At 74.7% G+C, this 54,755-nt stretch carries 64 protein-coding genes, 1 pseudogene and 1 riboswitch (2 of these 66 running past the window's edge); of the genes and pseudogenes, 36 read left to right on the top strand and 29 right to left on the bottom strand.

Annotated features, from left to right (window positions below; genetic code table 11):
- Together KPL60_RS11870 and KPL60_RS11865 are read left to right on the top strand one after the other, a co-directional pair.
- Positions 1-334, top strand: partial view of an SPW repeat protein gene (locus KPL60_RS11870; RefSeq protein WP_062401380.1) — the 3' portion only. It extends 35 nt beyond the left edge of the window; only the last 334 of its 369 coding nucleotides appear in the window; its start codon lies beyond the left edge, outside the window; its stop codon occupies positions 332-334.
- An 83-nt stretch (positions 335-417) separates the two neighbouring features.
- Positions 418-969: a TetR/AcrR family transcriptional regulator gene (locus KPL60_RS11865; RefSeq protein WP_226355949.1), complete on the top strand. Its 552-nt coding sequence runs from the start codon at positions 418-420 to the stop codon at positions 967-969.
- 19 nt (positions 970-988) lie between these two features.
- Here KPL60_RS11865 and KPL60_RS11860 read toward each other — a convergent pair whose 3' ends face one another.
- Positions 989-1,819, bottom strand: coding sequence for a hypothetical protein (locus KPL60_RS11860; protein WP_226365841.1), 831 nt, complete (start codon positions 1,817-1,819; stop codon positions 989-991).
- A gap of 157 nt (positions 1,820-1,976) precedes the next feature.
- Here KPL60_RS11860 and KPL60_RS11855 point away from each other — a divergent pair, with 157 nt between their 5' ends.
- Together KPL60_RS11855 and KPL60_RS11850 are read left to right on the top strand one after the other, a co-directional pair.
- Positions 1,977-3,029: an ABC transporter substrate-binding protein gene (locus KPL60_RS11855; protein WP_226365840.1), complete on the top strand. Its 1,053-nt coding sequence runs from the start codon at positions 1,977-1,979 to the stop codon at positions 3,027-3,029.
- Positions 3,030-3,182: 153 nt separating this feature from the next.
- On the top strand, positions 3,183-3,506 hold the full coding sequence (locus KPL60_RS11850) for a hypothetical protein (RefSeq protein ID WP_226355952.1): 324 nt from the start codon (positions 3,183-3,185) through the stop codon (positions 3,504-3,506).
- Between the two features lie 93 nt (positions 3,507-3,599).
- Here the strand turns inward: KPL60_RS11850 and KPL60_RS11845 are convergent, their stop codons facing one another.
- Positions 3,600-4,253, bottom strand: coding sequence for a DUF998 domain-containing protein (locus tag KPL60_RS11845; RefSeq protein WP_226355953.1), 654 nt, complete (start codon positions 4,251-4,253; stop codon positions 3,600-3,602).
- A gap of 62 nt (positions 4,254-4,315) precedes the next feature.
- Between KPL60_RS11845 and KPL60_RS11840 the strand changes: the two genes are divergently transcribed.
- Positions 4,316-4,921: an alpha-ketoglutarate-dependent dioxygenase AlkB gene (locus KPL60_RS11840; RefSeq protein WP_226365839.1), complete on the top strand. Its 606-nt coding sequence runs from the start codon at positions 4,316-4,318 to the stop codon at positions 4,919-4,921.
- 18 nt (positions 4,922-4,939) lie between these two features.
- The gene (nadD, locus tag KPL60_RS11835; protein WP_226355955.1) at positions 4,940-5,533 is read left to right on the top strand and encodes a nicotinate-nucleotide adenylyltransferase; all 594 of its coding nucleotides are present in this window, start codon (positions 4,940-4,942) and stop codon (positions 5,531-5,533) included.
- Between the two features lie 600 nt (positions 5,534-6,133).
- Here the strand turns inward: nadD and KPL60_RS11830 are convergent.
- The gene (locus KPL60_RS11830) at positions 6,134-6,565 is read right to left on the bottom strand and encodes a nitroreductase family deazaflavin-dependent oxidoreductase (protein ID WP_226365838.1); all 432 of its coding nucleotides are present in this window, start codon (positions 6,563-6,565) and stop codon (positions 6,134-6,136) included.
- A gap of 277 nt (positions 6,566-6,842) precedes the next feature.
- On the opposite strand from KPL60_RS11830, the gene KPL60_RS11825 reads away from it, so the two are divergent.
- The gene (locus KPL60_RS11825) at positions 6,843-7,181 is read left to right on the top strand and encodes a hypothetical protein (protein WP_226355957.1); all 339 of its coding nucleotides are present in this window, start codon (positions 6,843-6,845) and stop codon (positions 7,179-7,181) included.
- A gap of 1 nt (position 7,182) precedes the next feature.
- Here KPL60_RS11825 and KPL60_RS11820 read toward each other — a convergent pair whose 3' ends face one another.
- Positions 7,183-7,452, bottom strand: coding sequence for a helix-turn-helix domain-containing protein (locus KPL60_RS11820; RefSeq protein ID WP_226355958.1), 270 nt, complete (start codon positions 7,450-7,452; stop codon positions 7,183-7,185).
- A 63-nt stretch (positions 7,453-7,515) separates the two neighbouring features.
- On the opposite strand from KPL60_RS11820, the gene map reads away from it, so the two are divergent.
- The 7 genes from map (at position 7,516) to KPL60_RS11785 (ending at position 12,975) form a co-directional block, all read left to right on the top strand.
- Positions 7,516-8,292: a type I methionyl aminopeptidase gene (gene map, locus KPL60_RS11815; protein ID WP_226365837.1), complete on the top strand. Its 777-nt coding sequence runs from the start codon at positions 7,516-7,518 to the stop codon at positions 8,290-8,292.
- Positions 8,293-8,299: 7 nt separating this feature from the next.
- On the top strand, positions 8,300-9,232 hold the full coding sequence (locus KPL60_RS11810; RefSeq protein WP_226365836.1) for an alpha/beta hydrolase: 933 nt from the start codon (positions 8,300-8,302) through the stop codon (positions 9,230-9,232).
- A gap of 221 nt (positions 9,233-9,453) precedes the next feature.
- Entirely contained in the window at positions 9,454-9,612 is a 159-nt protein-coding gene (locus KPL60_RS11805; RefSeq protein WP_226365835.1) for a hypothetical protein, read from the top strand.
- An 81-nt stretch (positions 9,613-9,693) separates the two neighbouring features.
- Positions 9,694-10,794, top strand: a complete 1,101-nt coding sequence (locus KPL60_RS11800) for an alpha/beta fold hydrolase (protein ID WP_226365834.1) — start codon at positions 9,694-9,696, stop codon at positions 10,792-10,794.
- A gap of 126 nt (positions 10,795-10,920) precedes the next feature.
- Positions 10,921-12,135 carry a cytochrome P450 gene (locus tag KPL60_RS11795; protein ID WP_226365833.1) on the top strand — a complete coding sequence of 405 codons (1,215 nt, stop codon included), beginning with the start codon at positions 10,921-10,923 and terminating at the stop codon, positions 12,133-12,135.
- A 14-nt stretch (positions 12,136-12,149) separates the two neighbouring features.
- Positions 12,150-12,347 (top strand): ferredoxin, encoded by a 198-nt coding sequence (locus tag KPL60_RS11790; RefSeq protein ID WP_226365832.1) that lies wholly within the window; start codon positions 12,150-12,152, stop codon positions 12,345-12,347.
- 76 nt (positions 12,348-12,423) lie between these two features.
- Entirely contained in the window at positions 12,424-12,975 is a 552-nt protein-coding gene (locus KPL60_RS11785) for a dihydrofolate reductase family protein (RefSeq protein ID WP_226365831.1), read from the top strand.
- Positions 12,976-12,982: 7 nt separating this feature from the next.
- On the opposite strand, the gene KPL60_RS11780 is transcribed toward KPL60_RS11785, so the two are convergent.
- A complete protein-coding gene (locus KPL60_RS11780; RefSeq protein WP_226365830.1) occupies positions 12,983-13,612 on the bottom strand; it encodes a DedA family protein in 630 nt (209 codons plus the stop codon).
- 63 nt (positions 13,613-13,675) lie between these two features.
- Here KPL60_RS11780 and KPL60_RS11775 point away from each other — a divergent pair, with 63 nt between their 5' ends.
- A complete protein-coding gene (locus KPL60_RS11775) occupies positions 13,676-14,413 on the top strand; it encodes a class I SAM-dependent methyltransferase (protein WP_226365829.1) in 738 nt (245 codons plus the stop codon).
- Here KPL60_RS11775 and KPL60_RS34635 read toward each other — a convergent pair.
- On the bottom strand, positions 14,392-15,132 hold the full coding sequence (locus KPL60_RS34635) for an IclR family transcriptional regulator (protein ID WP_226365828.1): 741 nt from the start codon (positions 15,130-15,132) through the stop codon (positions 14,392-14,394). The two genes, KPL60_RS11775 and KPL60_RS34635, sit on opposite strands and share 22 nt — an antisense overlap.
- Positions 15,129-16,634: an APC family permease gene (locus KPL60_RS11765; RefSeq protein ID WP_226365827.1), complete on the bottom strand. Its 1,506-nt coding sequence runs from the start codon at positions 16,632-16,634 to the stop codon at positions 15,129-15,131. Before KPL60_RS11765 ends, KPL60_RS34635 begins: the two co-directional genes overlap by 4 nt.
- 160 nt (positions 16,635-16,794) lie before the next feature.
- On the opposite strand from KPL60_RS11765, the gene KPL60_RS11760 reads away from it, so the two are divergent.
- From KPL60_RS11760 to KPL60_RS11745, 4 genes are all read left to right on the top strand, one after another.
- Positions 16,795-18,366 carry an FAD-dependent oxidoreductase gene (locus KPL60_RS11760; RefSeq protein ID WP_226365826.1) on the top strand — a complete coding sequence of 524 codons (1,572 nt, stop codon included), beginning with the start codon at positions 16,795-16,797 and terminating at the stop codon, positions 18,364-18,366.
- A 27-nt stretch (positions 18,367-18,393) separates the two neighbouring features.
- Positions 18,394-19,050, top strand: coding sequence for a Rid family hydrolase (locus KPL60_RS11755; RefSeq protein WP_226355971.1), 657 nt, complete (start codon positions 18,394-18,396; stop codon positions 19,048-19,050).
- Between the two features lie 92 nt (positions 19,051-19,142).
- Positions 19,143-19,667, top strand: coding sequence for a GNAT family N-acetyltransferase (locus KPL60_RS11750; RefSeq protein WP_226365825.1), 525 nt, complete (start codon positions 19,143-19,145; stop codon positions 19,665-19,667).
- Between the two features lie 49 nt (positions 19,668-19,716).
- The gene (locus tag KPL60_RS11745; protein WP_226355973.1) at positions 19,717-20,397 is read left to right on the top strand and encodes a hypothetical protein; all 681 of its coding nucleotides are present in this window, start codon (positions 19,717-19,719) and stop codon (positions 20,395-20,397) included.
- 4 nt (positions 20,398-20,401) lie between these two features.
- Here KPL60_RS11745 and KPL60_RS11740 read toward each other — a convergent pair whose 3' ends face one another.
- Positions 20,402-21,262, bottom strand: a complete 861-nt coding sequence (locus KPL60_RS11740) for a MaoC family dehydratase (protein ID WP_226365824.1) — start codon at positions 21,260-21,262, stop codon at positions 20,402-20,404.
- 126 nt (positions 21,263-21,388) lie between these two features.
- Between KPL60_RS11740 and rsfS the strand changes: the two genes are divergently transcribed.
- The 7 genes and pseudogenes from rsfS to KPL60_RS11705 form a co-directional block, all read left to right on the top strand.
- Positions 21,389-21,772, top strand: a complete 384-nt coding sequence (gene rsfS, locus KPL60_RS11735) for a ribosome silencing factor (protein WP_226365823.1) — start codon at positions 21,389-21,391, stop codon at positions 21,770-21,772.
- On the top strand, positions 21,769-22,389 hold the full coding sequence (locus KPL60_RS11730) for a histidine phosphatase family protein (RefSeq protein WP_208825198.1): 621 nt from the start codon (positions 21,769-21,771) through the stop codon (positions 22,387-22,389). The genes rsfS and KPL60_RS11730 overlap by 4 nt, the downstream gene beginning before the upstream one ends.
- On the top strand, positions 22,382-23,113 hold the full coding sequence (gene octT / locus KPL60_RS11725; RefSeq protein WP_226365822.1) for a diglucosylglycerate octanoyltransferase: 732 nt from the start codon (positions 22,382-22,384) through the stop codon (positions 23,111-23,113). The genes KPL60_RS11730 and octT overlap by 8 nt, the downstream gene beginning before the upstream one ends.
- Complete coding sequence (locus KPL60_RS11720) at positions 23,110-24,552, top strand: FGGY-family carbohydrate kinase (protein ID WP_226365821.1); 1,443 nt, start codon at positions 23,110-23,112, stop codon at positions 24,550-24,552. Before octT ends, KPL60_RS11720 begins: the two co-directional genes overlap by 4 nt.
- Before the next feature lie 9 nt (positions 24,553-24,561).
- A complete protein-coding gene (locus tag KPL60_RS11715) occupies positions 24,562-25,416 on the top strand; it encodes a DegV family protein (RefSeq protein ID WP_226365820.1) in 855 nt (284 codons plus the stop codon).
- A gap of 194 nt (positions 25,417-25,610) precedes the next feature.
- Positions 25,611-26,951, top strand: a complete 1,341-nt coding sequence (locus KPL60_RS34630) for a helix-hairpin-helix domain-containing protein (protein ID WP_308016731.1) — start codon at positions 25,611-25,613, stop codon at positions 26,949-26,951.
- Between the two features lie 437 nt (positions 26,952-27,388).
- Positions 27,389-29,158, top strand: a pseudogene (locus KPL60_RS11705) (ComEC/Rec2 family competence protein); the annotation flags it as partial.
- Positions 29,159-29,398: 240 nt separating this feature from the next.
- On the opposite strand, the gene thrC reads toward KPL60_RS11705, so the two are convergent.
- Positions 29,399-30,667, bottom strand: a complete 1,269-nt coding sequence (thrC, locus tag KPL60_RS11700) for a threonine synthase (RefSeq protein WP_226365819.1) — start codon at positions 30,665-30,667, stop codon at positions 29,399-29,401.
- Positions 30,668-30,673: 6 nt separating this feature from the next.
- Positions 30,674-30,827, bottom strand: a riboswitch (SAM riboswitch).
- A 140-nt stretch (positions 30,828-30,967) separates the two neighbouring features.
- Here thrC and holA point away from each other — a divergent pair.
- On the top strand, positions 30,968-31,936 hold the full coding sequence (gene holA, locus KPL60_RS11695) for a DNA polymerase III subunit delta (protein ID WP_226365818.1): 969 nt from the start codon (positions 30,968-30,970) through the stop codon (positions 31,934-31,936).
- 110 nt (positions 31,937-32,046) lie between these two features.
- Here the strand turns inward: holA and rpsT are convergent, their stop codons facing one another.
- Together rpsT and cynS are read right to left on the bottom strand one after the other, a co-directional pair.
- A complete protein-coding gene (gene rpsT, locus KPL60_RS11690; RefSeq protein ID WP_062401442.1) occupies positions 32,047-32,310 on the bottom strand; it encodes a 30S ribosomal protein S20 in 264 nt (87 codons plus the stop codon).
- 171 nt (positions 32,311-32,481) lie between these two features.
- On the bottom strand, positions 32,482-32,946 hold the full coding sequence (cynS, locus tag KPL60_RS11685) for a cyanase (protein WP_226365817.1): 465 nt from the start codon (positions 32,944-32,946) through the stop codon (positions 32,482-32,484).
- Positions 32,947-33,178: 232 nt separating this feature from the next.
- Between cynS and lepA the strand changes: the two genes are divergently transcribed.
- Complete coding sequence (lepA, locus tag KPL60_RS11680; RefSeq protein WP_226365816.1) at positions 33,179-35,041, top strand: translation elongation factor 4; 1,863 nt, start codon at positions 33,179-33,181, stop codon at positions 35,039-35,041.
- An 85-nt stretch (positions 35,042-35,126) separates the two neighbouring features.
- On the opposite strand, the gene KPL60_RS11675 is transcribed toward lepA, so the two are convergent.
- Both KPL60_RS11675 and KPL60_RS11670 read right to left on the bottom strand, forming a co-directional pair.
- Complete coding sequence (locus KPL60_RS11675; RefSeq protein ID WP_062401445.1) at positions 35,127-35,555, bottom strand: MarR family winged helix-turn-helix transcriptional regulator; 429 nt, start codon at positions 35,553-35,555, stop codon at positions 35,127-35,129.
- A 221-nt stretch (positions 35,556-35,776) separates the two neighbouring features.
- Positions 35,777-36,742: a zinc-binding dehydrogenase gene (locus KPL60_RS11670; RefSeq protein ID WP_208824788.1), complete on the bottom strand. Its 966-nt coding sequence runs from the start codon at positions 36,740-36,742 to the stop codon at positions 35,777-35,779.
- A gap of 44 nt (positions 36,743-36,786) precedes the next feature.
- Here KPL60_RS11670 and KPL60_RS11665 point away from each other — a divergent pair, with 44 nt between their 5' ends.
- Positions 36,787-36,969: a hypothetical protein gene (locus KPL60_RS11665; RefSeq protein WP_020626278.1), complete on the top strand. Its 183-nt coding sequence runs from the start codon at positions 36,787-36,789 to the stop codon at positions 36,967-36,969.
- A 4-nt stretch (positions 36,970-36,973) separates the two neighbouring features.
- On the opposite strand, the gene KPL60_RS11660 is transcribed toward KPL60_RS11665, so the two are convergent.
- Positions 36,974-37,819, bottom strand: coding sequence for an NAD-dependent protein deacetylase (locus tag KPL60_RS11660; protein WP_226355983.1), 846 nt, complete (start codon positions 37,817-37,819; stop codon positions 36,974-36,976).
- A 219-nt stretch (positions 37,820-38,038) separates the two neighbouring features.
- Between KPL60_RS11660 and KPL60_RS11655 the strand changes: the two genes are divergently transcribed.
- Positions 38,039-38,338, top strand: a complete 300-nt coding sequence (locus KPL60_RS11655) for a hypothetical protein (RefSeq protein WP_226365815.1) — start codon at positions 38,039-38,041, stop codon at positions 38,336-38,338.
- A gap of 55 nt (positions 38,339-38,393) precedes the next feature.
- Here KPL60_RS11655 and KPL60_RS11650 read toward each other — a convergent pair whose 3' ends face one another.
- Genes KPL60_RS11650 through KPL60_RS35090 form a run of 3 tightly spaced genes read right to left on the bottom strand, consistent with a single transcriptional unit; the run spans position 38,394 to position 39,930 of the window.
- A complete protein-coding gene (locus tag KPL60_RS11650; protein ID WP_226365814.1) occupies positions 38,394-39,182 on the bottom strand; it encodes an enoyl-CoA hydratase-related protein in 789 nt (262 codons plus the stop codon).
- Between the two features lie 17 nt (positions 39,183-39,199).
- Positions 39,200-39,649, bottom strand: a complete 450-nt coding sequence (locus KPL60_RS11645; RefSeq protein ID WP_073578011.1) for an OsmC family protein — start codon at positions 39,647-39,649, stop codon at positions 39,200-39,202.
- Between the two features lie 38 nt (positions 39,650-39,687).
- A complete protein-coding gene (locus tag KPL60_RS35090) occupies positions 39,688-39,930 on the bottom strand; it encodes a putative leader peptide (RefSeq protein WP_374203841.1) in 243 nt (80 codons plus the stop codon).
- Between KPL60_RS35090 and KPL60_RS11640 the strand changes: the two genes are divergently transcribed.
- Entirely contained in the window at positions 39,911-40,771 is an 861-nt protein-coding gene (locus KPL60_RS11640) for an LLM class F420-dependent oxidoreductase (protein WP_226365813.1), read from the top strand. The genes KPL60_RS35090 and KPL60_RS11640 overlap by 20 nt on opposite strands.
- 9 nt (positions 40,772-40,780) lie before the next feature.
- Here KPL60_RS11640 and KPL60_RS11635 read toward each other — a convergent pair whose 3' ends face one another.
- Positions 40,781-41,023 (bottom strand): hypothetical protein, encoded by a 243-nt coding sequence (locus tag KPL60_RS11635; RefSeq protein WP_145983293.1) that lies wholly within the window; start codon positions 41,021-41,023, stop codon positions 40,781-40,783.
- A gap of 314 nt (positions 41,024-41,337) precedes the next feature.
- Between KPL60_RS11635 and KPL60_RS11630 the strand changes: the two genes are divergently transcribed.
- From KPL60_RS11630 to KPL60_RS11620, 3 genes are all read left to right on the top strand, one after another.
- Entirely contained in the window at positions 41,338-41,805 is a 468-nt protein-coding gene (locus KPL60_RS11630; RefSeq protein WP_226365812.1) for a ribonuclease domain-containing protein, read from the top strand.
- The gene (locus tag KPL60_RS11625; RefSeq protein WP_226355987.1) at positions 41,802-42,173 is read left to right on the top strand and encodes a barstar family protein; all 372 of its coding nucleotides are present in this window, start codon (positions 41,802-41,804) and stop codon (positions 42,171-42,173) included. Before KPL60_RS11630 ends, KPL60_RS11625 begins: the two co-directional genes overlap by 4 nt.
- A 233-nt stretch (positions 42,174-42,406) precedes the next feature.
- Complete coding sequence (locus tag KPL60_RS11620) at positions 42,407-44,359, top strand: FAD/NAD(P)-binding protein (RefSeq protein WP_226365811.1); 1,953 nt, start codon at positions 42,407-42,409, stop codon at positions 44,357-44,359.
- 28 nt (positions 44,360-44,387) lie between these two features.
- Here KPL60_RS11620 and KPL60_RS11615 read toward each other — a convergent pair whose 3' ends face one another.
- The 10 genes from KPL60_RS11615 to KPL60_RS11570 all read right to left on the bottom strand — a co-directional run bounded on the left by KPL60_RS11615 (position 44,388) and on the right by KPL60_RS11570 (position 52,214).
- The gene (locus KPL60_RS11615; protein ID WP_226365810.1) at positions 44,388-45,554 is read right to left on the bottom strand and encodes a YeiH family protein; all 1,167 of its coding nucleotides are present in this window, start codon (positions 45,552-45,554) and stop codon (positions 44,388-44,390) included.
- On the bottom strand, positions 45,539-45,691 hold the full coding sequence (locus KPL60_RS11610; protein ID WP_226365809.1) for a hypothetical protein: 153 nt from the start codon (positions 45,689-45,691) through the stop codon (positions 45,539-45,541). The genes KPL60_RS11615 and KPL60_RS11610 overlap by 16 nt, the downstream gene beginning before the upstream one ends.
- Positions 45,692-45,744: 53 nt before the next feature.
- Entirely contained in the window at positions 45,745-45,885 is a 141-nt protein-coding gene (locus tag KPL60_RS11605; RefSeq protein ID WP_226355991.1) for a hypothetical protein, read from the bottom strand.
- An 88-nt stretch (positions 45,886-45,973) separates the two neighbouring features.
- A complete protein-coding gene (locus tag KPL60_RS11600; protein ID WP_226365808.1) occupies positions 45,974-46,876 on the bottom strand; it encodes a sulfite exporter TauE/SafE family protein in 903 nt (300 codons plus the stop codon).
- A 96-nt stretch (positions 46,877-46,972) separates the two neighbouring features.
- Positions 46,973-47,125, bottom strand: a complete 153-nt coding sequence (locus tag KPL60_RS11595; protein ID WP_226365807.1) for a hypothetical protein — start codon at positions 47,123-47,125, stop codon at positions 46,973-46,975.
- A gap of 272 nt (positions 47,126-47,397) precedes the next feature.
- On the bottom strand, positions 47,398-48,729 hold the full coding sequence (locus tag KPL60_RS11590) for a sulfate adenylyltransferase subunit 1 (protein ID WP_226365806.1): 1,332 nt from the start codon (positions 48,727-48,729) through the stop codon (positions 47,398-47,400).
- Positions 48,729-49,667 carry a sulfate adenylyltransferase subunit CysD gene (gene cysD / locus KPL60_RS11585; RefSeq protein ID WP_226365805.1) on the bottom strand — a complete coding sequence of 313 codons (939 nt, stop codon included), beginning with the start codon at positions 49,665-49,667 and terminating at the stop codon, positions 48,729-48,731. The genes KPL60_RS11590 and cysD overlap by 1 nt, the downstream gene beginning before the upstream one ends.
- Positions 49,664-50,368 carry a phosphoadenylyl-sulfate reductase gene (locus KPL60_RS11580; protein WP_226365804.1) on the bottom strand — a complete coding sequence of 235 codons (705 nt, stop codon included), beginning with the start codon at positions 50,366-50,368 and terminating at the stop codon, positions 49,664-49,666. Before KPL60_RS11580 ends, cysD begins: the two co-directional genes overlap by 4 nt.
- Positions 50,365-50,541 (bottom strand): hypothetical protein, encoded by a 177-nt coding sequence (locus KPL60_RS11575; RefSeq protein WP_020624363.1) that lies wholly within the window; start codon positions 50,539-50,541, stop codon positions 50,365-50,367. Before KPL60_RS11575 ends, KPL60_RS11580 begins: the two co-directional genes overlap by 4 nt.
- Positions 50,538-52,214 (bottom strand): nitrite/sulfite reductase, encoded by a 1,677-nt coding sequence (locus tag KPL60_RS11570; RefSeq protein WP_226365803.1) that lies wholly within the window; start codon positions 52,212-52,214, stop codon positions 50,538-50,540. Before KPL60_RS11570 ends, KPL60_RS11575 begins: the two co-directional genes overlap by 4 nt.
- A 435-nt stretch (positions 52,215-52,649) precedes the next feature.
- On the opposite strand from KPL60_RS11570, the gene hemW reads away from it, so the two are divergent.
- On the top strand, positions 52,650-53,858 hold the full coding sequence (gene hemW / locus KPL60_RS11565; RefSeq protein ID WP_374228666.1) for a radical SAM family heme chaperone HemW: 1,209 nt from the start codon (positions 52,650-52,652) through the stop codon (positions 53,856-53,858).
- On the top strand, positions 53,855-54,640 hold the full coding sequence (locus KPL60_RS11560) for a lipase (protein WP_226365801.1): 786 nt from the start codon (positions 53,855-53,857) through the stop codon (positions 54,638-54,640). The genes hemW and KPL60_RS11560 overlap by 4 nt, the downstream gene beginning before the upstream one ends.
- Before the next feature lie 22 nt (positions 54,641-54,662).
- On the opposite strand, the gene KPL60_RS11555 is transcribed toward KPL60_RS11560, so the two are convergent.
- On the bottom strand, positions 54,663-54,755 hold the final stretch of the coding sequence (locus KPL60_RS11555; protein ID WP_226365800.1) for an ABC transporter permease. 765 nt of this gene lie beyond the right edge of the window; only the last 93 of its 858 coding nucleotides appear in the window; the start codon falls outside the window, past its right edge — the gene reads right to left on this strand; the stop codon is at positions 54,663-54,665.

The raw sequence follows: 54,755 nt of genomic DNA, 5'->3' as shown, positions 1-54,755 counted from the left end.
GCAGGACTGGGCCGCTCTCGTGATCGGTGTGCTGACGGCCCTCTCGCCTCTCGTGACGACGACGAATGCCGCCGCCGCGTGGACGATGGTCGTACTGGGCGTGGTGCTCGCCGCCACGTCCCTCTGGTCGCTCGCCGTGCCCGGCTCGGTGGCGAGCGAATGGGTGCACGGTGTGCTCGGCGTGCTGCTGTTCCTCGCCCCCTGGGTGATGGGCTACAGCGCGCTGACCGGGGCGTCGTGGACGTCCTGGGTGGCCGGCGTCCTCGCGGTCGTCGTGGCGGCCTCGGCGCTGCCCGCGGCGAACGCGGAGCACCGCACGCTCGCCACGCACTGACCGTCCGGCAGCACGACGACCAGGTGAGGGGCCGCGACCCGGAGGGGTCGCGGCCTCCGCCGCGTCCGGGGGAGGATCGCACCGTGGACCACGAGTTCGACCCGGACGCACCCGCCCGGGACCGCATCCTCGACGCGGCCGAGGGGCTGTTCGCCGAGCACGGTTTCGACGCGACGCCCACCTCGCGCATCGCCGAGCGGGCCGGGGTGCCGAAGGGGCTGGTGCACTACTACTTCCGCCGCAAGCCCGACCTGCTCGAGGCGCTCGTCGAACGGCTCCCGCACCCGGTGCGCGGGGCGGACGTCGCCGTCGCCGGGGACGTGCTCGCCGGGCTGCGGGCGCTGGTCGCCGCCCTGGACCGGGCGCTCGACGCGTCCTCGGTCCTGTCCCACCTGCTGTGGCGCGAGGCCGACACCCACCCGGTCGTCCGCGACGCGCTGCTGCGCCGCTCCGGTGAGCTGGAGGACGCGGTGCACGAGGTCCTCGCCACCGGCGGCGGGGCGCCGGAGCGGATCCGCGGCGCCGCCCGGCTGCTGGCCGCGGCGATCGGGCACCGCTACGCCCTCGACCGGCACGGCGACGACGCCCGCACCGACATGGAGGCCGAGCTGTCCTTCGTCGCCGCGGGGCTGTAGCGGCGCTCCCGGAGCGGGGTCAGGGCCAGGGGCGCCAGGGCGCGCCGGACTCCTCGTAGCGCGGGACGGTGTGCCTGCGGTCGGCGAGCCGGTGCAGCGCGTGCGCCGTCCACGTCCGCCACCCCAGCAGGGCCAGTAGCACCACGATCAGCCCGGCGGTCAGCGGGCCGGCCCAGCCGAGCGGACCCGAGGCGTTGACCGCGGCCATGACCAGCGGACCGAGCAGCGCGAACACCGCGCCCGCGACCTGCGGGAGCCGGGCGTCGGCGAGCACGTCGACGGCGATCAGCCTGCGCTGCTCACCGTCCGGGGTGCAGCCCGAGCGCAGCACCTTCCGCGCGGCTGCGCGGTCGCGCACCAGTCCCATGTCCGGCCCGCGGGCCGGGGCGACCCGCACCGGGATCCGCGACGCCGACAGCCACAGCAGCACCACGCCGAGCAGGCTCAGCAGCCCGCCGACGACGATCGCCGCCAGCAGGTGGTCGGCGCGGGCGTGCACGTCGGTGGTGATCGAGTAGACGACGCCGAACCACGCCGCCGCGACCCCGGCCGCGACCCGGCCGATGACGACGGCCCGCAGCGACGGCGGTCGCACGGTCGGCCACGGCCCGGCCGGTGCGACGGCGGCGGGCTCGCCGGGCCGGTCGTCGGGACGGCCCTCGGGCACCGGCGGCGCGGGCGGGGCCAGCACCGGGCCGGGCACACCCGGGGGACCCGCGGGCGGCGGGGCCGCGGGCTCGTGCAGCCGCCGACGCCCGCCGGGCGCGGGCGGAGGGGCCGGAGGACCGGGCGCGGGGGAGCGGGGGCCGGCGTCGCGGTCGGCCCGGTCGCCGGTGTCCGGAGCACGCATGGTCGCGACGCTACCCGCGGGTCCGGGCGCTCGGGCCGGGGTGTCGGCCCCGCGCGACGGGTGCGGCCCCCGGGGCGCCGAACGAGCGGTGCGGATCACGCAGAGTCGACAAACCGGTCAGGTTAGGCTCGCCTTCCTAGCTCGAAGGAGGCCCACCGTGCCGCTCGCCGCAGCACCCCTGTCCGCCCGTTCCGTGAGCCGTCGCGGCGTCCTCGCCGGCGCCGCCGGTCTGCTGGTCCTCGCCGGGTGCGGGGCCCGGCCGCAGGACCGGCAGGGAGCCGACGGTGCGGCCACGGAGGGCTACCCGGTGACGGTGCGGCACGCGCTGGGGGAGACGGTCGTCCCCGACCGGCCGCAGCGCGTCGTCACCCTCAGCGCGGCGAACACCGACGTCGCACTGGCGATGGGAGTGCTGCCGGTCGCGATCCCGCGCACCGTCTACGGCGGCGACGCCGAGGGCGTGCTGCCCTGGGTACGCGACGCGATCACCGCGCACGGCGGCGCGTTCCCGCAGGTCATCGGCTCCGACGACCTGTCCGCGACGCCGATCGAACAGGTCGCCGCGGCCCGGCCGGACCTGGTACTGGCCACCTACTCGGGGCTGACGCGGGCCGAGTACGACCAGCTGTCGGCGATCGCCCCGACCGTCGCCTACCCCGACGCCCCGTACTCCACCGGCTGGCAGGACCAGACCCGGATCGCCGGTCAGGTGTTCGGCGACCCGGCGCGGGCCCGGCAGCTGATCGACTCCACCGGGCAGCGCCTGCGCACCGCGGCCCAGCGGTACCCGCAGCTGGCGGGGGCCACGTTCGTCTACACCGGCGGGATGGACGCCGGTGCGCTCGGCGTCTTCCGGGCGGGCGACGTCCGGGTCCGGCTGGTCACCGACCTCGGGCTCACCCTGGCGCCCTACGTCGAGCAGAACGCGCCGGGCGGCGGGGAGGTCTACTACACCGTCAGCGGTGAGCTGCTCGCGCGCGTCGAGTCCGACCTGGTCATCGGCTTCTTCGCGACGCCGGCCGAGGAGCAGGCCTTCCGGGCCGCGCCCGGCGTCGGGCTGCTGCCGGCGATGGCCCGCGGCGGGTTCGCCCCGGTCGTCGGGGCCGACCGGGTGGTGGCGAGCTCGGCTCCGTCGGTCCTGTCGATCCCGTGGGTGCTCGACGCGTACCTGCCGATCCTGGCCGACGCCGCCGCCCGCTCGCGCGGCTGAACCGGTCACCCGCCTGCCGTAGTCGACATCTGACTATCAGTTATCTCCGCAGGTGACGCGAACGGGTGAATGCGCGTTGCGGGCGCCGCCGCCCCTCGTTGAGTGGGCAAGACCGTTTGCGACGGTCTAACGACCAACCATGGAGGTTGTGAGATGCGGAAGTCCGTTCGCGGCGCGCTCGTCGGCGCAGCGCTGCTCCCCCTGGCCGTCGCGGCGCCCGCCGCGGCCTTCGCCGGCACCACCGGCTACGACGAGGGTGGCAAGGACAAGGGTCACTCGAAGCACGAGGGTGACAAGGACAAGGGCCACCACAAGAAGCACGGTCACCACAAGAAGTGGGACCACAAGAAGCACGACGACAAGAAGCACGACCTCGCGCTGCCGGCCCCGCTGGACAGCGTCGTCGACATGATCACGGGTGCCACCGGCGGCGGCATCCCGTCGGCGCCGGCTGCTCCGGCCTCGCCGGTCGGCTGACCGAACCCGGTCCCGTGACGGGCCGGTCCGGACCCTCGAGGGGTGTCCGGACCGGCCCGTCCGCCGTTGCGGGGCCGGAGTCGTACGGGCGGGTCAGATCACCGGCGCCGGGTCCTGGGTCGGCGGGTCCTTGAGGATCGTGTCGCCCTTCACGAACCACGCGACACCGAACGCGAGGATCGCGACGGCCTCCAGCCAGAACAGGGTGTGGAGCCGCTCGGCGACGGCGTCGGGCACCAGTGCCGCGTCCAGCGCGGCCAGCACGAGGCAGGTCACGATCGTCGCGCCGCAGACCCGGTAGACGAGGTTGCGGGCGGCCTTGCTCCGCGTCCCGGATTCGCCGCGGGTGAACAGGACAAGGCAGAACCAGGCCAGGCCCGCGAAGAACACCGTCGCCGCGGCCAGGTGGAGGTACCCGACGACGGTCGCCGCCGTCGTCGCCGCGCCGTCGGGCCGGGTGGGCAGCAGTGCGACGGCGATCGCCGCCGTCCCGGTGATGTTGGCGAGCCGGTTGTCCGGCCGCTCGTAGCGGTAGCAGAAGAGGAACACGCCGACCGCGCACAGCGAGCCGACGAACACGTCGCGCATCGGCGAGTAGTAGTAGCGGCTGATGGAGTCCCGCAGCCCGTCGCCGCCGAGGGCCAGGTCGCCCGCCACCAGCACGAACGGGAGCAGGATCCCGATCACGCCGACGGCACGCCGCAGACCCAGGTAGGACAGCACGGCACCGTCGGCACGCGAGGACATGGCGAAGATCGTCGCAGAGCCGTCACTCGAACTCTCGTTCGATCCGGCGTAGCGTTCCGGAGGTGGACGTCGGCGGGCAGGCTTCGCTCTTCGCGACCGGGGGTGCGGCCCCGGCGTACCGGCACGAGCTCGCCGGCGGGGCGTGGGTCGACGTCGCGGTCGGCTGGGCTCCCGATGCGGACGAGCTGTTCGCGCTGCTCCGCGCGACCGTGCCGTTCCGCGACCACCGCCGCCGCATGTACGACCGCGTGGTCGACGAGCCGCGCCTCACCCACCGCTGGGTCCTGCCCGACGACGCGGTGCCCCACCGGCTGCGCGACATGGGCCGCACGCTGGGGGAGCGCTACGGCCACGACTTCACCCAGATCGGCGTGAACCTCTACCGCGACGGCGCCGACGGCGTGGCCTGGCACGGCGACCGGGTAGCCCGCGAGCGGCCCGAGGCCGTCGTCGCGCTGGTCGCCCTCGGCGCGACGCGGCCGCTGCGGCTGCGCCCGACCGGCGGCGGCGCGTCGGTGTCGTTCCCGCTCGCCTCGGGGGACCTGCTGGTCATGGGCGGGACGTGCCAGCGGACCTGGCAGCACAGCGTGCCGAAGGTGGCGCGCAGCGGTCCGCGCATCAGCGTCCAGTTCCGCCACCTGTATCCGGGGATGCCGCCGGGTGGGTGACCGACATAGTCTGCGTCGATGCAGCGCAAGATCGGCGTGATGGGCGGGACGTTCGACCCCGTCCACCACGGCCACCTCGTCGCCGCCAGTGAGGTGGCGGACCGCTTCGCCCTCGACGAGGTGATCTTCGTACCGACCGGGAGACCGTGGCAGAAGACCGGCCGCGACGTCTCACCGGCCGAGGACCGATACCTGATGACGGTCATCGCGACGGCGTCGAACCCCCGGTTCTCGGTCAGCCGCGTCGACGTCGACCGCGACGGCCCCACCTACACCGCGGACACCCTCGCCGACCTGCACGACGCCATGCCCGACGCGCAGCTGTTCTTCATCACCGGCGCGGACGCGCTCCAGCAGATCCTGTCCTGGCGCAAGGTCGACGAGCTGTTCCGCTACGCGCACTTCGTCGGCGTGACCCGGCCCGGGTACGAGCTGGCCGACGGGCACCTGCCCCAGGGGTCGGTGACGACGGTGGAGGTGCCCGCGATGGCGATCTCGTCCAGTGAGTGCCGGGCGCGGGTGGGTGCGGGGCGGCCGGTCTGGTACCTCGTGCCGGACGGGGTGGTGCAGTACATCTCCAAGCGCAGCCTGTACCTGGATCCGGAGCGCTGAGCTGCGGTTTCTCTCGGCGGACCCCCTGCGGGTACAAGATCATCTGACTCGGAGGGTCAGCGCGGATCCGCACCGAGCGCGGTGTCGACGAGCGTCCGGGTGCGATCCAGGGCGTCCGGCCACGCGTGTGCGTGGGTGATCATCGGCGAGCTGTGTCCCAGGGCGAGCTGCACCGTCTCGACCGACGCCCCGTTGTGGATCAGCAGCCGTCGGCGGGGCAGCCGAACATCGGCGGCCGACCCCGTGCGCCCTCCACCGCTCCGCGGTGATCCTCGGTACGCGCGGTGATCCGCTCGTCGCGTGCGTCCGGTCGCGCGCGGGCGACGGATCAGCGCGCGGGCCGCGGATCACTGCGCGGACGGACGCTCGGCCGGGATGTCAGGGCGCCGGACGGGTGATCGCGGCGGTGGACGTGTCGGCGCACGTCTGCGCCGCGCCCCGGGAGGAGTCCGGATCCGGGCCCCACCCATCCCGGGTGACGACCACGCCCCCGTCGATCAGCACAGGAGTGCCGTGCACGCCCCGCGCGACCGCGCTCAGGTACTGATCGACGGGCAACGGGCCGGCCCCGGGGGGCGGGTCCGGAACCGGGGTGCGGACTCAGGCCCGCTGCAGCTCCAGCACCGGGATGGTCCGGTCCGTCTTGCGCTGGTAGTCGCCGAACTGCGGCTCCAGTGCGACCTGGCGGGCGTAGACCTCGTCGCGCTCGGGGCCGGTGACCTCCCGCACCCGCACGGGCAGGGTGTCCGTGCCCAGCTCGATCCGCGTGTCGGGGTTCGCGATCAGGTTGTGGTACCAGTCCGGGTTGCTGTCGGCGCCACCCTTGCTCGCGAAGACGAACACCCGCTCGCCCTCGATCAGCGGGACCAGCGGAGCGATCCGTTCGGTGCCCGACCGGGCCCCCACGTGGTGCACCAGCACCAGCGGCTTGCCCTCGAACATGCCGCCCGCCCGGCCGCCGTTCGCGCGGAACTCCTCGATCACGGCGCGATTCATCGCGGCGAAGTCCATCGGGGCGGGTGCGTCACTCATGTCGAGCTCCTCCGGTGAGGTGTCGGGCGCCGTCTCCGCGCCGTACCTCCCCGGTCAACTCGATCTCCCCGCCGGTCATTCCAGGCCCCTCGGGGTCCGCCCGATCGGGGAGCCGGACGCGTCCCCGTGGTGGCGGACGGTTCAGGACGTGTGGCGGCGCCGGCCGGGCGCACCCCGGTGGGATCGCATCAGGGCGGCGAGCGGCCCGGCGCGACGGCATCGCCGTGCCGGGCCCCGGCCGGGTAACGCCACGGCCCGGCTCGACGATCCCGCCCGCATGACGAACGCCGTCCCCGTCGTGCTGAGCGCGCGCCTCTGCGCCGTCGCCGACGCGGAGCTCGACAACGCCATCGAGGTCGCGATCATGGGCGACGACCACGCGCGGGCCGATCTCGCCCTCGCCGCCCGCGAGTCCATCGGCGCGCAGGTCCCCTGGGTCGACGGGCAGTGGCCGGCGGCCGACCAGGAGCTGCGCATCGGTCTGGACCCGTCCCAGTGGGCGCTGGTCGTCGAGGAGGTCCGGGGCAGCCGTGCGGGCTACGAGCGGATCGGCGACCGGGAGTCGGTCGCGCTGGGTGAGGAGGTACTGGACGTGCTGGGCCGGCAGCTGACCTGAGCTACCCGGCGGCCTCCATCGCCACGTCGCTCCCGCGCCACTCCGCCGCCAGCTCCTCCAGCGGCACCCCGAGCGCCTCGCCCAGACACACGATCGTACCGAACCCCGGCGAGGGCAGCCGTCCGGTCTCGAGCTTGCGCAGCGTCTCGGGGGAGACGCCGGCCGCCCGCGCGACGTCGACCGGGTCGCGGTCGGCCCGGGCCCGGCGCAGCAGCGCACCGAGACGGCGGCCGGCCTCGATCTGCTCGGGCGTGAGGGGCTGACGGACCATGCGTCGAGCGTAGGGTCGGTATTACTGTACCGGCAAGCCGTGACGGTCCGGTATAGTAATACCGTGATCGAACTGAAGACACCGGCCGAGATCGACCGGATGCACACGACCGGCCGGTTCGTCGCCGAGGTGCTCACCGAGGTCGGCCGGATCGCCGACGTCGGCGTGAACCTCCTCGACATCGAGCAGCACGTGCGCGGCATGATCGCCGAACGCGGCGCCAAGTCCTGCTACTGGGACTACGCCCCGTCCTTCGGGCGCGGCCCGTTCCGCAACGTCATCTGCCTGTCGGTCAACGACGCGGTGCTGCACGGGCTCCCGCACGACTACGTCCTGCGCGACGGCGACGTCCTCAGCGCCGACATCGCCGTCAGCATCGACGGCTGGGTCGCCGACTCCGCCCGGACGGTCGTCGTCGGCACCACGGCCGACGAGGGCGACCTGCGCGTCGTCCGGGCCACCGAGGACGCCCTGGAGGCCGCGATCGACGCGGCCCGGCCGGGCAACCGGCTCGGCGACATCTCCGCCGCCATCGGCGGGGTCGCCCGCGACTACGGCTACCCGGTCAACACCGAGTTCGGCGGGCACGACCTCGGCCGCACCATGCACGGCGACATCCACATCCCGAACGCCGGGCGGGCCGGCCGTGGCCTGACCCTGCGCCCGGGGCTGACCCTCGCGCTCGAACCCTGGTTCGCCCGGACCACCGACAAGATCGTGTTCGACCCGGACGGCTGGACCATCCGCTCCGCCGACGGCTCGCGCACCGCGCACTCCGAGCACACCGTCGCGATCACCGAGGACGGCCCCCGGGTGCTGACCCGCCGCGGGCAGGACTGAGCGGCCCGTGCGTGTCGACCTCGACGCACTGACCGTGCCGGTCCCGTCGGCCGACGCCGAGCGGACCCGGGCCTTCTACCGCTCCCGTCCGGCGGGTCGCGGCCCCGCGGACGCCGACGAGCTGCGCGCGGTCCGGGCCGCGGCCGCCACGCCGCAGCCCGCGGTGCCGCCCGCGGTGGGGGACACCGCCGTCGCCGACGGCCGTCGGGTGCCGGTGCGGATCTGTCGCCCGCCGGGCACGGCGCGCGGGGTGCTGCTGCAGATCCACGGCGGTGCCTTCTACCTGGGCTCGGCCGCGCGGGACGACGTCGGGAACCGGGCGCTGTCCGACGCGCTCGGCGTCGCGGTCGTCGCCGTCGACCACCGGCTCGCCCCGGAGCACCCCTGGCCCGCCGCACCCGACGACTGCGCGACCGCGGCCCTGTGGCTGCTCGACCGGGCGCCGGAGCTGTTCGGCACCGACCGGATCGCGTTCACGGGCGTCTCCGCCGGGGCCACCCTGGCCGTGACGACGCTGCTGCGGCGGCGCGACCGCGGCCTGGCCGACCGCGTCGCCGGGGCCGACCTGCGGTACGGCACCTACGACCTGAGTGCCCGCACCCCGGCCGGTCGCCGCATCGCCGACGAGTACTTCCTGCGCGCCTACGCCGGCCACGTCGCCGACCGGACCGTCCCGGACCTCTCCCCGGTGTTCGCCGACCTCACCGGCCTGCCGCCGCTGCTGATGACGGTCGGCACCGACGACGTGCTGCTGGAGGACAACCTCGCGATGGCCGCCCGGCTCGCGACGGCCGGGGTCGAGGTCGACCTGCGCGTCCACCCGGACGTCCCGCACGGCTTCGCCGGGCACGACACCCCGGTCGCCGCCACCGCGCTGCGGTACGCAAGGGACTGGCTGTCCGCTCGGATCGACGGCGCGTCCCCGCCGCCCGGGGTGTGACGACCCGACCCCGCACACCTCCGCGAGGTGCGACGCCGCCACACCGCCGATCACGGTGCGTCATGCAACGGGTGTCGCCGGTCTACGGAAAGTGAGCCCGGTGGGCGGACGCGGACCACCGTCCGCGACATCGATCTTCTTGCGGCACACGAGAGATGGGAACGCAGTGCCTGCGACCCGGCTCCGCGCGTTACCACCATATGAACTCCGACGACCTGACCATGCCCATCCTCGACCCCGCCCAGCTCGCCGAGCTGCGCCGCAGCACCGACCCGGCGCCCGCCGCGGCGCCACCGAACGCCGCGGCCTGGCTGCTGATGATGGTGCTGGGACTCGGCATCGTCGTGACGATGCTCGTGCTCGTCGTCGCCTGGAGCTGAGCGCGGCCCGGTCGGGATCTTGTGCCGCGCGTCACAAGGGAGAAGAGTCGCCCCGGTCCGCGTCTTCGACGGAGCAGGAGCGTGACAGCAGTGACGACCGGGACGACAGCGCAGCCGACGGCGATCGAGAATCCCTACTACACCCACGAGTTCCACGGCGACTACGACCTGATCAGCCTGGGGGAGTTCGCGCTGGAGGAGGGCGGGGTGATCCCCGACCTGCAGCTCGCGGTGGCCACCTTCGGTACGCTGAACGCGGCGAAGGACAACGCGATCCTCGTGACGACCTGGTACTCGGGCACGCACCAGATCTTCCGCGACGTCTACATCGGCCCGGACCACGCGCTGAACCCGGAGCGGTACTTCATCGTCGTCGTCAACCAGATCGGCAACGGTCTGTCGACCAGCCCGCACAACGCCTCGGGCGCCAACGCGGGCATCGCGATGTCGAACTTCCCGCACGTCCGCATCGGCGACGACGTCCGCGCCCAGGAGCAGCTCCTGCGCGAGCACTACGGGATCGACCGGCTCGCGCTGGTCGTCGGGGGCTCGATGGGCGCGCAGCAGACCTACGAGTGGATGGTCCGGTTCCCGCAGAAGGTGCGCCGCGCCGCGCCGATCGCCGGGACCGCGCAGAACACCCCGCACGACTTCCTCTACACGCAGGCCCTGGTCCAGGCGATCACCTCCGACCCCGGCTTCGCCGGCGGCAACTACCGCAGCAACACCGAGGTCGAGGCCGGGCTGAAGCGGCACGCCGGCATCTGGGCGGTGATGGGGTTCTCCACCGAGTTCTGGAAGCAGGAGGTGTGGCGCGCCCTGGAGTTCGAGTCCCGCGAGGCGTTCATGGCCGGCTTCCTGGAGCCGTACTTCACCGCGATGGACCCCAACGACCTGCTGTGCATGGCGTGGAAGTGGCAACGGGGCGACGTCGCCCGCCACACCGGCGGCGACCTCGCCGAGGCGCTCGGGCGCAACGAGTCCGTCGCCCGGGTCATCCCGATCAACGAGGACATGTTCTTCCCGGTCCGTGACCACGAGGCCGAGCTGGAGCTGACCCCGCACGCGACGATCCGCGTCGTCGACGACCTGCTCGGGCACCTCGCCCTGTTCGGCGTCGCGCCCACCTACATGCCGCAGATCGACCAGTACCTGCAGGAGCTGCTCGACAGCCCGGCGTGACCGCGGGCCCGGACCGTCCTCGACCCGCCCGTTCGGGGACGGTCCGGCGCACTCCGGACACATTCGTGGCAGATACTGCCAACAAATCGTAGGCTGGGGATCACCACCACGACCCCAGGAGTGTCGATGACCCTCGCCACCGAGCGTCCCCGCCTGCCGTTCACCCGACCGAACCTGCTCGATCTCGCGCCGTTCTACGAGGTCCTGCGCCGTGAGGCGCCGATCGCGCCGGTGACCACCCCGGCCGGGGACCCGGCCTGGCTGGTGACCCGGTTCGCCGAGGTCCGCGAGCTGCTCGGGGACAAGCGGTTCGGCCGGTCGCACCCGGAGCCGGAGAAGGCGTCGAGGATCAGCACCGCCGCCGTCCAGGACGGGCCGACCGGCACCTACGAGAACGAGGCGGAGGAGCACGGCCGGATGCGCCGGCTGCTCACCCCGGCCTTCTCCGCCAAGCGGATGCGGACGCTGTCGGGGCACGTGCAGGAGCTCGTCGACGGCTACGTCGACGCGATGGTCGCCGAGCACGACGCCGCGGGCCCGGGTGCCACCGTGGACCTGCACACCCACCTCGCCTTCCCGCTGCCCGTCGCGGTCATCTGCTCGCTGCTCGGCGTCCCCGAGTCCGACGGCGAGTACTTCCGTGCCCTGTCCGACCGGATGGCCACCTTCTCCGGGGAGGACGCCCACGCCGCCCGCGAGGAGTTCGGCCGCTACATGGCCGGGCTCGCCGAGGGCAAGCGCGCCGAGCCGGGCGAGGACGTCATCACCGACCTCGTGCGGGCCCAGGCCGAGGACCCCGGGTTCGGCTACCCCGAGATGGTCCGGCTCTGCGTCGGGCTGCTGTTCGCCGGCCACGAGACCACGGTGAACCGCATCGGGCTCGGCATCCTGTTCCTGATGACCAACCGCGACGAGTGGGACAGGCTCGCCGGGGACCCGGACGGCCGGGTCGACGCCGTCATCGAGGAGGTCATGCGCCTCGGCGCGCCCGGCGACCTGGGGCTGCTGCGCTACGCCCACGAGGACGTGGAGATCGCCGGGGTCACGATCGCGCGCGGCGACGCGGTGATCCTCTCGGTCAACGCCGCCAACCGCGACGTCGACGTCTTCGACCACGCGGAGACCTTCGACCCCGACCGCACCGAGCGCGGACACGTCGGCTTCGGCCACGGGCCGCACTTCTGCATCGGCGCGAGCCTGGCCCGCACCGAGCTGCGTGCGGTCTTCGCGACGCTCGCCCGTCGGCTGCCGGAGCTGGACCTCGCCGTCGGCATGGACGAGCTCGACGTGCGCACCGACCACATCACCGGCGGCGTCCGCAGCCTGCCGGTCCGCTGGTGAGGGAGGGGACCGCGATGAAGGTCGAGGTCGACCAGCACGCGTGCGTCGGCTCGGGGCAGTGCCTGCTCACCGCCCCGGACGTGTTCGACCAGCGTGACTCCGACGCCATCGTCGAGCTGCTCACCGACACCCCGCCGGACGGCCAGGAGCAGGCCGTGCGCGACGCGGCGCGGGGCTGTCCGGCGTCGGCGATCACCGTCGTCGACGGCTGAGCGGAGCGATGAGTCCGGGACGCCTCCGCGGTCGACCCTGGTGTACGACGCACCGACGACCGTGGAGGCACCTCCCGTGCGCACCCTCGCGATCACCCAGAACATCACCCTCGACGGCTCCGTCGAGTTCCTCGGCGACTGGTTCGACCCGAACGCCGAGGGCCAGGACGACGTGCTCGCCGAGCTGCACCGCCAGGACGCCGCGTCCGACGCGACCCTGCTCGGCCGTCGCACGTTCTGCGACTTCCGCGGCTTCTGGCCCGCGCAGACCGACGACGCCACCGGCATCACCGACTACCTGAACAAGGTCGACAAGTACGTGGTGTCGTCCACGCTGACCGACCCGGAGTGGCAGAACTCGACGATCCTGTCCGGGGACCCGGTCGCCGAGGTGGCGGCGCTCAAGGAGCAGCCGGGCACCGACATCGTGCTGACCGGCAGCATCACGCTCTGCCACACGCTCATCGCCGCCGGGCTCGTCGACGAGTTCCGGCTCTTCCACCACCCGGTCGTGCAGGGCGCCGGCCGGCGCCTGTTCCCCGACGGTGCGTCCTTCGAGGGACTACGGCTCCTCGACGCCCGGTCGTTCTCCGGCGGGGTCGTCTACACCGCGCACGCGGCGCGCTGACCGGCGCTCAGGTCGCCGTCTCCTCCCGCGCGGCGGCCCGCTCCACCCGGTGCCGCACGTAGCGCGACACCAGCAGTCCGCCGACGACGGCGACGATCAGCCCGATCCAGGAGAACCGCTTCAGCCAGGTCTCGGCGACGATGCCGAGCAGGTAGATCAGGGCGACCGTGCCGCCCGCCCACAGCACCGCACCGGTGGCGTTCGCCGCGAGGAACGCGGGGTAGCGCATCCGCATCGTCCCGGCCAGCGGCCCGGCCAGGATCCGCAGGATCGCCACGAAGCGACCGAACAGCACCGCCCACACCCCGTGCCGGTCGAAGATCCGCCGGGCGACGGTGAGATGGGCGGGCCCCAGGTGCTTGGGGAAGCGGCGCCCGAGCCGTTCGAGCAGGCCGGTGCCGTAGCGGCGCCCGACCGAGTAGCCGATCGAGTCACCGATGATCGCGCCCGCCGTCGCCGACGCCGCGACGGCGACCGGGTCGATGTGGGACCCGGGCCGCGCGGCCAGCAGCGCCGCGCCGACCAGCACGATCTCACCGGGCAGCGGGACCCCGATGCTCTCCACCCCGACGACGCCCGCGCACAGGAAGTAGATCGCGAGCGGGGGGATCGCCATCAGGAGCATGTCGACGTGCACCACCCCATCATGCACAGGTATCGGTGCTGCGGTGACGGCCCGGTGCGGGCATCATGCGCGGACGTGAGCACACCGCTGGAGCAGGTCTTCCTGGCCGCCCACGACGACCTGCCCCGTGAGGCGCCGGGATCGGAGGAGACGACGGCGCTGCTGCTGCGTCTGGCCGGCGACCTGCCCGAGCGGCCGCGGATCGTCGACATCGGCTGCGGGACGGGCCCCTCGACGCTCCCGCTGGCCGCCGCGACCGGTGGTGAGGTCGTCGCCGTCGACCTGCACGAACCCTTCCTCCAGCGGCTGCGGACCCGCGCCGCGACGTCCGGGCTGGGGGAGCGGGTGCGTCCGCTCGTCGCGGCGATGGACGACCTCCCGCTGCCCGACGGCGAGGCCGACCTCGTCTGGTCCGAGGGTGCGGCCTACGTCATGGGGTTCGACGCCGCGCTGGCCGGCTGGCGGCGGCTGCTGGCCCCGGGCGGTGTGCTGGTCCTCACCGAGGCCGAGTGGACGACCACCGAGCCGTCACCCGGCGCGCGGGAGTTCTGGGACACGGGCTACCCGGGGATGCGGACGACCGCGGAGAACGTCGCCGCCGCGCAGCGCGCCGGGTACACGGTGCAGGCGGTCTACCTGCTCCCCGACTCCGACTGGGACGCCTACTACCGGCCGCTGGCCTGCCGGATCGCGACCCTGCGGGAGGACGGCGTCGACCCGGTGGCGCTGGACGAGGTGGGCGGCGAGATCGCCGTGCGGGAGCGGTTCGGCGCCGAGTACGGCTACACCGGCTACGTCCTGCGTCCGCGCTGACCCGGCTCCCGTGCGCCCGTGAGCCGGCCGATCCGGTCGGCCCCCGCGCGCAGCAGCGCGGTCAGGTCCGGATCGGTGACCGGCAGCCGCCCGGTCGGGCCGAGGGCGGCCAGGCAGCCGACGACGCGACCCTCGGCGTCGCGCACCGCGACCGCGACCGACGAGCGGCCGGAGCGCAGCTCGTCGACCTCGGTGGCGACGCCCGCGCGCGCCACCGTCCGCAGCTCCTCGGCCAGCACGGGCCCGGCGGTCAGGGTGTGCCGGGTGAGGGGCCGCGGCCGGTCGGGGACGAGCTCGGGGTGCGCGGCGAGCATGATCTTGCCCATCGCCGAGGCGTGCGGATGGGCGAGCAGCGTCCGCTCCCCGGGCAGCTCGTGGTCGGGGTCCCGGTCGACCAGCCGCAGCGTGCCCGCGGGCCAGTCGGCGACGAACAGCCCGAACCGGACCCGGCCGCGGATCCCGGCGACGACCTCGGCCATCTGCGGCGGACCCTGTGCGGCACCGGCGAGCTCGCGGGTGCGGCGCCCCAGCGCGAAACCGGACAGGTCGCTGATCCGGACCAGGTAGCCGTCGGCGACGAGCACGTTGAGCAGCCGGTACGCCGTCGCCGCCGGGATCCCCGTCGTGCGGGACAGCTCCCGCGCCGTCGCACCCGGCCCGATCCGCGCCACCGCCTCCAGCAGCTCCAGGGCCCGGCTCGCGGCACCCGGCTCGCTCACGGCGGGTCCCCGGCCCGCCGGTCCCGCCGGACCAGTCTCGGCGTGCCCGAGGCGTCCGGGACGAAGTCGCCCGCGCCGGGCAGGACGTCGTCGCTGCCGGGCTGGTCGAACGCCCCGATCCGGGCGAGCCGGTCCGGGCGACGGCGCAGGAACCACCACCACACCGGCCCCGCCGCGCAGCACGCCACCAGGGCCACCGCGGCGCCGGTCCCGTCGACGGCGCCGAGCAGGCCGGGCAGCCGCAGCACCAGGAGCAGCGTGCCGAGGACCCCGACCGCGGCGCCGGTCACCAGCGCCGGGCGGGTGTGCTCCCGGATGCGCAGCAGGAACGCGACGGAGGCGAGGGCGACCAGCACGTAGGCGACGGTGACCAGGGCCCGCACCAGGTGGCGCACCGCGTCGGTCCCGGACGGGGCCAGGTCGGCGAGCAGCCCGCCGGCGAGCACCACGGCCACGATCCCGACGACGGCCCGGTGCGGGGTGCGCCACCGCGGGTGCACCGTCGCGAGGAAGCGCGGCAGCAGCCGCTCCACCCCGAGGGAGAACGCGACCCGCGACGCCGCGTGCGCCGAGGCCGCCGCCGAGGCCAGGTAGGAGCAGGCCAGACCGGCGTGCAGGGCCACCACCAGCGCGGTCGGGACCCCCGCCGACCCGGGGTCGGTCAGGATCCGGACCAGGGTCGCGGCCCGGCCGGTCCAGCCGGCCCAGGCCGCGAACGACAGCAGCGCTCCGCACAGCAGCGGCGTCCACAGCACCACCCGGGTCACCGTGACCAGCGGTCGTCGCGCCTCCGGGCCGAAGAAGGTCGCCGACTCGAAGCCCGCGAGCATGAACATCGCCGTCAGGGCGACGGCCAGCAGGTCCGGCACCGGTCCGGCCGGGACCGGCGCGGCGGGGTCCGGGGCCGGGACCAGCAGCACCGCGACGACGAGCAGCAGCGAGCCGGCCTCCACCCCGAGCAGGGTGAGGGCGGCGACCCGCGGCCCGCGCACCAGCACCGTCGCGATCCCCGCCGCCACCACCAGGTGCAGCAGCACCTGCGCACCGGCCCCGCTCACGTCGAGCCCGGCCGCCCCGGCCAGCGCGGTCAGGGCCCGGCCGCCCGCGTAGAGGGTGATCGCTGCGCTGCCCAGGTACTTGCACCCGATCACGACGGCGGCGGTGAGCGAGGCCCGCGCGCCGAGGCCCTGGAAGACGAAGCTGTAGACACCGCCCGCGGCGGCCTGACGACGGGTGAACTGGCCGAGGCAGACCGCCACCAGGGTCACCGCCACCGTCGCGCCGACGACGACGAGCAGCCCCGCCAGCGGATCGGCGAGCCGGCCCACCACCAGGGGGAGCATCGCCATCGACGCCGCCGGCGCGGTCGTCGCCACGGACTGCGCGACCAGCTCGGTCCCACCCATCCGGCGCCGTCCGAGCGGCGCCATCGGCGACTCCGCCCGCAGCGGTGCCCGGCCGGGGGAGAAGGACCGCGCGATGGCCCTGTCGAGGTCGGACACGGAGCCGGACGCTAGGGCCGGGCTGTTGCCCGGGTGTTGCGTCCACGCGTCGGACGTCGAACCCGCGATGGGAGCGCGCCGCCCGCCTTCCCGGTCCGGTTGCCGCGAACGCAGCGCGGACGACCCGCGACCGTCGCCGCCGGTTCCGAACATCTCCGCCGTGACCGTGACCCGCAGAACGTTCATCAGGGCGCTGGGGCTGGCCGGTGGGGCCGGCGCCGCGTACGAGGCCATGGCGACCATCGGCCTCGCCCCGCGTGCCGGGGACGACCCGGCCTGGACCCCACCGGCCCGCGACGCCCGTGCCGCGGGCCGCCGCGTGCTCGTGCTCGGCGCCGGCCCGGCCGGGCTCGCCGCCGCCCACGAACTGGGCAAGGTCGGCTACGACGTGTCCGTCGTCGAGGCCCGCACCCGGCCCGGCGGGCGGGTCTGGTCGGTGCGCGCGGGCACCGAGGAGACCGACCTCCACGGCGAGACGCAACGCTGCACGTTCGCGCCGGGCCACTTCTTCAACCTGGGCGCGACCCGGATCCCGCAGAGCCACGTCACCCTGGACTACTGCCGCGAGCTCGGTGTGGAGATCCAGCCGTTCGGCAACCAGAACGCCAACACCGTCGTCAACTACACCGACGCGGGGGCGCTGTCCGGCACCTCGGTCACCTACCGGGCGGCGAAGGCCGACACCTTCGGCTACGTCTCCGAGCTGCTCCACAAGGCCACCACGCGCGGCGCGCTCGACGACGTCCTGACCGCCGCGGACAAGGAGGCGCTCTCGGAGTTCCTCGTCTCGCTGGGTGACCTGTCCTCCGACGGCCGCTACCTCGGCTCCCCGCGCCGGGGCTACGCCCGCGAGCCCGGCGGCGGGACCGACGCCGGGACCCCCACCGTGCCGTACCCGATGTCGTCGGTGATCCGCAGCGGCCTGGGCCGGAACTTCGCCTTCGACTACGAGTACGACCAGGCCACGATGATGTTCACCCCGGTCGGCGGGATGGACCGGATCCACCACGCGCTCGCCGATCGGATCGGCGCCGACCGGATCCGCTACGGCACGGCCGTCACCGGGCTGCACAACACCCCGGACGGGGTGACCGTCGACGTCGTGCCGGTCGCGGGCGGGCCGGTCGAGCGGCTGACGGCCGACGAGGTCGTCTGCACGCTGCCGCCGCACCTGGTGACCCGGCTCGACACCAACCTGCCCGCCGCCGTGCTGGCCGCGCAGCGTGCGGCCAGGCCCAGCTCGTCGGGGAAGCTCGGGATCGAGTACACCCGCCGTTGGTGGGAGACCGACGAGCGGATCTACGGCGGCGCCAGCAACACCGACCGCGACATCGCCCAGATCATGTTCCCCTACGACCACTTCCACGCCGACCGGGGCGTGGTCGTCGGCTACTACAGCTCCGGGGCGCGACAGCGGGCCTTCGAGTCCCTGACCCACCGCCAGCGGCTCGCGAAGGCCCTCGACGAGGGCGCCGCGATCCACGGCGAGAAGTACCGCTCCGACATCGCGTCGTCGTTCTCCGGGTCGTGGGCGGTGACCCGCTGGTCGGAGTCGGCCTGGGCGAGCTGGGAGGCCACGAGCCCGGAGTACCGGCTGCTCACCCAGCCCGCCGGGCGCATCTGGTTCGCCGGGGACCACCTCTCGCACGCCATCGCCTGGCAGCACGGCGCGTTCACCTCCGCCCGGTCGACGGTCTCGGCGTTGCACGCCCGGGTCGCCGGCGGCGCCTGACCCCACCCCGTTCCCCGAGGAGACACGATGCGACGTCCCGTCCCCGTCCTGATCGCCCTGTCCGTCACCGCCGCGCTGGTCACCGGCTGCGCCGGCGGCGCGCCCGACCCCGCCGGGCCCGGACCGTCCGCCCTGCCCGTGCTGGAGGCGGGCGAGGCCGACCCGATGATCGCCGAGGGGGTGAGCGTGGTGAGCGGGGCGTCGCTGTACAAGTCCAGCGGTCTCGGCCCGTCCGCGGCGAACCCCGCGGCCGCGGACGGCACCCCGCAGTCCTACGTCGACGCGGGGCAGTTCCCCGGCGGCACGCTCCCCGCGGGCGTCTCGCTCACCGAGGCCCAGGGCATGAACGCGCTCGCCCGGATCAAGGAGAACCTGGAGGCCCGGGGCCTGCGCCTGGACGACGTCACCTCGATGCGGGTGTTCCTCGACAACGCCCCCGGCACGACCCGGGCGGACTACGCCGGCTGGAACCGGGCCTACCGCCAGTACTTCGCCAACACCGACCTGACCACGGGGGAGACGGTGCTGGTCCCGACCGGGACGGCCGCGCCCGCCGCACCGCTGGTCCGCAACCCCGCCCGGCCCAGCCGGTTCGCGTTGGAGGTGGCGAGCCTGCCGGTCCCCGGCTGGCTGGTGGAGGTGGAGGTCGACGCGGTCTACCCGGCCGGGGTGACCCCGCGCTGACCTGCGCCCCCGCGCGGGCCCGCCGGTCCGGCCGGCTCCGGCGGTGGCGCCGATCCGGTCGCGGCACCGGGGTGCGGCGGTACGGTCGGGTCGTGAGCGCCGTCGTGCCGCCGGGTCCGCGCCCCCGCACCGACGACGACCTGCCGGGCTGCGTCGCGGTGCTGCGCGCGGTGCACGCCACCGACCGTTACCCGTCGACCTGGCCGGCCGACCCGGCGGCGTTCCTGTCCCCGTCGGGCCTGGTCACCGCGCTGGTCGTCACGGTGGGGGAGCGGGTCATCGGGCACGCCGCGCTCCTCGCCGACGATGCCGACGACGCGGGCGACCCCGGTGCGCTGCGGCTGACCCGGGTGTTCGTCGACCCGGCGCTCCGCCGTGCCGGGCACGCCCGCGCCCTGCTGGCGGGCGTCGCCGCCGAGCTCGCGGCCCGTGGCCGCGACGGGGTGCTCGACGTCGTCGAGTCCGTCCCGGCCGAGCGTCTCTACCGGGCGGCCGGCTGGGTCCGCACCGGGACCGCGCCCGCCGGGTGGCGGTTCCCAGACGGCCGCGAGCCGGTCGCCGCGCTCTACCGGCTGCCGATCACGCAGCGCCGAAAGAGTGACGACGCAGCGCAATAGTCGACCATCGGTCACGCTGCGCTGCGCCGATCGGGCTACGGTGATCCTCGTGATCGAGGTCCCCACCCCGACGGTGGCCGGTCTGCTGCTCCGCGCGGTGCCGCAGCCCGTCCGCCGGGACGCCCACGCCGCGATGCACACCCTCGCCCCGTGGGGCGCGGTGTCGGCGCAGCTCGTGCAGGACTCCGGCGGCGGCGTCGCCGACCACGACGTGCACGTCGACGGCGACCCGGTCCACATCCCGTTCCGGGTGTCGTTCCCCTGGCCGTCGTCGGCGGTGCTCGCCCGGATGGGCCCGCGCCGCCGCGCCGTCGTCGCTGCGTGGATGTCGCGCAGCGAGAACGCCGGGCACCGCCAGCGCGCCGTGCGCGACCTGCTCTGCGTGCACGAGGCGTGGGTGGTGCCGTTCGTGGTCGCCCCCTGCGGGGAGTACGTCCACGAGATCGGCGCCGACGTCGACCGGTTCGTCCGCACCGAGCTGGGCCGCCACCCCGCGCTCCGGCACGCCTACGCCCGCTTCGTGCGGGACAACCCGCGGTTCCTGGCCACCACGCGGCATCGCGCGGTGACCTTCCGCCACCTGGACCACCGGTGGCCGCACCGGGGCGACCCGGACCGGACCTACCCGCAGCTCGCGGCGCTCGACGCGCTGTCCGCCCTCGCCTATCGGGGAGGTCAGGACTACCCGGGGGACCCGGCGCCGCCGCGGGTCACCGCGGCGGCGTCCTGAGCGCTCAGGCGGACGCGGCCGCCGCCGTGACCTCCGCGGTGCCGCGGTCCAGCACCACCTCGCCGTCGACGGCGGTCCGGAACGCGACCGTGCCGTCACCGGTGTCCCACACCGAGACGGTCAGGGACTGGCCGGGCACGACCGGCCGGGTGAACCGGGCGTCCATCGCGACGAGGCGGCGGGCGTCGCCGTCGCAGACGGTCGCGACCAGCGCACGCGTGGTGAACCCGTAGGTGCACATGCCGTGCAGGATCGGCCGGTCGAAACCGCCCTTCGCGGCGAACTCCGGATCGCTGTGCAGCGGGTTGCGGTCCCCGGTCAGCCGGTAGAGCAGGGCCTGGCCGGGCGTGGTCCGGTAGGTCACCTCGTGGTCGGGCGCGCGGTCGGGGACGGGGCTCGGCGCGCTGTCACCGCGGGTGCCGCCGAAGCCGCCCTCGCCGCCGAGGAACAACGTCTTCGTGCTGGTCAGAACCGGTTCCCCGGTGCTCGCGTCGACGGCCTCGGCCTCGGTGCGCACCAGCGCCCCGGACCCCTTGTCGAGCACCTCGGTGACCGTCGCGGTCACCCGGACCCGCCCCTCCACCGGCAGCGGGCCGACCACCCGGAACGCCTGCTCGGCGTGCACGACGCGCGAGGCGTCCACGTCACCGAGGTCGACCTTCGCGCCCGCGGTGACGATCTCCGCGAACGACGGCAGCACCGCCGTCCGCACGCCCGCGGTGTTCTCCGTGGTCAGCGACAGCTCGGCGGTGGGGTCCTCACCCCCCGCGCCGACGGCGACCGCGTAGAGGAGCACGTCGTCCCGTGCCCACGCGAAGCTGACCGGTTCGCACTGCGTGCCCTCGAGATCGGGCGCCAGGGGCATGGGGAGTCTCCTTCGACGTTCCACCGTGAGGCGGAAACCTATCCCGCCCGGTGCCCGCCGCCCAAGCCCCCGGTGCCCGGCTGACACACTGTCGAGGTCAATCGTGGTCGTGAAGGGAAGAGTGTGGTGACGGCATCACCGGAGGCGGTCGAGCTGGCGAAGGTGGCCGCGGCCGCCGCGGCCGACAAGAAGGCCGTCGACATCGTCGCGCTCGACGTGTCCGACCAGCTCGCGCTGACCGACTGCTTCGTGCTGGCGTCGGCGGCCAACGAGCGTCAGGTCCAGGCCATCGTCGACGAGGTCGAGGAGAAGCTGCGCGAGCGCGGCAGCAAGCCGACCCGCCGCGAGGGCGACAACGACAACGGCTGGGTGCTGCTGGACTTCAACGACATCGTCGTGCACGTCATGCACACCGAGCAGCGCGGCTTCTACGGCCTGGACCGGCTCTGGAAGGACTGCCCGGCGATCGAGGTGCCCGACCCCCAGGGCGACCCGGACGGCACTGCATGACGCTGCGCCGGGTCACCCTGCTGCGGCACGGGCAGACCGAGTACAACTCCGTCGGCCGGATGCAGGGGCACCTGGACACCCGGCTGACCGACGCCGGTCGCGCGCAGGCCGCGGCCGTCGCGCCGCGGCTCGCGCAGGAGCGGTTCGACCGGATCATCACCTCGGACCTGACCCGCGCCCACGACACCGCGACCGCGGTGGCCGAGGCCGTCGGGCTGCCGCTGTCGGTGGACAAGCGGCTGCGGGAGACCCACCTCGGGGACTGGCAGGGACGCACCATCGCCGAGATCGGTGCCGACGACCCGGGCGCGATCGCCGAGTGGCGGTCCGACCCGCGGTTCACCCCGCCCGGCGGGGAGTCCCGGGTCGACGTCGTCGTCCGGTCGCTGCCGGTCGTCGAGGAGCTGGACCTCGAGTACGCCTCCGACCCGGAGGAGCGCTCCGTGCTGCTCGTCGCGCACGGCGGCATGATCGCCGGGATGGTGTGCGGGCTGCTCGACCTGCCGCAGTCGTCCTGGCCGGTGATCGGCGGGCTGGGCAACACCCGGTGGGCCGTCGTCGCCCGCCGTGACGACCACCCCCGCTGGCGCCTGTCGGGGTACAACATCGGTGCCTGACCTGCTGGTCGTCGGGGACTCGCTGGCCTTCCACGGACCCGAGCGGCCCTGCCCGGCCGACGAGCCGAGGCTGTGGCCCAACATCGCCGCCGCCCGCCTCGGCGGCCGCGCCGAGATCGTCGCGCGCGCCGGGTGGACGGCCCGGCACGCCTGGTCGGCGATCACCGGGGACCCGCGGGTGTGGGCGGCGCTGCCGCGGGTCGGCGCGGTCGTGCTCGGGGTGTCCGGGATGGACTCGCTGCCGTCCCCGCTGCCGACCGCGCTGCGCGAGCTGATCCCGGTCCTGCGGCCCGCCTCGCTGCGCCACGCGGCCCGCAGCGCCTACCGGCGCGCCCAGCCGCGGCTCGCCCCGGCGCTGGCGCGGCTGCCCGGCGGGGGACCGGCGACCCTGCCGCCCCGCCTGACCGTCGCCTACCTGGAACGCTGCCGGGCCGGTGTGCACGCCCTGCGCCCCGGGCTGCCGGTGGTGGCGCTGGCACCGTCGGTGCACCGCGCCGCCGACTACGGCCTGGCCCACCCGCACCGTGCCGCCACCGACGCCGCGATCCGCCGCTGGGCGGCCGGCGCCCCGGCGGTGACGGTGCTCGACGTGCCCGCCCTGGTCGGCGAGCACGTCCTCGGTGGGCACGGCAACCCCGACGGGCTGCACTGGGGCTGGGCGGGCCACGCCGCCGTCGGGGAGGCGCTGGCCGGGCTCCTCGCGGCCGTGGGGGACCGGCCGTGACCCTGCTCGGCATCGACCTCGGCACCACCTCGGTCAAGGCGGCGGTGTTCACCGGCGACGGCGTCCGGGTCACCGCGGCCCGTGCCGCCCACCCCACCGCGCGGCCCGCACCCGGGCACGCCGAGCAGGACCCGCACGACTGGTGGTCCGGGCTCACCAAGGTGGTCGGCGCACTCGGCCCGGCACTGGCCGGGGTGACGGCGGTCGGGGTGTGCGCGCAGGTCAACACCCATCTGTTCGTCGACGACGGCGGCGCCCCCGTGCACCCGGCGATCACGTGGCAGGACGGCCGGTGCGGCCCGGTCGCGGCGGCACTGACCGAGCGGCTCGCCCCCGCCGAGCGGGCCCGGGTCCGGGGCGGGCTGGGCACCGTCGACGCCTCGCACGCGGCCGCCCGGGCCGCCTGGCTCGCCGAACACCGGCCCGACGCGTGGGCCCGCGCACGGAGGCTGCTCGCCCCCAAGGACTGGCTGCTCGAACGGCTCACCGGCACCGCCGTGGCCGACCCGCTGTCCTCGACCGGGCTCCTCGACCCCGACGGCCGGTACCCGGACTGGCTCGACCTGCTCGTCCCCGGGCTGCGCGCGATGCCGGCGCCCCTGGCCGACCCGGCGTCGGTCGCGGGGGAGACCACCGGCGCGGGCGGGCTCCCGGCCGGGCTGCCCGTCGCCGTCGGGACGATGGACGCCTGGGCGGCGCTGCTCGGCGGCGGGATCGCCGCCCCCGGCGACGCGATCGACATCGCGGGCACCTCGGAGGTCCTGGCTCTCGCCGCGACGCCCGGCGGCGGCGCCCCGGGCATCGTCACGTTCCCGCCGTGGCGCGGGCTGCACGTGCACGCCGGGCCCACCCAGGCCGGCGGCGACGCCCTGACCTGGGCGTCCGCGGTGCTCGGCGTCGCACCGGGCGAGCTGCTGGGCCGCGCCGCCGGCGCCGACCCGGGCCAGGTCCTGTTCCTGCCCCAGCTCGCCGGGGAACGGGCCCCGCTGTGGGACCCGGACCTGCGCGGGCACTGGCTCGGCGCTGGCTTCGCCACCGGGTCCGCCGAGCTGGGCCGCGCCGTGCTGGAGGGCGTCGCGCACGCCGCCCGGCACGTCCTGGGGCCGCTGGAGGCCGCCGCCGGACGTCGCGCCGACACGATCGCCGCCTGCGGCGGTGGTGCGGCGAGCGACCTCTGGTGCCAGATCAAGGCCGACGTGCTGGACCGGCCTCTCCGCCGCACCGCCGAGCGCGACGCCGGGGTGCTCGGCGCCGCGATGCTCGCCGCGCTCGCGACCGGCGACGCCGCCTCGGTCGGTGAGCTCGCCGGGCGCATGGTGCGGGTCGACCGGGAGTTCACCCCCGACCCGCGCACCCGCGGCCGCCTCGACGACGCGCACGGCCGCTACCTCGCCGCGCAGCGGGCACTGGCACCGCTGTTCCGCCCGCCGGGTGGATAGGGTCCGGCCGTGCCCCCCTCGCCGGTCGCCGTGGTCACCGACTCCACCGCCCACCTGCCGCCCGGCGTCGCGGAACGGCGGGGCATCCACGTCGTCCCGCTGGAGGTGCGGCTCGGCGAGCGCACCGCCCGTGACGGTGTCGACGTCTCCGCCGCCGAGCTGATCACCGCCCTCGCCGACCGCAACCTGCTGGTGCAGACCTCGCGCCCGACCCCGGCCGCGTTCGCCGAGCGCTTCACCGCCCTGCTCGACGACGGCGCCCCCGCCGTCGTGGCCGTGCATCTGTCCCGGGAGCTGTCCGGCACCTGGGACGCTGCCCGGCTCGCCGCACAGGAGGTCGCCCCGGACCGGATCCGGGTCGTCGACTCCGGCGCCATCGCGATGGGTCTGGGCTTCGCCGTGCTGGCCGCCGCCGACGCCGCCGGGGCGGGCGAGGCCCCCGACGACGTCGAGGCCGTGGCCGGAGCCGTCGCCGCACGGGCACGGGTCCTGTTCGCGGTGCAGGACCTGGAACGGCTGCGCCGTGGCGGCCGGATCGGCGCCGCGTCCGCGCTGGTGGGCACGGCCCTGTCGGTCAAGCCGATCCTGCACCTGCGCGACGGCCGGATCGCGCCGCTGGAGAAGGTGCGCACGACCTCGCGCGCGACCGAACGGCTCGTCGCGCTCGCGGTCGCCGAGGCGGGTCCGGGGGCGCACGTCGCCGTGCACCACCTCGGTGCCGAGGACCGGGCCGAGGACATCGCCGACCGGCTGCGCGAACAGCTGCCCGACGCCGCCGGGATGCACGTCTCCGAGGTCGGCGCGGTGATCGGGGCGCACGCGGGACCGGGGCTGGTGGGGGTCGTGGTGGTGCCGGCGGGCTGACCGCCTCCCCGGAGGGTGGCCGGCCCCGGCCGCCCTGCCACGAGCCGACGGGCCCCGCCGGTGTCTAGCACGGACCGCCGACGATCCGGCCCCGTGACGGCCCACGGGACGCCGTCGGTCCCCAATCGACGGATCCGTCCACAGGCCGGACACCGGCCGGTCGGAACGGGTGTGGCGGCCCTAGCGTCGGCTGCGTGACCAGGACCGACGCCTCCCTCGACCCGGCCCGGCGGCTCGCCGGGATCGGGACGCGCGGGCGGCCGGACACGGTCGCGGACCGGCTCGATCCCCCGACGGTCCCGTTGCCCGCGCTGCCGCTGCCTCCCGGCCCGGCCGAGTCACGCCCCGGACGAGCGCCCGCGCCCGGGCCACCCCCGCCGCACGATGTCCGCGGCGCCGGTTCGCCGGGTACGACGCCGCCGGCGTCCGGGCCCGGCGCCTCGCACGGTGTGGCGCCGATGTGGCCCGCCGACCCCGGCGCCTCGCACGGTGCGGCACCGGGGTGGACCGCCGACCCCGCCGACCCGCGGGGCGCGACGCCGCTGTGGCCCGCAGACCCCGGCGCGCTGGACGGGGCGGCACGGGGGTGGCCCGCCGACCCCGGCGCCTCGCACGGTGCGGCACCGGAGTGGACCGCCGACCCCGCCGACCCGCAGGGCGCGACGCCGGTGTGGACCGCCGACCCCGACGCCGGCCATCCCCTGGCCCTGCTGGCCCGGGACGATCCCGCCCCGCCCGAGGAGGCCCCCGGCGACGACGGCCCGCACGGCGGGCGCCCCTCGTGGCTGCGCCGCCGGGCCCAGCGGTGGCTGCCGTCGTCGCTGGCCGGGGCGCGGGTCGACCCGGGCCGCCCCGGTGCGCTCGCGCTGGTGGCGGTGGTGCTCGTCGGTGCGCTCGTCGCCGGGGTGGGTGTGTGGCTCGACCGCCCCACCGTGCAGCCCGTCGGCGGCCTCCCCGAGGTGACGGCGGTGCCCGGCGAGGCGGCGGCCGGGGAGGCGGACCGGTCGGCGGGCGCGGACGCACCGGCACCCGTCGCGGCGGCCCCGGTCACCGCGGGGCCGCTCGTCGTCAGCGTCGTCGGGCGCGTCGCCCGGCCCGGCCTCGTCCGGGTGCCCGACGGGTCGCGCGTCGCCGACGCCCTCGACGCCGCAGGGGGCGCGCTGCCCGAGGTCGACCTCAGCGTGCTCAACCTGGCGCGGCGGCTCGGGGACGGCGAGCAGATCGCGGTCGGCGTCCCGCCGGCCGTCGACGCCGCCCCGGTCCTGCCCGCCCCGGGCTCCGAGCCCGCGTCGGGCACCGAACCGGGCGCGGCCGCCGCACCCGCCCCGCCCGGCGCCCCCGGCGGGAAGATCGACCTGAACACCGCGACCGCGTCCGACCTCGACGCCCTGCCCGGCGTCGGTCCGGTCACCGCGAAGAAGATCGTCGACTGGCGCAGCGCCAACGGGCGCTTCAGCCGGGTCGAGCAGCTGCGGGAGATCGACGGCATCGGCGAGCGCCGCTTCGCCCAGCTCCAGGAACTGGTGCGGGTGTGACCCGCGCCGGAGCCCGCCGGGCGGACCCGGTCCACGGGGAGCACGAGGAACAGGCCGAGCGTCCCGCCCCACCCGACCTGCGTCTCGTCCCCGCCGCGCTCGCCACGTGGGCCGCCGTCCTCGCCGGGCTGCTCGGCGGCACCGCGGGTGGGATCACCGCCGCCGTCCTCGCGGCGCTCGCCCTGCCGGTCGCGCTGCTCCGCGCCCGGGCCAGCGCCCGCGCCGCGGCACCGTCCTCGATCGTGCTCGCCGCGGCCGGGTGCGCACTCGTCGCGGCCGTCCTGGTCACCGTCCACGCGGCCGCGCTGGCGTCGCACCCGCTGCGGGCACCCGCCGACCGCGGCGCCGCCGCCGAGGTCCGCGTCCGGCTCACCGACGACCCCCGACTCCTGCGCAGCACCACCGGCGGCGGCGACGAGTCCGGCGCCGCCCGGGCGATGGCGCTGGTACCCACCGAGCTCGTCACGGCCACCGTCGGCGGGGACCGGGCGACCACCGGCGGGAAGCTCCTGCTCCTGGCCCCGGCGGCGAGCTGGACCGGGCTGCTCCCCGGCCAGGAGGTCTCCGCCGCCGGGCTGCTCATGCCCGCACAGCGCCCCGACCTCACGGTCGCCGTGCTGAAGGTCCGGGGTGCGCCGCAGGACGTGACCGCGCCGCCCTGGTGGCAGACCGGTGCCGGGGCGCTGCGCGACGGCCTGCGCGACGCGGCGGTCTCCGCGCTGCCCGAGGCACCCGCGGGACTGCTGCCCGGGCTCGCGATCGGGGACACCCGCGCCCAGCTCGCCGAGACCGAGCAGGACTTCCGCACCGCCGGGCTCGCGCACCTCACCGCCGTCTCCGGGGCCAACGTCGCGATCATCACCGGGGCGGTGCTGCTCCTCCTGCGCCTGTTCCGGACCGACCCGCGGATCGCGGCCGCGGCGGCGATGCTCGCCCTGGTCGGGTTCGTCGTGCTGGCCCGGCCGTCACCGTCGGTACTGCGGGCGGCGGTCATGGGCGGGGTGGTGCTGATCGCGTTCGCGGCCGGCCGGGCCCGATCGGCGGTGCCCGCGCTGGCGGTGGCCGTGCTCGGCCTGCTGCTGGCCGCCCCCGCCCTGGCCGTCGACGCCGGGTTCGTGCTCTCCGTCGTCGCCACCGGCGCACTGGTGCTGCTCGGTCCGGGCTGGACGGCGGCGCTGCGACGGCGCGGGCTGCCGTCCGGACCGGCCGAGGCATTGGTCGTCCCGGTCGCCGCGGCCCTGGCCACCGCGCCGGTGATCGCCGGGCTCAACGGGGGAGTCGGGCTGGTCACCGTGGTGGCGAACCTGCTCGCCGCGCCCGCCGTCGCCCCCGCGACGGTGCTGGGCGTGCTCGGCGCGGTGCTGTCCGCGGTGAGCCCGGCCGCCGCGTGGTGCTGCGCCTGGCTGGCGGGACCGTTCGTGTGGTGGCTGGTGGTGGTCGGGGACCGGGCCGCCGCGGTGCCCGGTGCCACCGTGCCGTGGCCCGCGGGGGCGGGCGGCGCGCTGCTGCTCACCGGGGTGCTGGTCGTGCTGCTGGCGATGGGCCGGGTGCCCCGGCTGCGGGCGCTGTTGCTGGCCCTGCTGGTCGGGCTGCTCGTCGTCCTCGTCCCGACCCGGTTCGCACCGCCCGGCTGGCCGCCCGCCGGATGGCGGATGGTGGCCTGCGACGTCGGTCAGGGCGACGCGCTCGTCCTCGCCACCGGTACCCCCGGGCACGCCGTCCTGGTCGACACCGGGCCGACCGACGACGCCGTCGACACCTGCCTGGACCGGCTCGGCGTCCGGGTCCTGGAGCTCGTGGTGATCACCCACTTCCACGCCGACCACGACGGCGGCCTCGCCGGCGCGCTGCGTGGCCGCGCCGCGGGCGGCATCGCCGTCGGGCCGGTACGGGAACCGGCGTCCGGGCTGCGCGACATCACCCGGCGCGCCGAGGAGGCCGGTGCCCCGGTGGTGGGGCTCGCGCGCGGGATGGAGCTGGGCTGGCCGGAGCTGCGCCTGCAGGTCCTCGGCCCGGTCCACCCGCCCCTGACGGTCGACGGCAGCGACGGGACGGCGGTCAACGACATCTCGCTGCTGCTGCGCGCGACCACCCCGGCCGCGACGATCCTGCTGACCGGCGACGCCGAGCTGGTCGCCCAGGACGACCTGATCGACTCCGGTGCCGACCTGCGGGCGGACGTGCTGAAGATGCCCCACCACGGGTCCCGCAAGGTGGTCCCGCGGCTGATCACGGCCGTCGCGCCGCGGGCGGCGGTGATCAGCGTCGGCAACGGCAACAGCTACCGGCACCCCAACCCGGAGCTGGTGGACCGGCTGGCCGGGTCGGGGATCGTCGTCGCCCGCACCGACCGGTCCGGTGACCTGGCCCTGACCGGCGACGACCCGGCCGGGCTGACGGTGGTCGCGCGGGGCGACCCCCGTCCGGCGCCCGGCCGGCGGGGCCGGTCAGCCCAGGTTCGCCAGCGCCTCGCGGACCGCGGCGGACGTCGACGGCACGGTCGCCGTCGGGCCGACCTCGCCGGAGACGGCGTCGAGGGTCTTGAGGCCGTCGCCGGTGATCATGAGGACGGTCTCGGCGTCGGGGTCGAGCGCCCCGGCCTCGAGCAGCTTCTTGGTGGTCGCGATGGTGACCCCGCCCGCGGTCTCGGCGAACACACCCTCGGTGCGGGCCAGGAGCCGGATGCCGGCGACGACCTCCTCGTCGGAGACGTGGCCGACCGAGCCGCCGGTGCGGCGCACCGAGTCGAGGACGTACGGGCCGTCGGCCGGGTTCCCGATCGCCAGCGAGCGCGCGATGGTGTCCGGCTTCTGCGGCTGGATCACGTCGTGGCCGGCCTCGAAGGCCCGCGCGACCGGCGAGCAGCCGGTGGCCTGGGCACCGAACACGGTGTACGGGGTGGGCTCGACCAGACCCAGGGTGCCGAGCTCGGTGAACCCCTTGTCGATCTTGGTGAGCTGGGAGCCGGACGCGACCGGGACGACGACCTGCTGCGGGAGCCGCCAGCCGAGCTGCTCGGCGACCTCGTAGCCCAGGGTCTTCGAGCCCTCGGCGTAGTACGGCCGGACGTTGACGTTCACGAACGCCCAGTCCTCGTGCTCGGCGGCCAGCTCGGTGGCGAGCCGGTTGACGTCGTCGTAGTTGCCGTCGACGGCGAGCAGGGTGCCGCCGTAGACGGCGGTGGTGACGATCTTCGCCTGCTCCAGCGAGGACGGGATCAGCACGACCGAGTCCCAGCCGGCGCGGGCGGCCGCGGCGGCGACGGCGTTGGCCAGGTTGCCCGTCGAGGGGCAGCACAGCACCGAGAAGCCGAGCTCACGGGCGGCGGCGAGCGCGACGGCGACGACGCGGTCCTTGAACGAGTGCGTCGGGTTGCCCGTGTCGTCCTTGATCCAGATCTTGCGGACGCCGAGCGCGCGGGCCAGGTTGTCGGCCTCGATCAGCCGGGTCAGGCCGGGCTCGGTGTTCGCGTGCTGCTCGACGGTCGACGGGACCGGCAGCAGGTCCTTGTAGCGCCAGATCGACTTCGGCCCGGCCTCGATGGAGGCGCGGGTGACCTTCGGGAACTCGTAGGCGACCTCGAGGGGGCCGAAACAGCGCGGACACGCGAACTCCGCGGCGAGCGGGATCTCGTGGCGGCACTCGCGGCACGCGAGAGCGCGCGCGGAACCGAGGTCGTAGGCGGAGGTGGTTTCGGGCGCAGCAGTGAGAGTCACGAGATCTCCTCATCTGTCCCGCCGGACGTGGCGGGCCGGAATTGGCACCGTGTTCGTCGACGTCCTCACCACGCGGGATGCGCAGGTCTGGGCGGATCGTCGTGCGACGCCGGTTGCCGGGGCTTCAACGGGCCGTTCCCTCTGCCCCTCTGGATGAGCCATATGCGGTTGTGGTGCTCCGGACGCCGGGCGCCGGAATCGACGACGACCGTACGCGAGCGGGGCACCCCACCGCCAGACGACGTCCTCCGGTCGGGACGCGGCTCACCCGTTGTCGGGGGTGTGGGCCACCATGGGGGTGTGAGCAGCACGAGCGAACCGGGCCCGCTGCAGCTGGTCGTCGGGGACGAGGAGTTCCTGGCCGAGCGGGCGGTGTCCGACCTGGTCCGGCGCGCCCGGCAGCGCGATCCGGAGACCGAGCTGCGCCGCTTCCGCACCTCCGAGGTGGCACCCGGCGAGCTCGCCGGGCACCTCAGCCCCTCGCTCTTCGCGGAGGGCAGGGTGATCGTGCTCACCCACGGTCAGGACGCGAACAAGGACATGACCGCCGCCATCGCCGACTACGTGAAGGACCCGGCCGACGGGATCGTGCTCGTGGTCCAGCACGCCGGGGGAGCGAAGGGCAAGGCGGTCCTGGACCTGATGCGCAAGGCCGGGGCCCACACGGTCACCTGCAACCGCATCACCCGCGCCGACGAGCGGTCGGACTTCGTGCGCGACGAGGTCCGCCGCCACGGCGGCACGATCACGCCCGGGGCGCTCGCGGTCCTGGTCGAGGCGGTCGGGTCGGACCTGCGGGAGCTGGCGGCCGCGGCCGGGCAGCTCGTCGCGGACACCGGTGGCTCCGTGGACGAGGCCGGGGTGCGGCGCTACCACCGCGGCCGGGCGGAGTCCTCGGGCTTCGCGGTGGCCGACGCGGCGGTCGCGGGGGACCGGCGGGCGGCGATGGAGGCGCTGCGGTGGGCGCTGGTGCTCGGTGTCCCGCACGTGCTGATCGCCGACGCGCTCGCGGACTCGGTGCGCACCCTGGCCAAGGTCGGCTCGGCCGGGCGGGGCGACCCGAACCGGATGGCCGGGGAGCTGGGCATGCCGCCCTGGAAGATCCGCAAGGCGCAGCAGACGGTCCGGCAGTGGCGCCCGGAGCAGCTCGCCGTCGCCATCGCGGCGACGGCGCGGGTGAACGCCGACGTCAAGGGTGTCGCCGCGGACGCCGGGTACGCGTTGGAGCGGGCCGTACTGGCCGTCGTCTCCGCGCGCACCCCGCGCTGACCCGGCCGGACTACGGAGCGCACCGACGGCGCGACCCCGGGCGGGCCCGGAATCACGACGACGGCGCCGCCCGGGTGGGGCGGCGCCGTCGTCGGAAGAACCGGGGTGGCTCAGGCCTGGACGTCGTTGAGACGCTTGGCCAGGGCCGACTTGCGGTTCGCCGCCTGGTTCCGGTGGATGACGCCCTTGCCGGCCGCCTTGTCGAGGGCCTTGGCCGCCTTGCGCTGCAGCTCCACGACGTTGTCGGCGCCGGAGTCGGCGGCCTCGCGGAAGTGGCGGATCGCGGTCTTGACCGACGACTTCACCGACTTGTTGCGCTGCCGGCGCTTCTCGTTGGTCTTGACTCGCTTGATCTGCGACTTGATGTTGGCCACGTCTGCCTCTGGTCTTCCTGCCTGCTGGTCGGCTGGTGAGTGTTCTCGTCCGGGTCCGCTCCGGCGGCACCGAACAGCATCACTGGAGAGAGGGTCCAGGCCGTTTCGGGCGAGCACGCCGAGCGCTCGACGCACAAGGTTACCAGCGGCGTCGTCGCGCCCTGTGCCGGGTCACCAGACGCGGTAGGGCAGGAACTTCCCGTTCAGCGTGATCACGGCCCGGTCGCCCTTCGGGTCGGGCACCCGCGCGAGGTCGAGCTCGAAGTCGATCGCGGACACGATGCCGTCGCCGAACTCCTCGCGGACGAGCTCGGAGATCGTCGTCCCGTAGACCTGCACCATCTCCGAGAGGCGGTAGACCAGCGGGTCGGTGAGGTCCACCGCGGCCGCGCCGCGGACCGGCGGGAGGGTGAGGGCGTCGACGACGTCGGCGTCGAGGTCCAGCAGGTTCCCGGCGGCCTCGGCCTGCTCGCGGGTCATCGTCTGCTGGCCCAGCAGGGCCGAGGTGGACCATTCGAGGGACGCGCCGACGGCCTCGGCGACCGCGTCCCAGCGCAGGCCGAGCCGCTTCTTCTGGGCCAGCACGATGCGGGCGGCGCCGAGCCGGTCGAGCGGGGTGAGGGGGCTGACGAACACGGTGATCCTCCTGCGTCGGGCGGCGTGGGGCGGACCCGATCGTGCGCGCCCCGGGCCGGGGGCGGCAACGCCGGGAGCCCGCGCGTGAACGGCGTGTGACGACCTGCGGTGCCACCACGGCGGTCGCCCGGCCCGACATGGGACGATGGGTCCCAGTGCCCCGAGCCCCGAGTGCCCTGAGCACCCGAAGTGCCCGAAGCCCCACGCATGAGCGAAAGCCGAGTACAGCCGAGTGACGACGTACGCCGACCGCACGTTCACCCCGCCGGAGCGCATCCGGAACTTCTGCATCATCGCCCACATCGACCACGGGAAGTCGACCCTGGCCGACCGGATGCTGCAGGTCACCGGGGTGCTCAGCGCGCGTGACGCCCGGGCCCAGTACCTGGACCGGATGGACATCGAGCGCGAGCGCGGCATCACGATCAAGGCGCAGAACGTGCGGCTGCCGTGGACCGCGAAGAACGCCGACGGTGTCGAGACCGAGCACGTGCTGCACCTGATCGACACCCCGGGCCACGTCGACTTCACCTACGAGGTGTCCCGGGCGCTCGAGGCGTGCGAGGGCGCGATCCTGCTGGTCGACGCCGCGCAGGGGATCGAGGCGCAGACCCTGGCCAACCTGTACCTGGCCATGGAGAAGGACCTGCACATCATCCCGGTCCTCAACAAGATCGACCTGCCGGCGGCGGACCCGGAGCGCTACGCCGCGGAGATCGCGCACATCACCGGCTGCGAGCCGGAGGACGTGCTGCGCTGCAGCGCCAAGACCGGTGAGGGTGTGGAGGCGGTGCTCGACGCCGTCATCGCGCAGGTCCCCGCCCCGGTCGGCGACGCCGACGCCCCCGCCCGGGCGATGATCTTCGACTCGGTCTACGACACCTACCGCGGCGTCGTCACCTACATCCGGGTCGTCGACGGGAAGCTCTCGCCGCGCGAGAAGATCAAGATGATGTCCACCGGTGCCGAGCACGAGCTGCTCGAGATCGGGATCGTCTCCCCGGAGCCCAAACCGTCCGACGGCCTCGGCGTCGGCGAGGTCGGCTACCTCATCACCGGGGTGAAGGACGTCCGCCAGTCCAAGGTCGGCGACACCGTCACCAGCAAGCGCAACGGTGCGACGGACGCGCTGACGGGCTACCGCGAGCCGCAGCCGATGGTCTACTCCGGGCTCTACCCGATCGACGGGTCGCAGTACCCCGACCTGCGCGAGGCGCTGGACAAGCTGCAGCTCAACGACGCCGCGCTCACCTACGAGCCGGAGACCTCGGCCGCGCTGGGCTTCGGCTTCCGCTGCGGCTTCCTCGGCCTGCTGCACCTGGAGATCACCCGCGAGCGGCTCGAGCGCGAGTTCGACCTCGACCTGATCTCCACCGCGCCCAACGTCGTCTACCAGGTGACCACCGACGACGGCGAGGAGATCGAGGTGACCAACCCCAGCGACTGGCCGGTGGGCAAGGTCGCCGAGGTCCGCGAGCCGATCACCAAGATCACCATCCTGGCGCCGTCGGAGTTCGTCGGCACGATCATGGAACTCTGTCAGAGCCGGCGCGGCCAGCTCGGCGGGATGGACTACCTGTCCGAGACCCGCGTCGAGCTGCGCTACACGATGCCGCTCGGCGAGATCATCTTCGACTTCTTCGACAACCTGAAGTCCCGCACGCGCGGCTACGCCAGCCTCGACTACGAGGAGGCCGGCGAGCAGGTGGCCGACCTGGTCAAGGTCGACATCCTGCTGCAGGGCGAGGCCGTCGACGCGTTCTCCGCGATCGTGCACAAGGAGTCGGCGTACTCCTACGGCACCTCGATGGCGACCAAGCTGCGCGAGCTCATCCCGCGCCAGCAGTTCGAGGTGCCGATCCAGGCCGCCGTCGGCGCCCGGATCATCGCCCGCGAGACGATCCGCGCGATCCGCAAGGACGTCCTCGCCAAGTGCTACGGCGGCGACATCTCCCGCAAGCGCAAGCTGCTGGAGAAGCAGAAGGAGGGCAAGAAGCGGATGAAGACGATCGGCCGCGTCGACGTCCCGCAGGAGGCCTTCGTCGCCGCGCTGTCCACCGGCGGCGGGACGGCCACCGAGAAGCCCAAGAAGTAGCTCCCGGACGCGAAGCGGGCCCGACTCCCAGCTGGGGGTCGGGCCCGACGTGTACGTGGTGGGGGCGGGGGAGCGCGGGGGCGGTCTACATGACCGAGCCCGCCCGGGGGCCGGGGATCGGCCCGTCGCACGGCGCGGGCCGGGCGGCGGGGGCACGGCGCGGCGACAGGATGCGCTGCACCCGCTGGCAGACGGACTCGACGACCGTCCGTCCCTCGGCCGACAGGTGCACCAGCACGCGGCGCCGGTCGAGCGGATCGGCCGACCGGTAGGCCAGCTTCTTCTCGACGAGGCGGTCCACGATCCGGGTGGCCGTGGGGGCGGGCAGCGACGTGTGTCCCGCGACCTCGCCCATGCTGCGGCCGGTGCCGCGGGCGAGCATCAACAGGACCCGCCAGCCGTCACGGCTGACGTCCGTCGAGGACGGGTTGGTGGACAGGGCTGTGGCCACGGCGTGGTCGACCCGGTCCAGGAACTCGACGACACCCGCGGCTCCAGGCGTCGGGGCAGCCATGGTGGCAGTCCCCGACGCCCGTCGACTGAAAGGCTCGGTCACGATGACGCACTGTACTTGCCGAACGGGCGAAATCCGACCCTGTCCTGGGCAAACGTCCCCCGAGCGCCGGACGGTCGTCACGCAGCGATGACGGACAGGCCGACGACCAGCGATTTCGTAGACCGCTTGACGTCCACCAACGACATCACGACTGCATCACACCCGGATCACGTAACGCCCTAGCGGGTCAGGACGATCTTCCCCGCCGTGCGCCCCGCGGACATCGCCTCGAACGCCTCCTTCGCGGAGTCCATCGGCAGTTCGGTCCCGATCTCCGGCGCGATCCCGGCCGTCGCCACGAAGTTCATGAGATCCGCGAGCTCCTGCCGCGTCCCCATGGTCGAGCCGACCACCTCGAGCTGGAGGAAGAACAGCCGCTGCAGGTCCGCGGGCGGGTTCGGGCCCGAGGTGGAGCCGCAGATGACGATGCGGCCACCGGGGCGCAGCGCCCGCATGGAGTGCTTCCAGGTGGCCTCGCCGACCGACTCCATGACGGCGTCGACCTTGCCCGGCAGCTTCGCCCCGGACTCGAACGTGGCGTGCGCGCCGAGCCGCTCGGCCAGCGCGCGCTTCTCCTCGTCGCGGCCGGTGACCCACACCTGGAAGCCCGCGGCGCGGCCCAGCTGGACCAGCGCCGTCGAGACGCCGCCGGAGGCGCCCTGGACGAGCACCGTCTGGCCCGGCTGCAGTCCCGACTTGGTGAACAGCATCCGGTACGCGGTCAGCCAGGCGGTGCCCAGGACGGCGCCCTGGCCGGGGGTGAGGCCCTTCGGGGCGGGGACCGCGTTGCGCGCCGGGACGATCACCTTGTCGGCCATCGTGCCCTGGTGGCGCTCGGTGAGCAGGGTGCGCTTCGGGTCGAGTGTCTCGTCGCCGCGCCAGTCCGGGTCGCCGATGATCGGGTAGAGGACGACCTCGGTGCCGTCGTCGAGGGTCCCGGCGCCGTCGCAGCCGAGGATCATCGGGAACTGGTCGGGCTTGATGCCGACCCCGCGCAGCGTCCACAGGTCGTGCATGTTGAGGCTGGCGGCGGAGACGTTGACGGAGACCCAGCCGTCGGGGACCTCCGGGTCGGGCCGCTCGCCCACGACGAGGGAGTCGAGGGGAGCGTCGGCGTTGGGCTCCTGCGCGTAGACAGCGAACATGGCCCCGAACCTAATGCCTGGGCCCGGGGACTACCGTGTGGAGTGTGCGCACGATCATCGACGGCTGGGACGCGTTCGAGCTGTGGCTCACCGGCTTGCCGTTCGTGGTGCAGGTCGTGTTCGTGACGGTGGTGGTCCTGCCCGCGTGCGCGTTGGTCGCGATCGGTGCCGACCGCGCCACCCGGCGCTTCGACACGCCCCGCGGGCGTCGCGACGGCGGGGCCTGAGCGCTCAGACCGGCTGGGCCGCCAGCGCGGCCAGCGCCTCCGAGCAGCCCGCGTCGACGCGCAGGTCGGCGAGCTCGTCGCCCCGGGTCGCCCCGCGGTTGACGATCACGACCGGCACCTCGGCCCGGTGCGCGGCCCGGACGAACCGCAGCCCCGACATGACGGTGAGCGAGGACCCGGCGACGAGCAGCGCGCCGTCCTCGGGGGTCAGCGCGGCCACCATCGCGTAGCAGCGCGCCACCCGGTCCTTCGGCACGTTCTCCCCGAAGAACACGACGTGCGGTTTGAGGACCCCGCCGCAGGACGCGCACGGCGCGATCCGGAAGCCGTCGGTGATCTCCACCGCGGCGTCGCCGTCGGGGGCCGTCTCGACCTGCGCGCTGTGCGCCTCGGTGAAGCCGGGGTTGAGCGCGGTGAGCCGGGCCGCCAGCGCGTCGCGCGGGGTGATCCGACGGCAGTCCAGGCAGACGACCTCGTCGATGCGCCCGTGCAGGTCGACCACGCCGCGGCTGCCGGCCACGGAGTGCAGGCCGTCGACGTTCTGCGTGATCAGCCCGTCGACGACGCCCGCCGCCCCCAGCGCGGCCAGCGCGCGGTGTCCGGGGTTGGGGTCGGCGCGGCGCATCCGGGCCCAGCCGACGTGGCTGCGCGCCCAGTACCGCCGCTGCGCGGGCTCCCCGGACACGAACTCGGAGTAGGTCATCGGGTTGCGCGGCCGCGAGCCCGGGCCGCGGTAGTCCGGGATGCCGGAGTCGGTGGACAGCCCGGCCCCGGTGAGGACGACGAGGCGCCGCCCGCCGAGCAGGTCCAGTGCCGCGCCCGGGTCGGTGCTGACGACGGGGACGCTCATGCCCTCCAGGGTAGGCGCGCCCGGCGGCTCCCCGCCCCTCGGCGGCCCGCTCCTCCGCCCCGCCGGCATACGCCGAGTGGCACGCCATGAACCCGTCGGGGCCGGTTCCGGGTCCGTGGTGTGCCACTCGGCGGACCCCGGCGACCGGACCGGTTCGCGATCGCACACCGGGGACACCGAACGGCCCCGCCCGGCGCGGTGTGCCCGGATCCTGCGTCGGTGGACGTGCCGGGGTGGCCCCTGATCTTCCGTGGCTCGGCCGCCGTCGGCGCGGGCCTCGTGACGGCGCGACGGCTGCAGGGCCCGGCGTTCGTCCGGGTGCTGCCCGACACCTGGGCCGCCCGGCACCTCGTCCCGCTCGGGCACGCCGACCGGTGCCGGGCGGTGTTCCGCTGGTCCGGCGGTCGCGGGGTGATCGCGGGATGGGCCGCGGCGGAGCTGTCCGGCGCCCCGTGCGCGCCGGTCGGGGCGCCGGTCGACGTGGTGCTCCCGGTCCGGGCCCGGGCCAGGCCGTGGTGAGCCGGGGCGGGGCGAGCCGGGCCTGGTCGGGCCGGGCCGGGCCGGGGCGCGGGGCTCAGCCCTCCGGCACCCAGGACGGCGTCCGCTTCTCCCCGAAGGCCAGGATGCCCTCCTGCCCCTCCTCGGAGGCGAAGTACGAGGCGGACAGCGTGTTCATCGCGGCGAAGTCGTCGGTCATCGTCGCCGGGCGCTCGCGGCGCAGCATCGCCTTCGCCCCGGCCAGGGCGCCGGGCGCACCGAGGCGCAGCATGCCGGTGTAGCGGGCCACCTCGTCGTCGAGGGTCTCCGCCGGGACGGCGCTGTTGATCAGCCCGACGGCCGCCGCGCGCCGCGCGTCGAAGGTCTCCCCGGTCAGGAAGAGCTCGTGCGCGGCGCGGGCGGACAGCCGGGGCAGCACGGTCACCGAGATGACCGCGGGCACGACCCCGATGCGGACCTCGGAGAAGGCGAAGGTGACCGACTCGGCGGCGACGGCGATGTCGCACGCCGCCACGATCCCGACCCCACCGGCGCGGGCCGGGCCCGACAGCCGGGCGACGACCGGCTTGGGGGAGTCCCACAGCGTCGTCAGGATCCGCGGCACCTCGGTGACACCCTGCTGCTCGGCGCCTGCACCGCGGGACTCCTTGAGGTCCATGCCCGCGCAGAACACCGTGCCGGTGTGGGTCAGCACGATGACCCGCACCGCGTCGTCGGCGATCGCCGCGTCGAGGTGCGCGATCAGCTCCCGGCGCAGCTGCGCCGAGAGTGCGTTGCGGTTGCGCGGGGAGTCCAGGGTGATCGTCGCGATCCCGGCCTCGACGGCCAGGTGGACGAGCTCGGGGGAGTCGACGGTGTCTGCCACCCCCGCAGACTAGGACCTCAGGCCTTCGTCCAGGTGCTGGTGATCGACACCCCGGCCAGGGCGAACAGCTGCGACACCGGGCAGCGGCGCTCGGTCTCCCGGGCCAGCTGCGCGACCTGCTCGTCGGTGCCGTCGGTGGTGATCACGGCGTCGACCCGCAGGTTCTGGAAGGTGGTCTCGCCGTCGCGGTGGGTACCGGTGGTCATCGTCGTCGGGTTGAAGTCGGCGGCGACGTCGAAGCGCACGTGCTCGATCGTGATGCCGAGCTCCTTCGCGACGATCGAGCTGGTGACCTGGTTGCACGACGACAGCGACGCGAGCGTGTAGGCGAGCGGGCTGGGGTGCTCGTCCTTGCCGCCGAAGGCGGGGTAGGCGTCGGTCTCGATGACGTAGCCGGCGCCGTCGACCGCGACGGTCTGCGCGACGCCGGTGCCCTGACCGCTGACGGCGAAGGTGACGAGAGGCATGGGTGATCTCCTGTACGAGGGGCTGCGGGGGGACGGGGTCAGGAGCGGGGACAGAGGGCCCCGGCCGTCCGGCCCAGGTCGATGTGCAGCCTCCGCACGAGCGCGATCACGCGATCAGTGAACCGCACCGAACGGTTGTGCGCGACGTGACGGAGCCGACCGAACCGGCGACGCCCGCGGTCCGATGGGCGCGGTGGCGCCGGTCGCCGGGAGGGGGCTACGCTCGAAACGGAGTTGGCTCCGTTTATGAGAGGACATGCCGTGAAGATCGGACTGCACATCGCGGACTTCACCTACCCGGCCGGGCCGGCGGGTCTGGCCGACGACCTGTCCCGGATCGCCGTCGCGGCCGAGGAGCAGGGCTTCTCCCGGGTGAGCGTCATGGACCACCTCTGGCAGATCCGGCCGGTCGGGCCGGTCGAGACCGACATGCTCGAGGCGTACACCGTGCTCGGCTACCTGGCCGCCCGCACCGAGAAGGTCGACCTGCTGGCCTGGGTGACCGCGGTGACCTACCGCGACCCCGGCCTGCTGGTGAAGGCCGTGACCACCCTGGACGTGCTGTCGAAGGGTCGCGCGATGCTGGGCATCGGCGCCGCCTGGAACGACGAGGAGGCCACCGGGCTCGGGCTGTTCTTCCCGCCGACCGCGGAGCGGTTCGAGCGGCTGGAGGAGACGCTGCGCATCGCCCGTCAGATGTGGAGCGACGACGACGGCCCCTTCGAGGGCACCCACTACCGGCTCGGCGCCACGATGAACACGCCGCAGCCGCTGCGCAGGCCGTACCCGCCGATCCTGATCGGCGGCGGTGGGGAGCGGAAGACGCTGCGCCTGGTCGCGCAGTACGCCGACGCGTGCAACCTGTTCGGCGGCCCCGAGCTGGAGCGCAAGCTGGACGTGCTGCGCACCCGCTGCGAGGAGGTCGGGCGCGACTACGACGAGATCGAGAAGACGGTCATGGCGCGGCTCGACCCGGCCGACCCGAAGGCCGTGGTCGAGGAGCTGCGCGGCTACGCGGCACTCGGCGTGCAGCACGTGCACACCTGGGTGCCGGACATGGCGGCGATCGAGCCGCTGCGGGTGTTCGGGTCGGAGATCATCCCGGCGGCCGCCGAGCTCTGACCCGCGCGGTCAGCTGCCGGGTTGGCGGGGCATCGTCCGCAGGATCGCGACCTGTTGGTCCAGCTCGGCCGCGATCAGCTCGGCGTGCAGGGCGGCGGAGGCGCCGTCGTGCGCGGCGAGCGCGCGGTGCCGTCGCACCAGGTCGTCGATCGAGTCCAGCAGCCGGTCCACGGTCGAGCGGCCGGCCTGGGGTGCCGGGAGCTCCACGGGTGCGGGAGCCTCGGGCAGGGGGTGAATCAGCTCTGCGGTCATGCGACGTTCTCCGTTGAACGTGTCGGGATCGGGGCGTGTCATGCGCAGTCGTTCCTGGTCTCTCGAACTCCGTTGTACCCGCTTCAACGCGCTTTTACTGCGCGTAGAACAGGGGTGCGACGCAGGACACGGTGACCGGGTGCACCTACGCGGTGACCGGTCGTGATCATGGCCCGTCACGGGGCCGCCGATGCGGTCGGCGGGCGAACGGAGGGTGGTCGGCGCGGCAGCCGTGGAAACGGCGGGTGACGGGACGGTGGCGGTTCGTCGCGACGTCTGTACCCGAACGGGTGACCCCGCCTAGCGTCCGGACCATGATCATTCGACCGGATGCGCGGTCCGGGACGCGTGCCCTGATCGTCGGGGCACTCGTCGCCGTGCTGGCCGCCCTCGGCCTCGCCCTGCCCGCCGCGGCCGCCGCCGCACCCGCCCCGGCCGTGCCGGCCGCCGTCGCCGCTCCCGTCGCCCCGGCCGCCGTGCCGGGGGAGCAGGAGTCCGGGCTGCCGGTGCGGGCGCTGTCGTCGCTGCCGTCGCAGGCCACCGACACCTACCGGCTGATCCGCTCCGGCGGGCCGTACCCGTACAGCCAGGACGGGACGACCTTCCAGAACCGGGAGGGGATCCTGCCCGCGAAGTCCTCGGGCTACTACGAGGAGTTCACCGTGAAGACCCCCGGCGCGAGCACCCGCGGTGCCCGGCGGATCGTCACCGGATCGGGCGGGGAGTACTACTACACGGCCGACCACTACGCCTCGTTCGTCGTGGTAGACGTCTCGAGGTGAGCACCCTTCCCCGTGAGAGCGCCGGAACCGCCCCCGCCGTCGACGCGGCCCGGGGGCGGGCCGGTGGCTCCGGTCTCGTCGCCGTCGTCGACGGGGTCGCGGACCGCGACGCGGTCCTGTCCGCCCTCGGCCGGGCGCTGAGCTTCCCCGAGTACTACGGCCACAACCTCGACGCGCTGGCGGACTGCCTGGGCGACCTGTCCTGGCTGCCCGCCGGACCGGTCGAGCTCGTCGTCGCCGACGGTCCGCTCGCCGCGGCCGACCCCGGCACCCACGCGACGGTCCTGGAGATCCTCGCCGAGGCCGTCGCCACGACGGCGGGGACCGACCGGCCGCTGCACGTCACCCTGGCCGGTCCGTCCGCCTGACGACCGCGCCGCCACCGGTCCCGCGCTCGCGGACGGGGTGCGGAATCCCGGGGGCCCGGTGCGGCGTTGAGGCCGGTGGACCGACCGTGGCGGGTGGCCACGGCGAGAGAGGCGACCTACCGTGGCATCCATGGGTCTCCGGCTGGTGAGGCGCAGGCACGTCGACCTGTGCCGCCTGCGGTGGGCGCCGTGAGGGGTCGTCCCCCTCCGCCCGCCGACCCAGGAGCGCCTCGATGTCCCGTAGCCCGCACGCCCCGTCCGTCGTGATCGTCGGCGCCGGCCCCCGAGGGGCCGGCGTGCTGGAACGCATGGTCGCGAGTGCGCCCGAGCTGCTGTCCGACGCCCTCGCCGGACCCGGCGTCGACGTCCACCTCGTCGACCCGTTCCCGGCCGGGGCGGGCCGCATCTGGCGGCACGCGCAGTCCCCGCTGCTCGCGATGAACTCGATGGCCGCCGACGTCACGATGTGGACCGACTCCTCGGTCGTCTGCGACGGCCCGGTGGCACCCGGCCCGTCGTTCTGGGACTGGGCGCAGGACCTGCGCGAGCACGGCGACCCGCGGGCCGAGCTCTGCCCGGAGCTCGCCGACGAGCTGGCGCAGGTCACGGCGTCGACGTTCCCGTCGCGGCGGCTGCAGAGCCACTACCTCGCCGCGGTGCTGCGCGAGGTCGTCGGCCGGGCGCCGGCCGGGATGCGGGTGCACGTGCACCGCACCACCGCCGAGGCCCTCGACGAGACCGACGGCAGGCAGGTCGTGACCCTCGCCGACGGCACCGTCCTGCGCGGCGACGCCGTCGTGCTCGCCTCGGGGCACCTCGACGCCACCCCCACCGACGACGAGATCGCGCTCGCCGCCCGCGCCGACGAGCTCGGCCTGCGCTACCTGCCTCCGGAGCAGACCTCCGACTCCGACCTCTCGGTGATCGCGCCGGGCGAGACCGTGCTGGCCCGTGGGCTGGGGCTGGCGTTCGTCGACCTCGTGGTGCTGCTGTTCGAGGGCCGCGGCGGTCGCTTCGTCGCCGACCCGGACGACGCCGACCCGGGACGGCTGCGCTACGAGCCGTGCGGGCGGGAGCCGGTGCTCGTCGGCGGGTCCCCGCGCGGCGCGACCTACCACTCCAAGACCCACTACCAGCTGCGGGCCGGGCGTCCGCCGCTGCCGCGGTTCCTCGGCCCCGACGTGACTGACGACCTCATCGCCTCCGGCGGCCCGGTCGACGTCGCCACCCGGGTGTGGCCGCTGATGGCCAAGGAGATCGGCTGGGGCTGGTACCACGAGCTGTTCGTCGGCCACCCCGACCGCGTCCGCGCCGGGTGGGACGAGTTCGCCGGGCGCTTCGCCGCCGTCGCGCACGGCTCGCCCGAGGAGGCGGCGCTGATCGCCGAGCTGGTGCCCGACCCGCTCGACCGGCTCGACCTGACCGCGCTGGACCGCCCGCTCGACGGCGTGCACGCCCCGGACCTCGACGCGCTGCAACCCCTGGTGCGCGAGCGCATCGCCGAGGACCTGCGCCAGCACGTCGACGAGCGGCACACCCCGCACCTCGGCGCGTTTGTCGCGATGCTGTCGGTCTACACCGAGACCACCCGTCTCTCGGGGTCCGGGATGCTCTCGCCGCGGTCGCAGGCGCGGGACATGCCGTGGTGGCAGTCGTTCTTCAACTCGGTCGCCTCCGGCCCGCCCGGCTTCCGGGTCCGCCAGATGCTCGCCCTGTCCCGTGCCGGGTACCTGCGGTTCCTCGGCGCCGGGATGAGCGTCGACGTCGACGCCGACGGCTTCCACGCCACCAGCACCACCCTGGCCGGGGCGGAGCCGGTGACGACCCGGGTCCTGGTCGACGCCCGGCTGCCCGACCCGAGCGTCTCGCGCACGGTGGACGGGCTGCTGGGCGGCCTGCTCGCCCGCGGCGAGGCCGTCGAGGAGGTCCTGTACGACGACGACGGCGCCCCGCTGCGCAACACCGGCCTGCTGTCGGTCCGTCCGGCCGACGGCGCGCTGCACACCGCGGACGGCGGGGTGCACGAGCGACGGTTCGCGGTCGGGCCGCACACGACGGTCAAGGTCGCCGGGGCGTTCACCCGGCCCGGAATGAACGCGCAGAGCCTGCGCTACAACGACGCCGTCGCCCGCGCCGTGCTGGGCGCACTGCCCGGCGCCGCGTCCCGCGCCGTCCCGGCGGCCTGAGCCGTCCCGCCCGGGCGGGACGGGGACCTCACACGGTGAGCCCGGAGAACAGCAGGACCGCCAGCCCGAGACCGACGGCCAGGTTGACCCCGGTCGCCGCGGCGAACACCGCGATCGGGCGCCATCCGGCCTCCCGCAGCGGCGCCACCCGGAACTCCAGCCCGATCGACACGAACGCCAGGATCAGGAACATCGTCCGGAAGGCGTTCACGTCGCCGATCAGCGGCTTCGCGACGTCGGACCCGGCGGTCGCGACGAACACCGTCGCGATCACCGAGGCGGCGAGGAACCCGAGCACGAACTTCGGGAAGCGCTCCCAGAACTCGCGCAGCCCCGGCCTGCCCGCCGACCCGCTGCGCTCCACCTTCAGCGTGAACCAGGCCGTCAGCGCCACCGCGACGACGCCCAGCAGCGCGTTCTGCGTGGTCTTGACGATGGTCGCGATCTGCAGCGCCTCCTCCCCGACGATGGCCCCGGCCGCGCTGACCGCGGCGGTGGTGTCGATGTTGCCGCCGATCCACGCCCCGGCGACGGCCGGGGAGAGGCCCAGTGCCCCGACCGCGGCGGGCAGCAGGAAGATCGACGGCAGCGCGAAGATGATGACCAGGCTGGCCGTGTAGGCGAGCTGTTCCTTCCGGGCCTGCACGGCTCCGGCTGCGGCGATCGCCGCGCTGACCCCGCAGATGGAGACGGCCGAGGCGAGCAGGGCGCGCAGCCTGTCGTCGACCCCGGCCCGCCCGGCGAGCCACCAGGTGAAGCCGAAGACCACGGTGATCAGGACGACCGCCTGCACGACCGCGGGTCCGGCGGCGCGGACGATCACCGAGAAGTCGATCGAGGCGCCGAGCAGGACCAGGCCGGTCTTGATGAAGAACTCGGTGCGGAACCCACCCGACAGCCGCTCGCGCAGCCCGGTGAGGGTGAGGACGACGTTGCCGAGCAGCCCGAGGGCGATCGCGTAGACCGGGTACTCGACCGCGTCGGCGATCCCGGAGAACACCGTGCCCTCGGCGGCGTCGGGGACGGTCTGTTCGAGGAAGCGGACGAGCCCGCCCAGGACGAGGACGACCGCGACGCCGCCCAGCGCCCACAGGACGGGGGAGCGGGTGGGCGCCGCCGTCCCGGGCCCGGTGTGCGGTTCGGTCTGCTGCTCGGCCGGTCGCCCGGCGTCCGGCCCGGTCACGGGACCAGCCATCCCGGCCAGTGCCCGGACAGGACCAGGACGAGCAGGAGCAGGCCGACGACCGTCGCGGCCCAGTCCTCGTTCAGGGCGAGCCGGCGCTGCGCGGGGACGTCGTCGGGCTCGTGCGGGGTGTCGGCGGGGGTGCTCACGGGCGTACCCGGGAGGTGGTGCGGGACATGGGAGTTCCTTCGGGACGGGTCGGTCAGGGGCGGGGGCGGGCCCGCGGACAGAACTCGTCGTAGGCGTGCGGCCGTCGCGACGGCCAGAACTCCTCGAGGCACCGGGTGAGGTGCCGGGCCGCGCGCGGAGACGTCGCGAGGCGACGGGGCATCCGGGCGGTCATGTGCCGATGGTGCGTGCCGGGGACGAAGGGGACAAGGTGTCGCCCACCGGGCGGACGACTGTCCGGACAGGCCGGTCCGGCGGCGGTGTCAGTCGCGGGCGCCGACCGGCTCGGGGATCCGCTCCGGCTCGGTGACGGCCGGGCGGCGGCGCGGCAGCAGGGCGACGGTCACGACGAGCGCGGCCGCCGTCGCCACCAGCACCCACGGGCCGGGGACCCCCAGCAGCGCGAGCGCCGAGGCGAGCAGCACCGCGGTCACGACCGGCTTGATGAGCCGGCCGGTGCCCCCGGAGGACAGCCGCGCGCCGAACCACACGCCGGGCAGGGCGCCGACGAGCAGCGCCGCGGCGAGACCGAACTGGACGTCGCCGAAGAACAGGTGCCCGACCGTCGCGGCGGCGACCAGCGGGATCGCCTGCACGATGTCGGTGCCGACCAGCCGCGACGGGTGCAGCTGCGGGTAGGCGAGCAGCAGCATCGCGATGATCAGCGACCCGGCGCCGACCGAGGTCATCCCGACCGCCAGCCCGCCGACGACGCCGATCAGCACCGTCCGCAGCGGACGGACGTCCACCGGCGCGTCGACGTCGACGGCGTTGCGGCTGCCGCGCCGGTCCATGACCTGCCGGAACAGCGTGGTCAGCACCGAGGCGACCAGCGCGATCCCGATGAACACCTTGAGCCGGTCCTCGACGCCGACGCCCTTCCCGATCATCCCGATGACCACCGCGCCGGCGAACCCGGCGGGGACGGCGCCGAGCACCAGCCACCCGGTGAGCCGCCAGTGCACGGTGCGCCGGCGGGCGTGCACCGCGGCGCCGACCGGCTTCATCACCAGCGAGGTCAGCAGGTCCGAGGAGATCGCGGTGAGCGGGTTGACCTTGAACACCAGGACGAGCAGCGGGGTCAGGAGCGCACCGCCGCCCATGCCGGTGAGGCCGACGAGGAAGCCGACGAGCAGGCCGGCGAGCGCGAGCGAGGGGTCGAACATGATCCTGCTTCCTGCGCACGCCGGGCGTGCGGGAGCGTCCGTGACCCGGGCGAGGGGTACGCGGTACGTGGTGGGAGGTCGGTCGGGGGAGGTGCGTCAGCCCCGACGACAGAACTCGTCGAACGCGTCGAGCCGGCGCGACGGCCAGAACCGCTCGAGATGCGCGACGAGGTGCCAGGAGACCGCCGGGTCCGACTCCGAGCGGCCGGACGCGAGGGTCCGGTCGGCGGGGGCGGCGGTCGTGGTCACCCGTCCATGGTGGAACGGATCGAGGGGGTCGACAAGTCGTTGTCCGCTGGTCGGGACGACGGGAAACCTGTCCGGACACGTGGCCGTCGCGGGTCCCCGACCTGCGAGGACGCGCGGTGGCGGGTGCCGCGTCGGCGCGTCCGGGCGGTCCGGGTGACCCGGGCCACGACCGCCCGGTCCGGACACCCCCGCCCGGCACGACACCTCCGCCCGGCACGACACGGCCCCCGCACCCGGAGCGGGTGCGGGGGCCGTGGACGGCGCGGAGCGGGTCAGCCTGCGGCCGGCACCGCCGCGAGCGGGTCGCCCACCAGACCGGCGGCGAGCGTGTTGCCCGTCGGCGGGTCGATCAGCAGGAACCCGCCGGTGGTGCGGACCCGGGAGTACTCGTCCACCGGCAGCGGGTCGGCGACGCGCAGCGACACCCGTCCGATGTCGTTGATCTCCAGCTTCTCCGGGGCGGCGGCGTAGGACACCGTCTCGGTGTCCAGCCGCGACCCCAGCGCCCCGACGATCACCTGGGTGGTGCGGGTGCCGTGCTTGAGCAGCAGCCGCGCGCCCGGGAGCAGCGGCTTCTCGGCCAGCCAGCACAGCGTCGCGTCGATCTCGGAGGTGACCTCCGGGACGTCGGAGGCGGCCGCGATCAGGGCGCCGCGGGGGGCGTCGATGTCGTCGGCGAGCAGCACCGTCACGCTCAGGCCCGCCCCGGCGGCGGCCAGCGGGCCGTCGGCGGTCCGGACCTCGGAGACGGTGGTGCGGTGCCCCTCGGGCAGGACGACGACCTCGTCGCCCGGACGGACGGTGCCGGAGGCGACCTGGCCGGCGTAGCCGCGGTAGTCGTGCAGGTCACCGAGCGAAGCGTCAGCGGAGCGAGACTCGGCACCGTTCCTGGGGCGGATCACGTACTGGACCGGCATCCGGAACGGGGCGCCGGCGTCGGGTCCGTCGACCGGGACCGACTCCAGGTGCTCCAGCAGCGTCGGCCCGGTGTACCAGGACGTGTTCCCGCTGCGGAACGCCACGTTGTCCCCGACCAGCGCGGACACCGGGATGACCTGGACGGCGTCGTCGCTGAAGCCCAGCGAGCGGGTCAGCTCGGTGAACTCGCGCTCGATGTCGGCGATCTTCGCCTGGTCGTACTCGATGAGGTCGATCTTGTTGATCGCCAGGACCAGGCGCGGGACGCGCAGCAGCGACAGCACCGCGGCGTGCCGGCGGGTCTGGGAGACCACGCCGTTGCGGGCGTCGACCAGCAGCACCGCCAGCTCGGCGGTGGACGCGCCGGTGACGGTGTTGCGGGTGTACTGGACGTGGCCCGGGGTGTCGGCGAGGACGAACTCCCGGGTCGGCGTGCCGAAGTAGCGGTAGGCGACGTCGATGGTGATGCCCTGCTCGCGCTCGGCGCGCAGGCCGTCGACGAGCAGCGACAGGTCCGGCGTCGACATCCCCTTGTCGACCGAGGCGCGCTCGACGGCCTCGATCTGGTCGGCCAGCACCGACTTGGTGTCGTAGAGCAGGCGCCCGACCAGGGTGGACTTGCCGTCGTCGACGGAGCCCGCCGTGGCGAAGCGCAGCAGGTCGCGCGGGGCAGCGGTGTCGACCATCAGAAGTAGCCCTCCTTCTTCCGGTCCTCCATCGCGGCCTCGGACAGCCGGTCGTCGGCCCGGGTCGCGCCGCGCTCGGTGAGCCGCGACGCGGTGACCTCGGCGATGACCTCGTCGAGGGTGGTGGCGGTGGACTCGACCGCGCCGGTGCACGAGCCGTCGCCCACCGTGCGGTAGCGGATGGACCTGCGCTCCAGCTGCTCGCCGTCGCGCGCTCCGCCCCAGGGACCCTCGGCGAGCCACATGCCGTCGCGCTGGAAGACCTCGCGCTCGTGCGCGTAGTAGATCGACGGCAGGTCGATGCCCTCGCGCCGGATGTAGCGCCAGACGTCGAGCTCGGTCCAGTTGGAGATGGGGAAGACGCGGACGTGCTCACCGGCGGCGTGCCGTCCGTTGTAGAGGTTCCACAGCTCCGGGCGCTGCTTGCGCGGGTCCCAGCGACCGAACGCGTCGCGCAGGCTCATGATCCGCTCCTTGGCCCGCGCGCGCTCCTCGTCGCGCCGGCCGCCGCCGAACACGGCGTCGAAGCGGTGCTCGGTGATCGCGTCGAGCAGCGGCTGGGTCTGCAGCGGGTTGCGGGTGCCGTCGGCGCGCTCGACGAGCCGCCCGTCGGCGAGGTAGTCCTCGACGCGGGCGACCTCCAGGCGGAGCCCGTACTGCGCGGCGATCCGGTCCCGGAACTCGATGACCTCCGGGTAGTTGTGCCCGGTGTCGACGTGCAGCAGGCCGAAGGGCACCTTGGCCGGCGCGAACGCCTTGATGGCCAGGTGCACCAGCAGCGTCGAGTCCTTGCCGCCGGAGAACAGGATCACCGGGCGGTCGAACTCGCCGGCGACCTCGCGGAACACGTGGATCGCCTCGGACTCCAGTGCGTCGAGGGCGTCCAGCGCCGGGGTCGTGACGGCGGCGGTCACGGGGGTCTCCTCCACGGTCGTCATGCGTGCAGCCCGCACTCGGTCTTGGCGCGTCCGGCCCAGCGGCCGGAGCGGGGGTCCTCGCCGGGCTTCGGCTTCGCGGTGCAGGGCGCGCAGCCGATGCTCGGGTAGCCGGCGTCGACGAGCGGGTTCACCAGGATCCCGTGCTCGGCGATGTAGGCGTCCATGTCCTCGTCGGACCACGCGGCGATCGGGTTGATCTTGACGAGGCCGAACTTCTCGTCGTAGGTGACCAGCGGCGTGTTCGCCCGGGTCGGGGCCTCGACGCGGCGGACGCCGGTGACCCAGGCGTCGTAGCCGGACAGGGTCCGCTCCAGCGGGACGACCTTGCGCAGCGCGCAGCAGCGGTCCGGCTCGCGGGCGAACAGGTCCTTGCCGTACTCGGCGTCCTGCTCGGCGACCGTCTGCTCCGCCTGCGCGTTCACGATGCGCAGCTGCGGGTAGACGGCGTCGACCGCGTCGCGGGTGCCGATGGTCTCCGCGAAGTGGTAGCCGGTTTCCAGGAACAGCACGTCGATGTCCGGCCGGGCCCGCTGGGCCAGGTCGACCAGCACGGCGTCCTGCATGTTGGAGGCGACGATCAGCCGGTCGCCGAAGGTCTCCGCGGCCCAGTCGAGCAGCTGCTCGGCGGTCGCGTCGGGACCGAGGGTCGCGGCACCGCGCTCGGCGGTGGCGCGCAGGTCGGTCTCCAGGGCAACACTCATGATTCCGCTCCCGAGGTCTCGGGGACGCCGATCCCCACGAAGGTCACGACGAAGGTGCGCAGGCAGCCCGCGCACCACCAGGCTGCGCCGGGGACCTTGTCCGACCGCTCGGCCGGACGGAGGTCCTCCTCGCCGCAGTACGGGCAGTAGAAGGTGGCGGCGCGCTCGCTCACTTGAGGTCCTCCTCGTCGGCCCGCAGGACCCACTGGGCGAAGCGCTCGTCGCCGTCGCGCTGCTCGGCGAAGCGGCGCACGACGCGCTCGACGTAGTCGCCCAGCTCGGCGCTGGTGACCTTGAGCCCGCGCAGCTTGCGGCCGAAACCGGAGTCCAGCCCCAGCCCGCCGCCGAGGTGGACCTGGAAGCCTTCGACCTGGTTGCCTTCCGCGTCGGTGACGATCTGGCCCTTGAGCCCGATGTCGGCGACCTGGGTGCGGGCACAGGCGTTCGGGCAGCCGTTGAGGTGCAGCGAGATCGGGACGTCGGGGACGACGTCGGCGAGGCGCTTCTCCAGGTCCTCGACCAGCCGGATCGCGCGTTCCTTGGTCTCGACGATCGCGAGCTTGCAGAACTCGATGCCGGTGCAGGCCATCGTGGAGCGGCGCCAGGTCGACGGTCGCGCGGGCAGGCCCAGCCTGTTGAGGTCCTCGATGAGGCCGTCCAGCCTGTCGTCGGCCACGTCCAGCACGACGATCTTCTGGTACGGCGTGAACCGGATCCGGTCCGACCCGGCGCGCTCGGCGGCGTCGGCGACGGCGAGCAGCGTCGTGCCCGACACGCGGCCCGACGGCGGGGCGACGCCGACGTAGTTGCGGCCGTCCTTCTGCTTGTGGACGCCGACGTGGTCGATGGGCCGCTCGGGGACCGCCGGGGCGGGGCCGTCGACGAGCTTCCGGCCCAGGTACTCGTCCTCCAGGATCTGGCGGAACTTCTCCGGGCCCCAGTCGGCGATGAGGAACTTGATGCGGGCGCGGTGGCGCAGGCGGCGGTAGCCGTAGTCGCGGAAGACCTGGATGACGCCGTGCCACACGTCGGGGACCTCGTCGAGCGGGACCCAGGCGCCGAGCCGCTCGGCGATCCGCGGGTTGGTCGACAGCCCGCCGCCGACCCACAGGTCGAAGCCGGGTCCGTGCTCGGGGTGCTCGACGCCGACGAAGGAGATGTCGTTGATCTCGTGCGCGACGTCCTGCTGCCAGGAGATCGCGGACTTGAACTTGCGCGGCAGGTTCGACAGCTCGCGGTCGCCGATGAAGCGGCGCACGATCTCGTCGATGGCCGGGGTCGGGTCGACCACCTCGTCGGCGGAGACGCCGGCGACGGGGGACCCCATGACCACCCGGGGGCAGTCGCCGCAGGCCTCGGTGGTCTGCATGCCCAGCGGCTCGATCAGCTTCCAGATCGCCGGGACGTCCTCGACGCGGATCCAGTGGTACTGGATGTTCTCGCGGTCGGTGACGTCGGCGGTGTCGCGGCCGTAGCGCTGCGAGACCTCACCGAGCGCACGCAGCTGGGCGACGTCCACCGACCCGCCGTCGAGGCGCACGCGCATCATGAAGTACTCGTCGTCGAGCTCCTCGAGCTCCTCGGGCTCCAGCGCCGCGGTGCGGCCGCCGTCGATCCCGGGCCTGCGCTGGGTGTAGAGCCCCATCCAGCGGAACCGTCCGCGCAGGTCGGCGGGGTCGATCGAGTCGAAGCCGCGCTTGGCGTAGACGTTCTCGATCCGCGCGCGCACGTTCAGCGGGTTGTCGTCGCGCTTGCTGCGCTCGTTGGGGTTCAGCGGTTCGCGGTGGCCGAGCTTCCACTGCCCCTGGCCCTTCGGGCGGCGGGGTGCGGTCTTCGAGGGCGCCATGTGGTGGGTGCTCCGATGTCGGGCGGATCGGGCACACCCCGGCCCGGGACAGGGCACGGAGCGGCCCGGGGCGGTTCGGGAGGGGGCCGTCGGGTCAGCGACGACGACAGAGCGCGCTACGGGTCCGGTTCAGGTCCACGTGGCGACGCGCCACGAGGCGGAGACGGAGTGCGGGCACGGATACAGGGTGCCACGGTGTCCGGACCTGCCACAAAGTGATGTTCGCATCCTGGGAGAGGTGGGCGGATAGGTCCGGACGTTCGCCGCGCGGTGTCCGGTCCGCCCGGAATCCCCGGGTCACGGGCGCGGTGGAACCCATCGTCCACCGCGGGGACCCCGGATGCCACCCCCGTCGTGACCGGCCCGTCCGCGCGCCCCGGACCTGCCGGGGAGCGGTCCGGGCCCGAGGTGCGCCCGGCACCGACCGGCCCGGCGGTGGCACACTCGCCGGACGTGACCTCCGTGCCGCCGGCCTTCGGGCTCTACGTCCACGTGCCGTTCTGCGCGACCCGCTGCGGCTACTGCGACTTCAACACCTACACCGCCTCCGAGCTCGCGGGCGACGCCGCGTCCCCGGACGGCTGGCTCGCCGCCGCCCGCACCGAGATCGCGCTCGCCGCCCGCACGGTGGGGGACCGCACCGTGGAGACGGTGTTCGTCGGCGGCGGCACCCCGTCGCTGATCGGCGCCGACCGGCTCGTCGCGATGCTCGACGCGGTCCGCGAGCACCTCCCGCTCGCCGACGACGCCGAGGTCACCACCGAGTCCAACCCCGAGTCGGTCTCGCCGGAGTTCTTCGACCGGCTCCGGGCCGGCGGGTTCACCCGCATCTCGCTGGGCATGCAGTCCGCCGCCCCGCACGTGCTCGCCGTACTGGACCGCACGCACACCCCGGGGCGCGCCGTCGCCGCCGCCCGGGAGGCCCGGGCCGCCGGGTTCGGCCACGTCAACCTGGACCTGATCTACGCCACCCCCGGCGAGACCGACGACGACCTGCGCGCCTCCGCCGACGCCGTCCTCGACGCGGGGGTGGACCACGTCTCGGCCTACGCGCTGATCGTCGAGGACGGCACCGCGCTGGCCCGCCGGGTCCGCCGCGGGGAGCTGCCCGCCCCCGACGACGACGTCGCCGCCGCCCGCTACGAGCTGCTCGACGCGCGGCTGCGCGACGCCGGGCTGTCCTGGTACGAGGTGTCGAACTGGTCGCTGCCCGGCGCCGAGTGCCGGCACAACCTGGGCTACTGGCGCGACGGCGACTGGTGGGGGATCGGGCCCGGCGCCCACTCCCACCTGGCCGGGACGCGCTGGTGGAACGTCAAGCACCCGGCGCGCTGGGCCGGCGCGCTCGCCGCGGGGGAGACCCCCGAGGGCGGGCGCGAGGAGCTCACCGCGGACGAGCGGCACACCGAGCGGGTCATGCTGCGGCTGCGCCTCGCCGAGGGCATGGCCCTGACCCTGCTGCACGACGGCGGTCGCGCGGCCGCCGCCCGCGCCGTCGCCGAGGGGCTGCTGGACCCGGCGGCGCACGCCGCGGGCCGCGCGGTGCTGACCGACCGCGGACGGCTGCTGGCCGACCGGGTCGTCACCGACCTGCTGATCGCCGACGACGCCCCGGCGGCCGGCACCCCGGCGGGGGCCCGGTGAGCCCGCGCCGCCGGGCGCTGCTGGTCGTCGTCGCCCTGCTGGTGGCGGTGGGCGTGGTGGCCGCGGTCGTCGCGGCCCTGCCCGAGGGGTCCCGCGGCGCGGGCGGGCCCGTCGCCCAGGACCGGCCGGGCCCGGTCCTGCTCGTCCCCGGCTACGGCGGCGACCGCACCGGCCTGGAGGTCCTCGCCGGGGCCCTGCGCGCCCAGGGCCGCGACGCCCGCGTCCTGGCCCTCGACGGCGACGGCACCGGCGACCTCGACCGGCAGGTGGCGGTGCTGGACCGCGCGGTCACCGTCGCCACCGACGGCGGGGCCCCGTCGGTCGACGTCGTCGGCTACTCCGCGGGCGGCGTCGTCGCGGGGCTGTGGGCGATCCGCGACAACGGCCCGGCCCGGGCCCGGCGGATCGTGTCGATCGGCTCCCCGCTGGCCGGGACGACGGTGGCCGGCTCCGCCGCGGCCGTCGCCCCGGAGGCGTGCCCGCAGGCCTGCCGTCAGCTCGCCCCGGGGTCGGCGCTGCTGGGCGAGCTCGCCGGGGCCGGGGCGGCGGTGCCCTGGCTGTCGGTGTGGACCGACCGCGACCAGGTCGTCACCCCGCCCACCTCGGCCCGCCTCGACGGTGCGGTCAACGTGGAGCTGCAGCAGCTGTGCCCGGGCTCGACCGTGGGCCACGGCGGCCTGCCCGCCGACGACGCCGTGATCGGCCTGGTCGTCCGTGCCCTGTCCACCGCACCGATCGACGAGGCCCCGGCCGCCTGCGGCACCCTGCGCGCCGCGGGCTGAGGCGGGCCGGCGCGGCGGGCACTCAGCTCGCGATGTCCTTGGTCGCCAGGTTCGCCCACGCCGCCCCGACGGCGACGGCGACCCAGCCCGCCTGCACCCACGCCCCGGTGCGGGC

This window comes from Pseudonocardia sp. ICBG162, assembly GCF_020496225.1.
Classification (GTDB): domain Bacteria; phylum Actinomycetota; class Actinomycetes; order Mycobacteriales; family Pseudonocardiaceae; genus Pseudonocardia; species Pseudonocardia alni.
The sequence above is the reverse complement of the archived record's forward strand: the minus strand, read 5'-3'. Positions and strand labels throughout refer to the sequence as shown.

Excerpts from the sequence above, each read along its gene's own strand:
- KPL60_RS11860 (WP_226365841.1), bottom strand. The coding sequence starts at position 1,819 with ATGCGTGCTCCGGACACCGGCGACCGGGCCGACCGCGACGCCGGCCCC.
- KPL60_RS11850 (WP_226355952.1), top strand. The coding sequence starts at position 3,183 with ATGCGGAAGTCCGTTCGCGGCGCGCTCGTCGGCGCAGCGCTGCTCCCC.
- KPL60_RS11845 (WP_226355953.1), bottom strand. The coding sequence starts at position 4,253 with ATGTCCTCGCGTGCCGACGGTGCCGTGCTGTCCTACCTGGGTCTGCGG.
- nadD (WP_226355955.1), top strand. The coding sequence starts at position 4,940 with ATGCAGCGCAAGATCGGCGTGATGGGCGGGACGTTCGACCCCGTCCAC.
- KPL60_RS11830 (WP_226365838.1), bottom strand. The coding sequence starts at position 6,565 with ATGAGTGACGCACCCGCCCCGATGGACTTCGCCGCGATGAATCGCGCC.
- KPL60_RS11825 (WP_226355957.1), top strand. The coding sequence starts at position 6,843 with ATGACGAACGCCGTCCCCGTCGTGCTGAGCGCGCGCCTCTGCGCCGTC.
- KPL60_RS11820 (WP_226355958.1), bottom strand. The coding sequence starts at position 7,452 with ATGGTCCGTCAGCCCCTCACGCCCGAGCAGATCGAGGCCGGCCGCCGT.
- KPL60_RS11805 (WP_226365835.1), top strand. The coding sequence starts at position 9,454 with ATGCCCATCCTCGACCCCGCCCAGCTCGCCGAGCTGCGCCGCAGCACC.
- KPL60_RS11795 (WP_226365833.1), top strand. The coding sequence starts at position 10,921 with ATGACCCTCGCCACCGAGCGTCCCCGCCTGCCGTTCACCCGACCGAAC.
- KPL60_RS11790 (WP_226365832.1), top strand. The coding sequence starts at position 12,150 with ATGAAGGTCGAGGTCGACCAGCACGCGTGCGTCGGCTCGGGGCAGTGC.
- KPL60_RS11755 (WP_226355971.1), top strand. The coding sequence starts at position 18,394 with ATGCGACGTCCCGTCCCCGTCCTGATCGCCCTGTCCGTCACCGCCGCG.
- KPL60_RS11740 (WP_226365824.1), bottom strand. The coding sequence starts at position 21,262 with ATGCCCCTGGCGCCCGATCTCGAGGGCACGCAGTGCGAACCGGTCAGC.
- KPL60_RS11730 (WP_208825198.1), top strand. The coding sequence starts at position 21,769 with ATGACGCTGCGCCGGGTCACCCTGCTGCGGCACGGGCAGACCGAGTAC.
- KPL60_RS11675 (WP_062401445.1), bottom strand. The coding sequence starts at position 35,555 with ATGGCTGCCCCGACGCCTGGAGCCGCGGGTGTCGTCGAGTTCCTGGAC.
- KPL60_RS11670 (WP_208824788.1), bottom strand. The coding sequence starts at position 36,742 with ATGTTCGCTGTCTACGCGCAGGAGCCCAACGCCGACGCTCCCCTCGAC.
- KPL60_RS11660 (WP_226355983.1), bottom strand. The coding sequence starts at position 37,819 with ATGAGCGTCCCCGTCGTCAGCACCGACCCGGGCGCGGCACTGGACCTG.
- KPL60_RS11645 (WP_073578011.1), bottom strand. The coding sequence starts at position 39,649 with ATGCCTCTCGTCACCTTCGCCGTCAGCGGTCAGGGCACCGGCGTCGCG.
- KPL60_RS35090 (WP_374203841.1), bottom strand. The coding sequence starts at position 39,930 with ATGTGCAGTCCGATCTTCACGGCATGTCCTCTCATAAACGGAGCCAAC.
- KPL60_RS11635 (WP_145983293.1), bottom strand. The coding sequence starts at position 41,023 with ATGACCGCAGAGCTGATTCACCCCCTGCCCGAGGCTCCCGCACCCGTG.
- KPL60_RS11630 (WP_226365812.1), top strand. The coding sequence starts at position 41,338 with ATGATCATTCGACCGGATGCGCGGTCCGGGACGCGTGCCCTGATCGTC.
- KPL60_RS11620 (WP_226365811.1), top strand. The coding sequence starts at position 42,407 with ATGTCCCGTAGCCCGCACGCCCCGTCCGTCGTGATCGTCGGCGCCGGC.
- KPL60_RS11615 (WP_226365810.1), bottom strand. The coding sequence starts at position 45,554 with ATGGCTGGTCCCGTGACCGGGCCGGACGCCGGGCGACCGGCCGAGCAG.
- KPL60_RS11605 (WP_226355991.1), bottom strand. The coding sequence starts at position 45,885 with ATGACCGCCCGGATGCCCCGTCGCCTCGCGACGTCTCCGCGCGCGGCC.
- KPL60_RS11600 (WP_226365808.1), bottom strand. The coding sequence starts at position 46,876 with ATGTTCGACCCCTCGCTCGCGCTCGCCGGCCTGCTCGTCGGCTTCCTC.
- KPL60_RS11590 (WP_226365806.1), bottom strand. The coding sequence starts at position 48,729 with ATGGTCGACACCGCTGCCCCGCGCGACCTGCTGCGCTTCGCCACGGCG.
- cysD (WP_226365805.1), bottom strand. The coding sequence starts at position 49,667 with ATGACGACCGTGGAGGAGACCCCCGTGACCGCCGCCGTCACGACCCCG.
- KPL60_RS11580 (WP_226365804.1), bottom strand. The coding sequence starts at position 50,368 with ATGAGTGTTGCCCTGGAGACCGACCTGCGCGCCACCGCCGAGCGCGGT.
- KPL60_RS11570 (WP_226365803.1), bottom strand. The coding sequence starts at position 52,214 with ATGGCGCCCTCGAAGACCGCACCCCGCCGCCCGAAGGGCCAGGGGCAG.